Source organism: Ruegeria sp. HKCCD6426, assembly GCF_057221115.1.
Genome location: NZ_JBWVBF010000011.1, coordinates 1 through 57,671, shown reverse-complemented (window position 1 = coordinate 57,671; position 57,671 = coordinate 1). Strand labels below are relative to the sequence as shown.

49 protein-coding genes and 1 tRNA gene (1 of these 50 running past the window's edge) are annotated in these 57,671 nt (G+C 55.7%); 32 read left to right on the top strand and 18 right to left on the bottom strand.

Annotated elements, in window-relative coordinates; all coding sequences use genetic code 11:
* From AC2TDA_RS22005 to AC2TDA_RS21985, 5 genes are all read left to right on the top strand, one after another.
* Positions 1–113 carry the 3' end of a hypothetical protein gene (locus AC2TDA_RS22005; RefSeq protein ID WP_480850759.1) on the top strand. 316 nt of this gene lie to the left of the window's left edge, so 113 of the gene's 429 nt are visible here — the last part of the coding sequence; its start codon lies off the left edge, out of view; its stop codon occupies positions 111–113.
* A complete protein-coding gene (gene cobT, locus AC2TDA_RS22000; protein ID WP_480850757.1) occupies positions 110–1,987 on the top strand; it encodes a cobaltochelatase subunit CobT in 1,878 nt (625 codons plus the stop codon). Before AC2TDA_RS22005 ends, cobT begins: the two co-directional genes overlap by 4 nt.
* A gap of 301 nt (positions 1,988–2,288) precedes the next feature.
* Positions 2,289–3,455 carry an alpha/beta hydrolase gene (locus AC2TDA_RS21995; RefSeq protein WP_480881107.1) on the top strand — a complete coding sequence of 389 codons (1,167 nt, stop codon included), beginning with the start codon at positions 2,289–2,291 and terminating at the stop codon, positions 3,453–3,455.
* 75 nt (positions 3,456–3,530) lie between these two features.
* On the top strand, positions 3,531–5,321 hold the full coding sequence (locus AC2TDA_RS21990) for an aminopeptidase P family protein (protein ID WP_480881104.1): 1,791 nt from the start codon (positions 3,531–3,533) through the stop codon (positions 5,319–5,321).
* A gap of 64 nt (positions 5,322–5,385) precedes the next feature.
* Positions 5,386–5,730, top strand: coding sequence for a DUF427 domain-containing protein (locus AC2TDA_RS21985; RefSeq protein ID WP_480850751.1), 345 nt, complete (start codon positions 5,386–5,388; stop codon positions 5,728–5,730).
* Between the two features lie 30 nt (positions 5,731–5,760).
* Here the strand turns inward: AC2TDA_RS21985 and AC2TDA_RS21980 are convergent, their stop codons facing one another.
* A complete protein-coding gene (locus AC2TDA_RS21980) occupies positions 5,761–6,777 on the bottom strand; it encodes an Ldh family oxidoreductase (RefSeq protein WP_480881101.1) in 1,017 nt (338 codons plus the stop codon).
* Between the two features lie 356 nt (positions 6,778–7,133).
* On the opposite strand from AC2TDA_RS21980, the gene AC2TDA_RS21975 reads away from it, so the two are divergent.
* From AC2TDA_RS21975 to AC2TDA_RS21960, 4 genes are all read left to right on the top strand, one after another.
* Positions 7,134–7,460, top strand: coding sequence for a potassium channel family protein (locus AC2TDA_RS21975; RefSeq protein WP_480850748.1), 327 nt, complete (start codon positions 7,134–7,136; stop codon positions 7,458–7,460).
* A 177-nt stretch (positions 7,461–7,637) separates the two neighbouring features.
* Positions 7,638–8,717, top strand: coding sequence for an AI-2E family transporter (locus AC2TDA_RS21970; protein ID WP_480881099.1), 1,080 nt, complete (start codon positions 7,638–7,640; stop codon positions 8,715–8,717).
* On the top strand, positions 8,714–9,778 hold the full coding sequence (locus tag AC2TDA_RS21965) for an HlyD family secretion protein (RefSeq protein ID WP_480850744.1): 1,065 nt from the start codon (positions 8,714–8,716) through the stop codon (positions 9,776–9,778). The genes AC2TDA_RS21970 and AC2TDA_RS21965 overlap by 4 nt, the downstream gene beginning before the upstream one ends.
* The gene (locus AC2TDA_RS21960; protein WP_480881097.1) at positions 9,768–10,778 is read left to right on the top strand and encodes a DUF2955 domain-containing protein; all 1,011 of its coding nucleotides are present in this window, start codon (positions 9,768–9,770) and stop codon (positions 10,776–10,778) included. The genes AC2TDA_RS21965 and AC2TDA_RS21960 overlap by 11 nt, the downstream gene beginning before the upstream one ends.
* 37 nt (positions 10,779–10,815) lie before the next feature.
* On the opposite strand, the gene AC2TDA_RS21955 is transcribed toward AC2TDA_RS21960, so the two are convergent.
* Both AC2TDA_RS21955 and AC2TDA_RS21950 read right to left on the bottom strand, forming a co-directional pair.
* Complete coding sequence (locus AC2TDA_RS21955) at positions 10,816–13,464, bottom strand: AsmA family protein (RefSeq protein ID WP_480881095.1); 2,649 nt, start codon at positions 13,462–13,464, stop codon at positions 10,816–10,818.
* 259 nt (positions 13,465–13,723) lie between these two features.
* The gene (locus AC2TDA_RS21950) at positions 13,724–15,595 is read right to left on the bottom strand and encodes an adenylate/guanylate cyclase domain-containing protein (protein ID WP_480881092.1); all 1,872 of its coding nucleotides are present in this window, start codon (positions 15,593–15,595) and stop codon (positions 13,724–13,726) included.
* Between the two features lie 560 nt (positions 15,596–16,155).
* Here AC2TDA_RS21950 and AC2TDA_RS21945 point away from each other — a divergent pair.
* Positions 16,156–17,340, top strand: a complete 1,185-nt coding sequence (locus tag AC2TDA_RS21945) for an aminotransferase class I/II-fold pyridoxal phosphate-dependent enzyme (RefSeq protein ID WP_480881090.1) — start codon at positions 16,156–16,158, stop codon at positions 17,338–17,340.
* 665 nt (positions 17,341–18,005) lie between these two features.
* Here AC2TDA_RS21945 and AC2TDA_RS21940 read toward each other — a convergent pair.
* Together AC2TDA_RS21940 and AC2TDA_RS21935 are read right to left on the bottom strand one after the other, a co-directional pair.
* Positions 18,006–18,926 carry a sulfotransferase domain-containing protein gene (locus AC2TDA_RS21940; RefSeq protein WP_480881087.1) on the bottom strand — a complete coding sequence of 307 codons (921 nt, stop codon included), beginning with the start codon at positions 18,924–18,926 and terminating at the stop codon, positions 18,006–18,008.
* A gap of 398 nt (positions 18,927–19,324) precedes the next feature.
* A complete protein-coding gene (locus AC2TDA_RS21935) occupies positions 19,325–20,215 on the bottom strand; it encodes a DMT family transporter (RefSeq protein ID WP_480881084.1) in 891 nt (296 codons plus the stop codon).
* Positions 20,216–20,358: 143 nt separating this feature from the next.
* On the opposite strand from AC2TDA_RS21935, the gene AC2TDA_RS21930 reads away from it, so the two are divergent.
* The 3 genes from AC2TDA_RS21930 to AC2TDA_RS21920 all read left to right on the top strand — a co-directional run bounded on the left by AC2TDA_RS21930 (position 20,359) and on the right by AC2TDA_RS21920 (position 23,143).
* Positions 20,359–21,147 carry a class I SAM-dependent methyltransferase gene (locus tag AC2TDA_RS21930; RefSeq protein WP_480881081.1) on the top strand — a complete coding sequence of 263 codons (789 nt, stop codon included), beginning with the start codon at positions 20,359–20,361 and terminating at the stop codon, positions 21,145–21,147.
* 537 nt (positions 21,148–21,684) lie between these two features.
* A complete protein-coding gene (locus AC2TDA_RS21925) occupies positions 21,685–22,641 on the top strand; it encodes a cation efflux transmembrane domain-containing protein (protein WP_480850731.1) in 957 nt (318 codons plus the stop codon).
* A 274-nt stretch (positions 22,642–22,915) separates the two neighbouring features.
* Positions 22,916–23,143 carry a hypothetical protein gene (locus AC2TDA_RS21920; protein WP_480881078.1) on the top strand — a complete coding sequence of 76 codons (228 nt, stop codon included), beginning with the start codon at positions 22,916–22,918 and terminating at the stop codon, positions 23,141–23,143.
* Between the two features lie 236 nt (positions 23,144–23,379).
* Here AC2TDA_RS21920 and AC2TDA_RS21915 read toward each other — a convergent pair whose 3' ends face one another.
* On the bottom strand, positions 23,380–24,639 hold the full coding sequence (locus tag AC2TDA_RS21915) for a tetratricopeptide repeat protein (RefSeq protein ID WP_480881076.1): 1,260 nt from the start codon (positions 24,637–24,639) through the stop codon (positions 23,380–23,382).
* A 203-nt stretch (positions 24,640–24,842) separates the two neighbouring features.
* Here AC2TDA_RS21915 and AC2TDA_RS21910 point away from each other — a divergent pair, with 203 nt between their 5' ends.
* From AC2TDA_RS21910 to AC2TDA_RS21900, 3 genes are all read left to right on the top strand, one after another.
* Positions 24,843–25,085, top strand: coding sequence for a hypothetical protein (locus AC2TDA_RS21910; protein WP_480881074.1), 243 nt, complete (start codon positions 24,843–24,845; stop codon positions 25,083–25,085).
* Between the two features lie 72 nt (positions 25,086–25,157).
* Entirely contained in the window at positions 25,158–26,750 is a 1,593-nt protein-coding gene (locus AC2TDA_RS21905) for a sulfatase-like hydrolase/transferase (protein ID WP_480881071.1), read from the top strand.
* A 523-nt stretch (positions 26,751–27,273) separates the two neighbouring features.
* The gene (locus AC2TDA_RS21900; protein WP_480881069.1) at positions 27,274–27,705 is read left to right on the top strand and encodes a rhodanese-like domain-containing protein; all 432 of its coding nucleotides are present in this window, start codon (positions 27,274–27,276) and stop codon (positions 27,703–27,705) included.
* A 183-nt stretch (positions 27,706–27,888) separates the two neighbouring features.
* Here AC2TDA_RS21900 and AC2TDA_RS21895 read toward each other — a convergent pair whose 3' ends face one another.
* Together AC2TDA_RS21895 and AC2TDA_RS21890 are read right to left on the bottom strand one after the other, a co-directional pair.
* The gene (locus tag AC2TDA_RS21895) at positions 27,889–28,365 is read right to left on the bottom strand and encodes a nucleoside deaminase (protein WP_480881066.1); all 477 of its coding nucleotides are present in this window, start codon (positions 28,363–28,365) and stop codon (positions 27,889–27,891) included.
* 347 nt (positions 28,366–28,712) lie between these two features.
* Complete coding sequence (locus tag AC2TDA_RS21890) at positions 28,713–29,339, bottom strand: DnaJ domain-containing protein (RefSeq protein ID WP_480850721.1); 627 nt, start codon at positions 29,337–29,339, stop codon at positions 28,713–28,715.
* Positions 29,340–29,446: 107 nt separating this feature from the next.
* Here AC2TDA_RS21890 and AC2TDA_RS21885 point away from each other — a divergent pair, with 107 nt between their 5' ends.
* The 10 genes from AC2TDA_RS21885 to AC2TDA_RS21840 all read left to right on the top strand — a co-directional run bounded on the left by AC2TDA_RS21885 (position 29,447) and on the right by AC2TDA_RS21840 (position 42,604).
* Entirely contained in the window at positions 29,447–29,701 is a 255-nt protein-coding gene (locus AC2TDA_RS21885) for a BolA family protein (RefSeq protein WP_480881063.1), read from the top strand.
* A 21-nt stretch (positions 29,702–29,722) separates the two neighbouring features.
* Positions 29,723–31,936 (top strand): hybrid sensor histidine kinase/response regulator, encoded by a 2,214-nt coding sequence (locus tag AC2TDA_RS21880; protein WP_480881059.1) that lies wholly within the window; start codon positions 29,723–29,725, stop codon positions 31,934–31,936.
* A 138-nt stretch (positions 31,937–32,074) separates the two neighbouring features.
* Positions 32,075–33,181, top strand: coding sequence for a cytochrome-c peroxidase (locus AC2TDA_RS21875; protein ID WP_480881057.1), 1,107 nt, complete (start codon positions 32,075–32,077; stop codon positions 33,179–33,181).
* A gap of 11 nt (positions 33,182–33,192) precedes the next feature.
* A complete protein-coding gene (locus tag AC2TDA_RS21870; protein ID WP_480881055.1) occupies positions 33,193–34,380 on the top strand; it encodes a cytochrome-c peroxidase in 1,188 nt (395 codons plus the stop codon).
* A gap of 5 nt (positions 34,381–34,385) precedes the next feature.
* Positions 34,386–34,955: an arsenate reductase (azurin) small subunit gene (locus AC2TDA_RS21865; RefSeq protein WP_480881052.1), complete on the top strand. Its 570-nt coding sequence runs from the start codon at positions 34,386–34,388 to the stop codon at positions 34,953–34,955.
* A gap of 18 nt (positions 34,956–34,973) precedes the next feature.
* The gene (locus AC2TDA_RS21860) at positions 34,974–37,655 is read left to right on the top strand and encodes an arsenate reductase (azurin) large subunit (RefSeq protein WP_480881049.1); all 2,682 of its coding nucleotides are present in this window, start codon (positions 34,974–34,976) and stop codon (positions 37,653–37,655) included.
* Between the two features lie 168 nt (positions 37,656–37,823).
* Positions 37,824–40,031, top strand: coding sequence for a HEAT repeat domain-containing protein (locus tag AC2TDA_RS21855; protein WP_480881046.1), 2,208 nt, complete (start codon positions 37,824–37,826; stop codon positions 40,029–40,031).
* 14 nt (positions 40,032–40,045) lie between these two features.
* Positions 40,046–40,534, top strand: a complete 489-nt coding sequence (locus tag AC2TDA_RS21850) for a cupredoxin domain-containing protein (RefSeq protein ID WP_480881044.1) — start codon at positions 40,046–40,048, stop codon at positions 40,532–40,534.
* A complete protein-coding gene (locus AC2TDA_RS21845; protein WP_480881042.1) occupies positions 40,527–41,771 on the top strand; it encodes a molybdopterin molybdotransferase MoeA in 1,245 nt (414 codons plus the stop codon). The genes AC2TDA_RS21850 and AC2TDA_RS21845 overlap by 8 nt, the downstream gene beginning before the upstream one ends.
* 107 nt (positions 41,772–41,878) lie before the next feature.
* Positions 41,879–42,604 (top strand): response regulator, encoded by a 726-nt coding sequence (locus AC2TDA_RS21840; protein WP_480850705.1) that lies wholly within the window; start codon positions 41,879–41,881, stop codon positions 42,602–42,604.
* Here the strand turns inward: AC2TDA_RS21840 and AC2TDA_RS21835 are convergent.
* From AC2TDA_RS21835 to thpR, 4 genes are all read right to left on the bottom strand, one after another.
* Positions 42,601–43,119, bottom strand: a complete 519-nt coding sequence (locus AC2TDA_RS21835) for an N-acetyltransferase family protein (protein ID WP_480850704.1) — start codon at positions 43,117–43,119, stop codon at positions 42,601–42,603. The two genes, AC2TDA_RS21840 and AC2TDA_RS21835, sit on opposite strands and share 4 nt — an antisense overlap.
* Positions 43,116–43,670 (bottom strand): helix-turn-helix domain-containing protein, encoded by a 555-nt coding sequence (locus tag AC2TDA_RS21830; protein WP_480850702.1) that lies wholly within the window; start codon positions 43,668–43,670, stop codon positions 43,116–43,118. Before AC2TDA_RS21830 ends, AC2TDA_RS21835 begins: the two co-directional genes overlap by 4 nt.
* Before the next feature lie 118 nt (positions 43,671–43,788).
* Positions 43,789–44,805, bottom strand: a complete 1,017-nt coding sequence (locus AC2TDA_RS21825; protein ID WP_480850701.1) for a Fe(3+) ABC transporter substrate-binding protein — start codon at positions 44,803–44,805, stop codon at positions 43,789–43,791.
* Between the two features lie 262 nt (positions 44,806–45,067).
* Complete coding sequence (gene thpR / locus AC2TDA_RS21820) at positions 45,068–45,586, bottom strand: RNA 2',3'-cyclic phosphodiesterase (protein ID WP_480881040.1); 519 nt, start codon at positions 45,584–45,586, stop codon at positions 45,068–45,070.
* 293 nt (positions 45,587–45,879) lie between these two features.
* On the opposite strand from thpR, the gene AC2TDA_RS21815 reads away from it, so the two are divergent.
* Positions 45,880–46,671, top strand: coding sequence for an alpha/beta fold hydrolase (locus AC2TDA_RS21815; RefSeq protein ID WP_480881116.1), 792 nt, complete (start codon positions 45,880–45,882; stop codon positions 46,669–46,671).
* A gap of 103 nt (positions 46,672–46,774) precedes the next feature.
* Here the strand turns inward: AC2TDA_RS21815 and ykgO are convergent, their stop codons facing one another.
* Entirely contained in the window at positions 46,775–46,900 is a 126-nt protein-coding gene (gene ykgO / locus AC2TDA_RS21810) for a type B 50S ribosomal protein L36 (protein WP_005648635.1), read from the bottom strand.
* A gap of 93 nt (positions 46,901–46,993) precedes the next feature.
* A tRNA-Val gene (locus tag AC2TDA_RS21805) sits at positions 46,994–47,068 on the bottom strand.
* 148 nt (positions 47,069–47,216) lie between these two features.
* Between AC2TDA_RS21805 and AC2TDA_RS21800 the strand changes: the two genes are divergently transcribed.
* Entirely contained in the window at positions 47,217–48,077 is an 861-nt protein-coding gene (locus tag AC2TDA_RS21800) for an N-formylglutamate amidohydrolase (RefSeq protein ID WP_480881036.1), read from the top strand.
* Between the two features lie 2 nt (positions 48,078–48,079).
* Here AC2TDA_RS21800 and AC2TDA_RS21795 read toward each other — a convergent pair whose 3' ends face one another.
* Together AC2TDA_RS21795 and pyrF are read right to left on the bottom strand one after the other, a co-directional pair.
* Positions 48,080–49,333, bottom strand: a complete 1,254-nt coding sequence (locus AC2TDA_RS21795) for a DNA polymerase IV (RefSeq protein WP_480881033.1) — start codon at positions 49,331–49,333, stop codon at positions 48,080–48,082.
* 351 nt (positions 49,334–49,684) lie between these two features.
* Complete coding sequence (gene pyrF / locus AC2TDA_RS21790) at positions 49,685–50,389, bottom strand: orotidine-5'-phosphate decarboxylase (RefSeq protein ID WP_480850693.1); 705 nt, start codon at positions 50,387–50,389, stop codon at positions 49,685–49,687.
* Positions 50,390–50,501: 112 nt separating this feature from the next.
* Between pyrF and AC2TDA_RS21785 the strand changes: the two genes are divergently transcribed.
* On the top strand, positions 50,502–50,807 hold the full coding sequence (locus tag AC2TDA_RS21785) for a hypothetical protein (protein ID WP_480850691.1): 306 nt from the start codon (positions 50,502–50,504) through the stop codon (positions 50,805–50,807).
* Positions 50,808–50,936: 129 nt separating this feature from the next.
* Positions 50,937–53,555 (top strand): ATP-dependent chaperone ClpB, encoded by a 2,619-nt coding sequence (gene clpB, locus AC2TDA_RS21780; RefSeq protein ID WP_480881030.1) that lies wholly within the window; start codon positions 50,937–50,939, stop codon positions 53,553–53,555.
* Between the two features lie 92 nt (positions 53,556–53,647).
* On the opposite strand, the gene AC2TDA_RS21775 is transcribed toward clpB, so the two are convergent.
* Positions 53,648–54,823: a reductive dehalogenase gene (locus AC2TDA_RS21775; protein WP_480881027.1), complete on the bottom strand. Its 1,176-nt coding sequence runs from the start codon at positions 54,821–54,823 to the stop codon at positions 53,648–53,650.
* Between the two features lie 261 nt (positions 54,824–55,084).
* Here AC2TDA_RS21775 and msrP point away from each other — a divergent pair, with 261 nt between their 5' ends.
* Entirely contained in the window at positions 55,085–55,987 is a 903-nt protein-coding gene (msrP, locus tag AC2TDA_RS21770; RefSeq protein ID WP_480881025.1) for a protein-methionine-sulfoxide reductase catalytic subunit MsrP, read from the top strand.
* A gap of 20 nt (positions 55,988–56,007) precedes the next feature.
* On the opposite strand, the gene AC2TDA_RS21765 is transcribed toward msrP, so the two are convergent.
* Positions 56,008–56,646: a hypothetical protein gene (locus tag AC2TDA_RS21765; RefSeq protein ID WP_480881022.1), complete on the bottom strand. Its 639-nt coding sequence runs from the start codon at positions 56,644–56,646 to the stop codon at positions 56,008–56,010.
* Positions 56,647–56,810: 164 nt separating this feature from the next.
* Here AC2TDA_RS21765 and msrQ point away from each other — a divergent pair, with 164 nt between their 5' ends.
* Positions 56,811–57,425, top strand: coding sequence for a protein-methionine-sulfoxide reductase heme-binding subunit MsrQ (msrQ, locus tag AC2TDA_RS21760; protein WP_480881020.1), 615 nt, complete (start codon positions 56,811–56,813; stop codon positions 57,423–57,425).
* Positions 57,426–57,671: the final 246 nt, after the last annotated feature.

Below are 57,671 nucleotides of genomic sequence, written 5' to 3'. Positions count from 1 at the left end.
TTCTCGGTTCAGGCAGCGAATTTGTTGCGGGATGGCTAGAGAAATATCGCGAAGCATGGCATCTTTTGTGGGTTTCTGAAGGCCAGTACGACGGATTGGAAATAGAAGCATGAGTAAACCAAACGACAACCCTGCTGATCCGTTCAAGAAGGCTCTGGCCGAGGCCACCAAGGTGATGGCGGACGATCCTGAGCTGTCAGTGAGCTATACCGTCGATCCTTCAGGCTTGTCGGGCGAGTCGATGCGGCTGCCGCAGGTTTCGCGTCGGATGACCCGAGAAGAGGTTCTGTTAGCGCGGGGTACGGCGGATGCTCTGGCCTTGCAGCGCCGGTATCATGACGACGCGACACATAATCGCTATGCGCCTCCGGGCGATATGGCGCGGGATCTGTATGAGGCGATGGAGGTTGCGCGGTGCGAGGCGATGGGCGCGCGCGATATGCCCGGGACTGCCAGCAATATCGACGTGAAGATTGGCCATGAGGCGATCCGGCGCGGCTATGACCAGTGCAAGCAACCGGCTGAGGCACCTTTGTCAGTGGCCGCAGGCTATCTGATCCGGCATCTGGCGACCGGGCGCGATCTGCCACCTGCGGCTGAGAACGTCATGAACCTGTGGCGCGGGTTCATCGAAGAACAGGCCGGTGGCGTTCTGGAAAACCTCGATGAGGTGCTCTCGGATCAGGCTGAATTCGCCAAATTTGCGCGCCAAATGATCAAGGATCTGGGATACGGCGACCAGTTGGGTGACGACCCGGATGAGTTGGACGACGATCAGGAAGATCAGGCCGAGGACGACGCCGAAGAACAGCCCGATCCCGACAGCACCGGCCAGGATGATCAGGATGAACAGGACGCCGACGCGACGCCTGAGCAGACGCAGGAAGAACAGCAGGATCAATCTCAGGCTCAGGTCTCGATGGACGAGATGGCCGAAGATGAGATGGGCGATGAGGCCGAGATGCCCGAGGGTGAGGCCCCGATGGAGCCACCCGCCCCGCCGCCTGCATCCGAGGCAGATCCGGACTACAAGGTCTACCTGAACACCTACGACGAAGAGATCTCTGCCGAGGATCTGGCGGAACCCGCCGAATTGGAACGGCTGCGGGCCTATCTGGACCAGCAGCTGGAACCTCTGAAGGGCGCCGTCAGCCGTCTGGCAAACAAGCTGCAGCGCCGCTTGCAGGCGCAGCAGAACCGCAGTTGGGAGTTCGACCGCGAGGAAGGCATTCTGGATGCGGGACGCTTAGCGCGGGTGGTGGCGAACCCGACGACGCCGCTGAGCTTCAAGGTCGAGAAGGATACCGAGTTCCGTGACACGGTGGTAACATTGCTCCTCGACAATTCGGGCTCGATGCGGGGCCGCCCGATTTCCATCGCGGCGATTTGTGCGGACGTTCTGGCGCGGACGCTGGAACGCTGCAACGTCAAGGTCGAGATTCTGGGCTTTACCACGCGGGCGTGGAAAGGCGGGCAGGCTCGCGAGGCGTGGCTGAATGATGGCCGCCCTCAACAGCCCGGTCGTTTGAACGATCTGCGCCACATCATCTACAAAGGTGCCGATGCGCCCTGGCGGCGCGCGCGACCCAATCTGGGTCTGATGATGAAAGAAGGTCTGCTGAAGGAAAACATCGATGGCGAGGCGCTGGAATGGGCGCATCGGCGAATGCTGGCGCGGCGCGAGCAGCGTAAGATTCTGATGGTGATCTCGGATGGTGCGCCGGTTGATGATTCAACACTCAGCGTAAACCCAGCCAATTATCTGGAGAAACACCTGCGCGATGTGATTGCCATGGTCGAAAAGCGCAAAGTCGTGGAATTGCTGGCGATCGGCATCGGCCATGATGTGACACGTTACTACGACCGTGCTGTGACCATCACAGATGTTGAGCAACTTGCAGGCGCAATGACCGAGCAACTGGCGGCTCTGTTCGACAGCGACCCTCGCGCTCGGGCGCGCGTTATGGGGATGAAACGGGCCAGTTAGGAATGCTGGCCCTGACCTGCGGGGTGAAAGGCGAAGCTCGAAAGCCACCCGAGCACGATCGTCCTGATCCTGTTTCGTGGTTCCGTTCGAGGTCCGGCAGTCCTACATGTGTGTCGAACGGCCAAGTGTTTTAACAAAGCTGTATCAAAGGGCGGCATCATTGGGGATCTCCTGTCTGTTGCCTCTAATGTGGTGATGGGGTTACTCGGCTGCTTGAAGACCGTCCTGAGAAACTCTCGAGAAACCCTTGGGAAAGCCATTGAACCTTGTGGCTCCTGTCGAAACGGAGTGTATTCGGCCCATGCGCTATGAGTTTGCAGATTGTGTTCTGGACGTGGACCGTCACGTGCTACTGCGCGATGGTGAGGCTGTACCGGTCGAACCGCAGGTGTTTGACCTGTTGGAATTGCTGGCCGAAAGCCCCGGTAAGCTGGTGGCACGCGAAGAGATCATCGAACGGGTCTGGAAAGGCCGGTTTGTATCTGAATCGACGATCAGCGCCCGTATCGCAGCGGCCCGAAAAGCAGTTGGCGATGATGGCAAGACGCAACGGATTATCCGCACGATCGTGCGGCGTGGCCTGCAAATGGCGGCAAATGTCAGCCGTGATGCTAACCCTGCACCGGATCGTGACCGGCGAACTCAGCAATTAAAATATGCTCGGGGCAATGATGGTCAGGCAATAGCATTCGCGGTATCAGGGAACGGTCCTCAGGTTCTGAAGGTGGGCTCGATTGTTTATGATCTGGAAGCAGAATGGCGGTTGGCGTCAGAACGCACATACCTGAAAGCAATGGACGCAAAGTTCACGATGCTGCGCTACAACAAGCAGCACCTGCCCCGTTGGGACGATCTTTGCCGTGGCAACTACGACGGATTGGTAGAGGACATTCTGGCCGTTACTCAAGCCGCTGGCTTTGACCGCTTTGCCATTGTCTCGGAATTCGGTGGCGTTTTCTCGGCCCTTCAATTTGCCGCCCGATACCCGGAACGCGTGAGCAGACTGGCCATCGTCGGCGGCTGGGCCGAGGGCCGCGATCACCGGGACGGTGTGGCCGGACCGGATTCCATCCGAAACCTGATCATGGAAGGCTGGAAAGATCCGGGTAGTGGCTACGCTGTCGGCTCGGTGCTGAGCTATTTCCCTGAGGGCCCGCTTGAGACGGTGCGCGAGATTGTAGACGAGATGCAGGCGCTCTACTCCGTCGAGCAAAAGCTGTATCAGAGGGACATCGGGAACACGGCTTCGGTTCTACATCTGCTGCCGCAAGTGCAATGCCCAACATTGGTTCTGCACGGGCGCAACAGCTCGGTTCACCCACTTTCCGAGGCGCGAAAACTGGCGGCAGGTATTCCCGATGCGTCACTGCTGATTCTGGAAACAGCAAACCACATCCCACTGCCGGGAAACGACGTTTACGAGACTTACATCGAGGCGCTGCAAAGCTTCCTCAGTGCTTCGGACTAGCACTGCGTCAGGGTGCTGGACATTTGCCGTCGCAGGCCTCAGGTTCCACCGCACCGAGACAAGAATGAGGCCACCATGTTCCAGTCTTTCGAAGTAACTGCGCGCCCGGAACAGGGGCCGCCGCGACTTGCTGCACTGCGCCAGGAACTGGCGAGCGAAGGGCTGAACGGGTTTCTGGTTCCACGTGCGGACGCACACCAGGGTGAATACGTTGCACGGCGAGATGAACGGCTATCCTGGCTGACCGGGTTCACCGGCTCTGCCGGGTTTTGCGCCGTGTTGACCAATATCGCCGGGGTATTCATCGATGGGCGATATCGCACGCAGGTCAAGGCGCAGGTAGCCAGTGATTACACTCCGGTGCCATGGCCGGATGTCAGTCTGAGCACATGGTTGAAAGACCAATTGCCGGATGGCGGCAAGGTTGGGTTTGATCCATGGCTGCACGCGGCCGGCCAGATCTCCAGCGCGCAAAAAGACCTTCAGGGCAGCGGCATCGAACTGCTACGCAGCGACAATCTGGTAGACCGGATTTGGCAGGATCAACCCGATCCTCCCATGAATCCCACCAAGATACATCCCATTGAATTTGCCGGTGAAACCTCCGAAAGCAAGATTGACCGCTTGGCTGAAGACCTGCGCCAAGCCGGGCATTCGGCTGCGGTCATCACCTTACCGGATTCAATCATGTGGCTGTTGAACATTCGCGGATCGGACATTTCCTATAACCCTGTCGCGCACGGTTTCGCCGTCTTGCATTGTGACAGACGGGTAGACCTGTTCATGGCAGCTGCCAAACTGACAGAGCTGGGGGACCACCTGGGACCGCAGGTGACTCAGCACGAACCCGATGTTTTTCTGGGCGCACTCGATAGGCTTGAGGCCACAGTTCAGGTCGACCTCGGAACTGTGCCACAGATCGTTGCGGACACTCTGGGTGATCGGATGGTCGACGGGGGCGATCCTTGCGCCCTGCCCAAGGCCTGCAAGAATGCGGCAGAAATCGCAGGCAGTGCCGAGGCCCATCTGCGCGATGCAGTGGCTGTGGTCGAGTTGCTGCGCTGGCTGGACGCGCAAGCCCCCGGAACGCTGACCGAGACGCAAGTGGTCACCCGGCTAGAGGAATGCCGTCGCAAAGATAACGCGCTTCAGGATATCTCGTTCGACACGATTGCCGGTACTGGCCCTAACGGCGCCATCATGCATTATCGAGTGACCGAGGAAACCGACAGTCGGTTGAAAAACGGTCATCTGTTAGTTCTGGACAGCGGCGGGCAGTATCTTGACGGAACCACTGATATCACCCGGACAATTGCCATCGGGGATGCAGGGAACGAAGAAAAAGCCTGCTTCACGCGAGTTCTGAAAGGCATGATTGCCATGTCAATGCTGCGCTGGCCCGTGGGCCTTGCCGGGCGCGACATTGAATGTGTCGCGCGGGTGCCCCTGTGGCTGGCTGGCCAGGATTTCAATCACGGTGTGGGCCACGGTGTGGGCACCTATCTGAGCGTACACGAAGGTCCGCAGCGTCTGTCGCGGGTGAGCCATGTCCCACTTGAACCCGGCATGATCCTGTCGAATGAGCCGGGTTACTATCGGGAAGGAGCATTTGGTATTCGCCTTGAGAATCTGGTGGTGGTCGAAGAAGCCGCCGCTAAACCAGGTGGCGACGAAGAGCGTGCCATGCTGTGTTGGCGCACGTTGACCTATGTGCCCGTCGACCGGAGATTGATCGTGGTTGACATGCTGACCGCAGAGGAGCGCGCCTGGCTGAACGACTATCACCGCGACGTTGCGGAAAAACTGCGGCCAAGGCTGGGACCTGACGCCCAACTGTGGTTGGATGCCGCAACCGCCCCGGTGTGACATCGGGTTGTTACAAAAAGGGGGCACCAGACGGGACCCCAACACGACGAAGGAGACCGAGGGAATGACAGATCACATCACGATCCGCCCGATATCAGGCAAATGGACCGTCCGCTCGGGCGGAGCAATTCTGGGCGAAACCACCAACGCGTTGGAATTGCTTGAGGGTGATCTGGAACCTGTGATCTATTTCCCGCGTGCCGATGTCGCAATGGCCTTTCTGGACAGGACCGATAAGGTGACGCACTGCCCCCACAAGGGCAACGCGGCACATTTTTCGATCGTCAACAAGTCCTCGGTGACCGCCAATGCGGTCTGGAGTTATGAGGAACCGATCCCCTCGGTCGCCGAAATCAAGGAATATCTGGCCTTCTATCCAGATGATTCAGTGAAGGTCGAACAGCTGTAACCCATCCTGGCAACGCAAACTACGCCGTGATCACTGGCGCAGTTGGTCGAGCTGGGCCAGCAGTTCCGTACTGACAGAGACGCCGGTGTTTGTGGCGGCGGTTCGCTTTCCAAGCCTGCCATCTCCCGGTACACGGGCATCTCCATTGCCCTCGATCTCGGCACAAATCCTAGTGACGTAGTCACCAAATGCGGGGTTGCCAAATCGGGTTGGATCGATGGCAATCAGGGTTGCACCGCCTTTGATGTTCAATGCGCCGTGGGCTTCGCGATCGGTGTTGTCGACAGACAACGTGCCCCCCGCCAGCGCCGCGCCCAGAACCTCGATCAAAAAGGCGATGGCAGCGCCCTTGTGCTCGCCAAAGGGCAAAAGACTGCGTGTTTCAAGGATAGCATTGGGATCGGTACTCAGGGCGCCCGTCGTATCCAACCCACCTGCACGGGGCAGATCATGACCTTCGGCTGCCGCCATTTTGACATCCATAAACGCCACCACCGAAGACGCTTGATCCCATACGATCGGTTCCTTTCCGTCGCGCGGGCAGGCAAATGACATCGGGTTTGTACCAAATACCGGCCGGATCCCGCCCTGCGGCACCACCATCGACAACGAGTTCACGACACCCAGCGCAACCAACCCGGCCTGTGCCAAAGGTTCAGTGTCAAACCGCAGTGCTGCCAAATGGTGGCAATTGCTGCAGGTAAATGCGGCAATTCCATTTTCGCGCGCCACTGCGATCAGCTCGTTCCGAGCTTTCTCCGCGGCTATCTGGTAATAGCCGTTATCCCCGTCTCCATGCAGAACGCTTGGTGCCAGGCGTTTAATCGATGGGTTAGGCGATGGGTTGGCATATCCCGACGAAAAGCTTTGCGCGTAAACTGGCAACATGCGCAACCCATGGCTGCGCGGTCCGTCACGTTCGGACAACATCACAAGATTGGCTAATACGTCACTGCCGTGTTCGTCCATTCCCACCGACACCAGGACGGATTTGGCAATGGTTCTGACCTCGTCAAGTGAGAGTGTCTTTGTCGAGATGGCGGCCATATGCGTGATCCTGTTCTGTTTGAGCGCAAGTGTTCGCAATATTCACTTCTTTAGTTTTGATATTCCATCCGTTTTTTTCGACAAATTCGTCGAGGGTTCCTCGGATGTCGTGGTCCATGGGTGGTTGGACATAATTGTCGAGCATCCGCTGCGCCTCTTTCGTGCCGACCATCTCGGCGGTTTTCGAGCTGCCGGGTGTCCTGCACCCATTTCGAATAGCTTACTGCCGCAATTTAGAGGCAATTTTCTGGCGAAACCCAAAGGGACAAGGTTCCGCCTAGTTGCATGTGAGACGAGCGTTTTTTGAAAAACAAAAAATTCTGGTAGAGGTTCTCTCTATATACAAAGGGGCCATCATGAACTCATTGACCAGAATAACACGAGGGGTTGCCGTCGCGCTAAGGGACGGCAGAGTAAAGGGGCTACTTGCCTTTACGGTCGGTATGATCTTTTGGGCATCAGTCTTTTATCATTACGTTGAGGGGTGGTCCTGGCTCGATTCAGCTTACTTTTCTGTCGTGACGATATCGACTGTGGGGTTTGGCGATTTTTCACCCGAAACCGCAGCAGGTAAGATTTTCACAATGTTATATATCATCGTTGGCCTGGGTGTCTTCGTAACAGCGGCTACTACGATAGCAGACACGATCCTTTCTCAAGGCGATGATGACAAAGGCAAGTGACTGGCGTCTTTTCTACGCTTTTTCGAACCACCGATGATTAGTTTCTTGCGCAGCCTCGAGCGGCTTCGCGAATTCCTGTTGCAGCTACGGAACAGAAAAACGGCGGCCGCCCAAAAAAATGTACATATTATGTTTTTTGAATTAACCTTTTAAAAAACAACACTGTGGAGGGATGGAATGGAAAAGACCCAGGACGCAAGAATTGTTGATCTCGCAATACGGCTGCTTTTCCTTGGAATATTCCTTTACAGCGCGCTCGTCATGATCGCTCCGCTTGCTAGTGTCGTTATATGGGCGACCATACTCTGTGTAGCGCTGTATCCCCTATTTGACTGGCTTCAAAGCAAACTGGGCGGGCGCAAGTCGCTGGCCGCTACGATATTGGTTTTGCTGGGACTAGTACTCACCTTAGGGCCGATTGCCACTGCGGTATCAGGTGCGGCGGAACTCGGGTCGGAATTTGCCGCACAAGCAGATCGGGGGGAACTGAAAATCCCACCGGCGCCAGATAGTCTCAAGGAATTGCCCCTGATCGGATCCAGGATCGCCGACGTTTGGACGATGTTCGAACGGAATCTGGATGGCGCGCTTGCCAAGTACGGAACACAGATTCTTGAAATTACCAAATCGCTGTTCGGGAAAGTGCTGGGTATTGGAATTGGCCTTCTCGCACTTGCACTGTCTGTGTTGATTATGGGCGCATTATTTAGCCCAGGACCGCAATTGGTTGAGGGATTGCAAAGGTTTGCCAACCGCGTGTTTGCCCCTCGTGGTGGTGAGTTCATTACGCTGGCAGGCGCCACTATTCGTAACGTTACAAAGGGCGTGATTGGCGTTGCCGCAATACAGGCCGTCGTTGTGTGGCTGCTGCTGGTTGTGTTTGGAATCTCCTCTGCAGCAACGCTCGCCTTTGTTTGCCTGATTTTGTCCATTATCCAGATCGGGCCGGGTTTGGTTCTGTTGCCAGTAATCATCTATGCGTGGAGTTCCATGTCAGGTGGAGTGGCCCTGGTTTTCACCATCCTCGCAATACCCGTGACCATTATGGATAGCTTCTTGCGTCCTGTGTTCATCTCCAAGGGCTTGGAGACTCCTATGCTCGTGATCCTAATTGGCGTTCTCGGTGGCATGATGGCCTATGGATTGATCGGCATCTTCATGGGCCCTGTTCTGTTTGCCGTCTTCTACGAATTGTTCAAAGTCTGGATCGACGCGGCACCGGATACTGCGGACGTGGCCGAGGGTGCGGCGGAATGAGAAAGACGATATGGACCACACTGGCAATCATTCTCATCTTCCTTGTCTGGTATCTCATCGCCGATAGAAAAACGCCGTTTACAGGCAATGCGAGAGTAAAGGCCGTTGCAACCCAGATTGTTCCCCAAGTCACTGGGACCGTGACCGAGGTACTGGTAGAAAACGGTCAGGTCGTAACAGCCGGTGATGTTCTGGTTCGAATTGATCGCAGGCCATATGAGATCGAAAAAGCAAAAGCCGAAGCAGATCTAGAGGCGGCCACGCAAGAGGTGGGCGCATCTTCGGCAGAAGTAAGTGCCGCTCAGGCGAAATTGGCTCGTGCACAAAGCGATCTCGACACGATGCGTATTCAGACGGAGCGTGTTTTTGCGCTCGAGAAGAAAGGATTGGTCGCCGTCTCGCGTGCTGATGACGCCCGCGGGCAACTGGCAGAGTCCGAGGCAAATCTGGAAAACGCCAAGGCTGATCTGGAAAAGGCGAAGCAAAGGCTTGGCGATGAGGGTATTGAAAATCCAAAGATTCAGCGGGCGCTTGCGGCTTTGGCGGATGCGGAACTGAATCTTGAATGGACCGAGTTGCGAGCTCCGGCTACGGGTGTGATTTCCAACCTGTTAATTGCACCGGGAACTTATGCGCGTTCCGGTCAGGATCTTTTGACGTTTCTTGACGCGACAGATGTTTGGATCGAGGCCTATTTCACCGAGAACAATCTTGGCCGGGCTGCAGTGGGCTCTCCTGTCGATGTGGTACTGGACATGCACCCCGGTCAGATCATTCCGGGTGTAATCGAAAGTTTCAGTGCTGCCGTGTCTTTGAGCGGTGGGGACGAACCCGGCCAATTGGCTAGCCCGCCCAATACAAAAGGGTTCTTGCGCGAACCCGAGCGGTTCCCTGTGCGCATTGTGTTACCGGGCTACGAAGCTGGCAGCACCGAGGATGATCTACGCTTTCAGCTAAACGGGCAGGCAGATGTGATCATGTATCTCAGCGATAACTCACTGCTGAATCTGGTGGGCCGCACGTATATCCGTGTGGTGTCAATCCTGTCCTATGCGTACTGAAGATCGCCGTTCAGTTTTACGGCTCGCATTCGGAGTCTCGGGGGTTTTCGCGCTCGGGCTATTTCTTGGCTGGCCTCTGGCTGTCATCGGTGCCGTGTTTACGGCATTGTTCCTGCAGGCACCTATAGCCTTGCCATTGGGGGCATTTGGCAAGCTATTTGTGTTTTCCATCGGGTTGATGTTCATCTCGTTTCTGCTGTCATCGGTCTTTGCACCTTACCCGGTCGTATTTCTTTTCCTTGTTGCCATTGGAATAATCCTGTCGTTCATGTGGTCGGTCTCAGGGGCGGGGGTTTTGCCTGGTGTTATCGCGCTCATGGGCGCGTTGATGATCCCGAACCTGGTACTGCAATCGCAGGATCTGGCCTTGGTGCTAGTGTTCTGGATTCCGATGAACCTGTTCTTTGCAGGTGTTGTGTCCACGCTGATGTTTGTGCTTATCCCGGCCGAGCCACCAACCGAAGCGCAGAAAAAAGCCTCATCAGCGCAGGATTTTGACCCGCATCGCCGCATTGTCAGGATGTCTTTGGTTACGGTTCCATTTGCGTTAGCATTCTTTGTGTCTGGTGCATCGGCTCTGCTTGTTTTGTTTTTTGTGGCTCTTCTCAGCCAACAACTTGCGGCGATGCCAGCTGCGGGCAAGACCGTCGCCAAAGCCATGCTGACAGCAAATCTGTTGGGGGCAGCCGTCTCTATCATCTGCTACGAAATAAATATCATCGCGCCCGTTATTCTGACGCCTATCTTTCTGTGTTTTTTCTTTTGCCTGACACTTGGCGTTCTCGGAAAATCCGGCACCCCGCTGGCTGCTGCTGCAGGGTCGGCAATCACGACAGCGCTGATTGTATATGGCGGATCGATTTCACCCTTTTCGGATGAAGCTGACGTCAAAAGCATCACCCGCGTATTGCAAGTCGCCAGTGCGGCGATTTTTGTAATCGTCGCGTACATCGTGGTGGATGAGTTCTGGCCAGAGAGAAAGCGTCAAAGCGCCCGTTAAGTGTTCGCGATTTGACTAGCGCACCTTAGGCCAAGACCTATTGAAGTTGCAGGATGTCTGGCACACAAATCTTTCGCTTTGCCGGCATTTGATCGGCGCCGTCCGAACGTTTTAGTCGTTTTGGGCCATCCTTTACCTTGATTTTCGGTTTGGTCAGCGGCCCCTTCGCGGTGACCGGCCACGGGCTACGCGCGAGAGGATCGCCGATCTTTCGAGGTTGCAGATTGAGGTCCAGAACCTTGTTGTTCAGGTCGACACCGCCAAAGACAACGACTTGCACCTGATCCGTTTCCAGCGTGGTCTGTTTTGTTGAGATATTGCCATTGGATATGTGCAACGGCGCACGCAGGCAAACGATCGGAGCGACCTTTTGCTTTTCCTTGGAAAATACCCATGGCAGCAACCCAAGACCTGCCAGGTCCAAAAGCTGAGTTTCAATTGAGCCATTACGCAAGGAAACAGTGGCGTTCCCGCTCAGGGAACTGGCAAAATGTTTAACGGACTCGGTCCCGCCGGTAACATTGAAGTCGGCATAGATTGTTCCGCTCGCACCTTTTTGGAACTTCAAATTGTGAAGGACGTCGTCTAACTGCCATCCCCCTGCCTCACCGCTAAGCGTCAGCAGATGCGCATCGTTCGAAAGGTCCATGAGGCCATTCACATCAAAATGGGCGCCACCATATTCAAATTTCAGCGGCCCGGCTTTCAGTTCGCTTTCGTCCAGCGTCAGTTCGCTCTGCAGGCTGCTGACACCTTTGGCACCTTCGATATGACGCAGGTCAATGTCGATATCCATGTTCATGCCAGACAGAAGAATCGAACGTCCAATGGGTTTAAGCGTCACATCTCTGAGAGGGCTGGCTTCATCTTCTCCATTCGTCTCAGCTGTTTCTTCAGCATTGGGACCACCCAATTTTCTCAATTGCGCAACGGCCAATACGATGCTGCGAATTTGGTCGATCCTGATCAGATCGCTTTCGATTTTTCCTCGCAGCACGGGATCAGAGGTCGCATCGTCCAGATCGGCCGAGAGTTTCAGTCCCGAGTCGGCGACCGTAACGTTGGCATCGGCGTTCCAGTCAGTGCCCTGGCTGGTCAGTTTAATTTCGAACCCGGCATGCCCTGTGTCCACAGGCTCCAACGACAATGCTTGCAAAAGATCTGCGCCCGAAGGGACGTCGACATCAATTCCAAGATCCAGATTCTCGAATTTAAGCACGTTTTTGACGGAACCATGAACTTCCAGATTCCAAACTTCTGTTTCACTTGTTTGGCCATCCAGATTTGTAAGAGAAAGCTCATTGATGTCTCCATTCAGATGAAAATCACCCGAGAACTTTCCAAGCTTGTCACCCGGCCCCGAAAGCTCAGGTGAAATCAAGCTGCTTGCAGGAATGTCCAGCAGCCCTTCCGCTGAGACGCCTTGTAACTGCAGCGCGTCGTCAACTGAACCATTCAGTATGACGAATGGTTGCGATGGATTCCCGATCCGCAGATTGACATTCCCCACGCGCAAAGCACCATCCGACGTTCTGGACAACCCTGAAAACTTGACTGGTGGTGGTCCTTCCCCGGACGTGTCCAATGTGAAACCGTTGGTCTCTATCACCATTTGTCGTTGAGGAACCTGACCCGGCACGCTGTCCATGACCATATCAACCGCGACGAGTTTAAGGTCGTAGCGAGAGGCTGCAGGTGCTGGTTCGGCGTCCTCTGGGTACAGTCGAATTCGGGTCGTCAACGAAACATCGGCCGGCTTACCGAGTTCACCGAGTTGCCCCGTCAACTCGAGGCTTTGCCCTCCGTCCAGTTCAACTACTACGTTGAGGTCATCAAGTCGCGACACGCCATTTGCAGTCTTGAATGTTGCGCTTACGTCCCCTGATCCCTCCAAAACGCGGTTCAGTTTCAGAACATCCAGCAGCTGACCAAGCTCAGCAACTTTGATTGAGGTCTTAAGTTCCAATCCCGACGACGTTTTTACTTCGTTGGCGGCAATGGAAATTTGCTCGAATTCGATCGACAACTGGAAAGGTTCTTCGGTTGGAAAGGCCCCCTTCAACTCAAACTTTTCTCCGTTTAAGGAACCGGTCCCAACCACGGACGCACCTTCCGTCTCGCTTCTGCGGTTCAACACCAATTCAGGGAGGCGCATATCAAAGTCCAAGCCGTTTTGCGCGTTCTGATAAAGGACCGCTGCGTCGGCAAGTTCAATTCTTCGATCCGTAAGAATGTCAGAGATCGGACTTTGGGCCGAATTGTCAGATTTTCCGGCGTCAGCTTGGGGCGTGGCACTTAGCTGCCAAGAGGTAACACCATCTTCGGACGTAATAAGGTTTAGTCGAACACCTGCTATTGAGAAGTTACTCAGGGAAAGCTTACCTTTCCACAGGTCTTTCGCAGAAACTTCAAAGCCAAGCCTGTCAATTTGCGCAAGGTCAACGTCTGACATTAAAGTACTGGGCAGCGCTAATCCCGTTGCTGAAACGTCAAATGCGCGCCCGATCCCAATCCTCACATCACCATCAATAGATACTGATTGACCGAGTTCGTCCGAGAGAAGTTTTTCGACAAATGCAGTCCTCAAAGAAGAAAACACAGAAGACGACAGGAACAGCCATGCCGCGATAACTAGGACCAGCACGATCGCACCACAAATCAAACTACCCCTTACGATGTATCGCACTTTCGTCTCCTTCTCCGTCGAAGCCTTGCAGCGAAATGCAGACCTGCATCAAATTTTTAACCTTGCGAACAGTTTACTGTGGCTGTTTTGGTTCGCTCAACGCAAGCAGGAAAGAGGCGTTGGCTGACCCCAAAATTGAGAAACACGCTGTCGTCAGCGATCCCGCCTGAGCACAAGGATGCGATTTGCCGTCAAGTTCCCATTTGCAATCGCGTAAGTGCGTTGTTCAGATTTGCACCGCGACGCAGAAGCGGGACAATCAGTCCGGCGAGATACCAGCTTCAGCGCTTTCTTCAGGCACATCAAGACCCGCTCTTCGCAACCCTTCCATCAGCCCTTCGACCAGCTCTTTCGGCATGCCCCGCGCTTTGAACTGCGCGCGTGGGTCTTTCAGATCGTCCGGGAACTCTTCGTGAATTCGCTGCAGCAATTCTTCTGCTTTTTTCTGCTCGCCATTCATCGCGTAACTGGCCGTCAGCGTCGCCATACCCATATAGTTTCTAACGGGCCCCATGTTCAGCCTGATATTTCGGGCCTCTTCATAGTCCCCCTGAAGGTAGGCATGTAAATGCCAGGCATTGTCGTAACCGCGATGAAGCCTCGGGTTGAGAGCCTTTGCTTGGGAAATCCATTCCTTTCCTTCCTCGAACTCGCCGGCATAGGCCAGAAAAACACCGAGATCAGCGAGAATCCATGAATCGTTTGGGTTCAAGTCGATCGCCCGTTTGGCGAACTCTCGATACACATCCAGATCCTCGCCCAGCATCCTGCTGAGAATAGCAAGAGCATAGTAAGCGTCGGGGTTGTCCCGGTCAGCGTTAAGGGCATTGTTGGCCGCTTCGCTGGCCAGCCGGGCCCAGTCTGGCGGCGTGTCGTACGAACGTTTTTTGGCCTCAAGGTAATTGAATGCAAGCCGCGACCAACCCAATGAGTAGTCGGGTTCGGCTTTGACGGTCCTGTGGAGGCAATCCCGGGCCTTGCGGTGCGCCCCGAGGCTGAAAGACTGATAGTACCAATGAGCGACCAAATAGCATTCGTAAGCATCCAGGTTTTCCGGTGCTTTGTTGCGGATCTCTTGTTGAACGGCTGCATTAAACAAAGGTGCATCGCTTGACCCAATCTGCGCCGCGACCTTCCTCGCAATTTCAATCTGTATATCCAACACGTTCGCGAGGCTCAGATCCATGTCGAATGGGCCTGGTGGTGTCAGTTGGCGGCAGGTCTCTGCGTCTGTGAAGGTCGTTGTGACCCGCAATTGATCGACAGAGCGCCGCACGGTGCCAGTCAAAATGTAATCGGCGCCAAGCTCCTCGCGGATCTCTGTGCAGGACGGATCGTCGCCCAATGCAGCCGCAGACTCTGGGGCAATTAGGAAAAGGTTCGAGAACCTCGCCAACATCGCATTCAAGTCTCTGGTCAAACCCGCGGCAAAATACCGATCTTCCGGATCGTCACCGGCATTTTCGAAGGGAATGATCAATACCCTCGCTCCGGTCGGCAAATCCCTCTCGCTAGTCGAAAAAAACGTATAGAAAGCGGTTGTGACCAGAACCGCTGCCACACCAAAAAACGCAACAACTGTTCGTCGTGACTTTGCAAGCCTATTCGGTTTTCTCGCAAGGTCCGGTGGCCAAGTCCAAACCTCGACAGGTGTCGCAATATTCTTCAGCTTGTGGCTTCCAGAGTCTGCAAAATCGACATCTACTTTCCCGGCAACATGTTCAGCAACAGATTTAGAAATACAGATACCATCCGGTGGCGCGAACGCCTCTAGACGTGCCGCGACATTTACTCCGTCCCCCAAAAGATTGTCACCCTCCGCGATAACGTCTCCAAGATGGATACCAATGCGAAAGCGCATCCGCTTGTCGTCCGGAAGTTCACTGTTGCGGTTCTCGAATTCCTGTTGAATTTCCACCGCGCAGCGAACGGCTTCAACCGGGCTCGCGAACTCGGCAATCACACTGTCACCCGCGCTCCCAAATACTCGCCCATCATGGTGGGTAACCTGCGCGTCGATAAAGCTTCGATGGGACTTCAGAGTATCTAAGGTGCTTTCCTCGTTGGCACCCATCAGGCGCGAATATCCCACGACATCAGCGGCCAAAATTGCGGCAAGTCGGCGTTCCATGGGCACCTCTCCAAGTGGTATTTTAGTATGGGACTGACATTTTGCAAAACTCGACCTGATCAGTAGAAACGGCTCCGGCTTCTTGTCGGAATTGGCAGTACTCCTCAGGTCGCTCCGGGTTCATTCGAGGCACTATTGTCTGCCATCCGGGACCAAGCAGTCATTCGTATGTGACAAGAGAATCTCTAACGCCGTTGCCATCACCGAGATCATCTGGGCTGGGCTTCATAAGCGAGATCTTGAGTGACTTGGATTTGGTGAATGCGTCCTTCAACCGGACCGCAGTCCCTTAGTTGTCTTAAAAAGTTAGAGTTTCGCTTACCAAGACTCCCGCGACGGTGTCGCCAATTCTGTCCCGCAGAGTATGAGGCTGTTTACTGAGATGGATGCCTGTTTCGCGCCAAGTGCGGAAATGGTTTCAAACTGTAGGCATTAGTGCTGCACCAACCTAATGACGAAATAAGCTGCAATAAGCCGAAAGGTTTGGTACCCATATCGTGTTCGACACTACAGGGTTCCTGCTGTGCTCGCACAGCCGACATTGTAGTAGGGAGAGTTCAATGCCCGCAACTGCCCGCCGAGCACACGCTGCCGCGTATTCCATTCGGAAAGTCGAAGCGTTCTTTAAATCCTACCAGTCTGCCGTGAAGGAAACACCCGCGGTCGCTGATTTCACGTTTGGTAATCCGCACGAAATGCCTTTGCCTAACGTCGTTGATGCGCTGAAAACACATGCCGAACCTCAGAGTGTCGACTGGTTTGCGTATAAAACCAACGAAGCGGACCCGTGCGCGTTTCTTGCGGACGCGTTGTCGAAAGAACTGGGGCTGCCGTTCGAGCCAGAGGACATTGCGCTGACCAAAGGTGCCTTTGGCGCGATCAAGATGGCTTTCACGATGCTGCTTGAACCTGGCGATGAGTGCATCGTGCCGCTGCCGGGCTGGTTCTGCTATGGACCAATGCTGGCCGCGGCCGACGCCAAAGAAGTTCAGGTACCCCTGGACCCTGATAATTTTGACCTGGATCTGCACGCCATCGCCAGCGCCATAACACCACGTACCAGAATCGTGGTTGTTAACACACCTCACAATCCGACCGGCCGCATATACACGCGCTCAGATTTGCAACAGCTTGCTGATTTGCTTGAGGCTAAGTCCGCAGAGATCGGGCATCGCATTTGGATTTTATCAGACGAACCCTATCGTCGCATCCGATTTGATGGTCTTGGATTTACGACCCCGGCCGCGGTTTATCCGCATACGCTGATCGACTATTCTTATGGTAAAATTCTCCTCGCGCCCGGCTTGCGCCTTGGTTATCTTGCAATTTCCCCAACCTTGCCGGCAGCTGAACGCGAAGAGCTGCGCGCGCTGCGTTTCGCGGTGCAGATGGCGGATGGTTGGAATGTCCCGGATGCTCCGTTGATTTATGCACTGCCGGATCTGGAAAACGTATCTATCGATATCGCCGCGTTGGCACAGCGTCGCAAACGCATGCTTGGTGCTTTGGGGCAGTGGGGTTACAGGATGACACAGCCGGAGGGCACCTTTTACCTGTGGGGTCGGGCTCCGGGCGGCGACAGTGATGCCTTCGCTGAACACCTGCAAAAGAAGGGTGTCTATGTGATGCCTGGAACGGTATTCGACCGACCTACGGATTTTCGTATTTGTCTAACTGCCACTGACGAAATGATTGAAAACGCTCTACCCACATTTCAGGCGGCGGGGGATCAAATGCAGGATTAAAGACCGGCGTAAGGTCGAACTTTTGGTTTTCCGTTGAATGATTGTTTTCCGTGAGGTCAGGCTCTCACTGAAAGCACCTTGAACCCTATCCCCGAAACACCTTGGCAAACCTCGGGTGGATAACAAATGAGTGTTGAAAAGGGCTCGTTCCAGCCAAACTCTGCGGTGCGTTCAGGCTGGTGGTAAGATCCCAATCCGGTCGTCGCCGCAAAATGTGGGCACTACGTCTGCATTCGTCGGGTTCGACGAATAGTGGAAAAATCCATATTCGAATGACGAATTAGAGCTTTGTAACCTCCCGACTACCGACACTCACTTCGATAGACGGGAGGTGGACCCTGGGTTTGACGGGTCGCGACCCCAGCCGAGGTAATACATAAGCCGGGTCACATTCGTATACTTGAATCTTAAATGCATCAAATCAAGTATTTTCTGCGCGTAAAGTTTTATATTATCGCGCGATGCATATTTGTTTCTTCGCTTCGGACGGCTTCAGCAGATCGAGCGGTCGACAGACCTAGAGTACGTCCGCTTAACGAACCAAGCAGGAATTCTCTGTAATTCGGCGTCCAGGCCACTATTATAATCGCCCAACATTGCATCCGGCTAGTAGCTGCGCTATGCGCCGAACTTGAACTAGGCGATCCAAAACCAAGCTGGGTTTGTCAAGGAAGCTTGCCACCACTGTAAAGCCAGTCGACAGCGGCGATGTTGGGAAAGATCTGTTCACCGACCGAGCGAAGATGTCGGGAAATATCCTCGGTCATCCCTTCAGATTTTGCTTTTCCGACTTCACCCTGGCGTATCATCGCACCGGATTTGAGAATTGGTACTTTGCCGGCGGTGCCAGCCTCAAACTTGTTCTCGTGCTGCTTCATCCATTGGAATGACGTGTATTCCAGGATCGCAGGCCAATCTTCGGAGCGGGGCTCCACACCAATAAATTTCGCTATCTTTCGAATGGACTCTTCGTGCGCGCGTTTCATATCAGAAAAGTGAATAAACAAAACATTTGGCTCGTTTCTGAGAGGCCACCAAGCCGCCAAAAACCCGAAGAACGCCCCTTGCATTCCGTTAGCATCGACGATGTCCGAATAAAATGAAGGGAAGTCATCGCGGCACAATGCCTCTCTTGGGACCTCCCAAAGGTCGAACCATTCATCCGCATGTTTCTCGAGAAACGGGCGGAAAGAGACCACTGCTTCTTCCGGATTGCGGAAAACGACTATGTACTTCACGTCCTGATGCGAATTGGCGTTTATGAATGGCACGCCCGGAGGTGCAGAGTGTGTTTTAAATGCGCGGCGGTCGACGGGCATCGCGTTGACGCGATCCAGGACCTCTTGATGTGGCTGACCCGGGTAACCCAAGAACTCGATCCAAGGAACTTCTTCATAAATATCGCGAAAGTCTGCCACCCCGCCGTTGAGGATCTGAAAAACGATGTTCATCGTCCATGTCGTACCGCTTTTAATTGGTACGGAAACAACTATGTCGCCGTCGCGCCATTCAATCTTTTGCTGAATCTCAGGCACTATCCATGGAGGCCCACCAGGAGGGGCGTCACGTTCTGCGGTATCATCCATAACTTAACCTTCTCTTTTTGGAGTTCGGCTGGTCGATAGGTAATCGCTAGAATTATTCCTGTGCCATTCACGGCCGTCGCCTTTCTTGAAATCGGGCGAAGCAGGTGCCGCATGATTGCCCAGGTCATTCAATTCAGCAAGTTTTCTCTTCGACCATAAAGTATCATGGTCGCTGTATGGTATAGCCGGTTTGCTCTCAAACCGTTCTTTGCCTACCCCTCCTATAAGCTATTTTTCACGGCTCAATTCGAACATTTAATGTCCAAGTTTCCAGAAACTTTTGAACGCAGGTAAGTGGATTTTAACAACGATTGCACTCATGGTTGCTTCCGGGGCACCACGTCGACCGGAACATCGTTCAAGCGGATTATTACACTTCGGAACCGAGCGCGTATTGCCTAGGGCTTGAACTTGCCGATGATCAACGCTGCAATGATCAGAACAAGTGCAAGTATGTCATTCGCCTGCAACCGCTCTCCAAGGAACGCGATGCCGATGAACACGCCGACAAGGGTTATCAAATATCCGGTGAGGGCAGTAAAGGTCGGGCCGGTTCGACCAACCATGTAGATGAAGAGAACGTAAGCAATACCGCCGCAGAAAACGCCCAAGCCTAACAAAGCTGAAATGCTGTTCAAGCTTGGGCGCAAGTGCCATTGCGTGTTCAGTAACAGGACCAATACGACAAGCACTGCGGAAGCAATCATAAAGACGTTGCGCATTGCCAGAACCGGAGGAACACCAGATAGGCGTTTCATCATGATCAGGCTCAATGAAAAGCTCAACGCACCACCCAGTATCGCCAGTTCACCAATGATATCGTCCAGCCAACTTCCTTTGATGCTTGGAACGATCAGTACCAAAATGCCGACGAAGCCAACAATGACGCTAAATGCAGCGATCAGGCTCCAATGCTCGTCATCCACAAAAAATGGGGCTAGAATCAGGGTAAAGATCGGCACGGTCGCGAGAAGAATGGCTGCGATACTGCTGTCGACATGCTGCTGCCCCCAAGGGATCAGAAAGCAGGGCAGTATCGCCTCAGCGACCGCGATCGCGCAATAAAGCATCCAAGGTTGCCCACCGGCGCCTGAAGGGGATCGAACTGACCCTCCATGCATCAGCGCGGCAATGATCGTCAGCGTTACAAAGCCGATCACCACTCTTCCTGTTGCAACGATCAAAGGTGTGAAACTGCGAATAGCCAGTTCGTTCAACACAAACTGCGATCCCCAGATCAGGCTGATCCCGACCAACAAAACATAGTCGAGTGCGACAGGTCTGTTCATGCCACTTGCGCTTCCTTGAACAACTGGATCATCGTTGAAGCGTGAAATTGCCTGATCCTACCACAAAATACTGAATTGCCCCCTTGGGTATTAACATTGCAGAAATTGGGGTATTTTTTTCGGGCAGTTCCTGGAGGCGTTAGATGTACGAAGATCTCTTACCTCACACCTTGCCCACAGAGGCTGAGCGGCTCGATCGAATGGCGCACGCGCATGACCCGGATACTTTTTCAACCATTGATAGGCTGAACCTTCCCGCGAATGCGGACTGTCTGGATATTGGTACCGGGCGCGGCAGCGTCGCGATTTGGCTTGCCGAGACCTTCCCAGACGCCAACATAACCGCAAGCGATCTGGACCTATCATCCGTGAAGGAAAACACCTTACCCAATCTGTCGCTCAGAAAAATCGATCTGCGGAGCGAGGATCTCGGCTCAGGAGTGTATGATCTTGTCCACTGTCGCGCGGTGCTGTGCTTTCTGCCGACCCGTACAGAGGTTCTGTCTGGTATCTTGAGGTCGCTCAAACCAGGCGGTGCATTTGTTGCAACTGAAATGGATTTCGGTTGTATCGCTTCTGGTCCCAGCCGGTTTTGGGCGACATTCTGGACCGCATATCTGGAATTTGCGGAAGCTCAGGGATGGGAGCTTGGGTTTGGTGGCGCGCTTCCACGCATTCTTGACAAAACCGGCTTCACTGAAATCGACGCGCGGCACATTCAACCTATTCTGAATTTGTCTGGAAACACGGCAGGATCGGCAGAAGCACAGACATGGTCTTTGACACTGGCGACCTTGGCTCCTCAGTTGATCGGAGGCGGATTTATGTCAGAAACTATGGTGACTGAAGCGCTTTCAATCATTCGCAATCCGGATGCCTGGACTGCCGGGCCGGGCTTTATGGTCACCAGTGCGCGGCGGTCGGTCACTTAGTCCCCGAGTCTACTTACGGTGGTCAAGTTGGAAGTGTTATTGGACGTGAACTTATCTGGGTATGGGAGTCATTTACACATTGTTCAGAACGAGGCGCGTGGTGCTTGAACTCGACCCATTGACGTAAGCCGAACAAATTTGGCAAAGGGCCGTTCTACGAGGCTAGGCAATGTCCGCACAGCAGGCCTCTACACCCAGAGTTTCCTGCAAAGGGTAAGATGCTGAAGTGACGGTGTGGAACATATCGGACGAGTTTTCGTGTCAATGAACGACCGCCTGATCCAGGACTGTTCGAGATCGCAAATTACTCCTCCAACGCTGGATTGATACCCAGATTTGACGCGTACAAATGGGTCCGGCTTCAATTGTGCTTCCCCGAGATCTTCCCAATGCATCTGGAATTGTGGCAATGCTTTGTGAAGGAGCGGGACATCTGCGTTCCGCCAAGTCTTGATGATAGCCGAATTGTTTCAGCATCGAATAAACTAAGGCAATATTGCCCATTAGGCGCATCACTGACAAACGCGGGATCAGATTATGAAATCCACGACACCTGAAGATCGGTATAGGCTGGAAAGCCGCGCGATGAACGTAGGAATGGCAGGTAACCTGTTCATGGCGATGGCGGGGATCGTAGCCGCGTATTTGTCCCATTCTCAGGCCATTTTGGTGGACGGTCTGTTTTCGCTGATCGGCTTCACGGCGGCCTTATTCGGTAAACGCGTGTCGCGCAACGTACAGAAGAAACCCGATAAACTCCGCCCATTTGGATATGCCGGCGACGAAGCCCTGTTTACGACCTTTCGCTCCCTTTCACTTTTGGGACTGGTGGTGTTTGCGATCTCCAACGCGGTCCTGAGCATAGTGGGCTACCTGAACGGGGAAGCTCAGCCCGAATTGGTATTCGCTCCGATGGTGGGCTATTTCGTCATTATTGGCCTGACCTGTTTGCTTCTTTGGGCGTTCCACGCCCGGTCGTGGGTGAAAACTGGAAGGCAAAGTGACGTCCTCAGGTTGGAAAAGAAGGCAGCTGCCTTTGACGGTGTCATCACAGGGGCCGCAGCAGTCGGATTGCTGGGTATTCACTTCCTGAGGGATGGCATTCTGGCCCCGATCGCTCCTATTGGTGACTCGATCATCGTGCTTGTCTTGTGTTTAACCGTCATCGCGCAATATTTCAGGGATTTTATGTCAGGCCTGCGAGAGCTGGCTGGCGTCACTGCTGCGCCCCAGCACATTGCGGCCGTTCGCCGAGCAGTTCGGGATACGCTGCGGGCTGACGGTGGTTCGTTGATCGACCTGTCCGTTTCCAAACTGGGTCGCGGTTACACGGTCGTTGCGTATTATGACCCGCTTCGTCCGTGTTCGGCCGCAAATATTGACAACCTTACGTTACAGTTGCGTTCAGACCTTTCGACTGTGTTCGAAACGACCGATGTTATGGTGGTTGTGTCCCAGCATGGCCGCGTTCTGGAGCCAGCTTTAAGCGGCTAAGGCTAACAGCCAACAGGTTTTCAGTGAAAGACCCGCATCACAGTTGATTTTCGATTGGTAACCAACCGGAAACCCTGGCGATCAGCTTGGTTGGTTCCAGGTTGCCACCAAAGGCCGCATAAATGCTTGTGATCAACCTGTTTAGCCTGCAGCTTCTTTCCGGCTGGCGCAGGTTTGAGACAGGTCCAAAAGAAACCACCGCATTTGGTATAGCTGGAAAACCGGCTAAAGGTAGGGCACTCTTGAGGTTTACGCCCAGGTAGGAGGCCCCAGGATGCCCCAGTACAACGATATGTTCGAACTTTCAGTCGAGGATATAGACCTTATCGAAGTCTCTTTGCGGCGCGCCCTGACTTCGTTGTCTCACGAGTTGGCCAACGAAGATGAGGACGTAAAAGCGGAGAGGGAAGAGTCTCTACGTCGCATTCAAGACCTTCTGGGGCGGCTTCATGATCAGAAGATCTTTTACCGGCCAAGGAGCGGAGTATACGTGGGCGGCTAAAAAACTGGATGTCGAAGTTTAAGACCCATAAAACGACGTCTCTCTTCATCCAAAGTATGACGGTCAGTGACTCGAATCCTGCCTCACTGTATTAGCCCAAATTTGTCGTTAGCGCCTGCTAGATCCGACGTTGTAGGTTGAATTCCGGCACGGTGAGATTCTTAAACCCTTGATCCTCGGTTTCCTAACTACACGGGCGGACCTATCCAAAGGGGGAAGAACAAGGGCCTGAGTCTCTACTTCTGAGGAACCCAACCCGCTTGTTGCATAGCTTTCCCAAGTTCTATTCCGTATTCCGGGTCTGCAAACAGCCTCTGAAACAGAGTATCCACCCGGCTGTTGGGCCATTCTTCTGAAAGTTTGGTGGACAGCGCCATAGCTTCACTTTCATTGCCCATCATCTGGTAAGAAGCCATCAGGTATGCAACGGAAACTGGACCGACAGGCCCACCTTTCTGCATCGCATCCTCAATTGCAGCAACCGCGCCGTTGAAGTCCTGAAGGTGAAACTTTGCCGATCCCATCGCGTTTTGAAACACGTAACCTCGATCCAGGTTGATTTTTGACAGAGCATCTTCGCTGAGGGCCACGACTTGCTCGAATTCACCTGAATACAACAATATCAGTGACACGAACTCTAACACATGCACGTCATTGGGCGCTAAACGTCTGGCCCTATTTGAGAATTCTAATGCCTCGGCCCAATTGCCTTTGGCAAATTCCACCCAGGCTTTGGCTGATTGGCTCCATCCAGTTTCCGGCGCCAAATCCATGGCTATTTCGGCCTGCTCTGTGGCGTAACTCAGCATTTCTGCTGCCAAATCAGCGCTCGGTGTCATCAGAGAAATCGTAGCAGCCACTTGTGCAGCACCGGCATGGCCGCCAAAATAGCTTTCATCTTTGTCGATTGCCGCCTTGAATATCAGCAAGGCTGCGTCAAGTCGCGCCGGTTCTACCGCAGGGAAAATCAGGTCTCGACCGCCATTGGCGAGATTGACGGCCTGAAGCCGCATAGGTGAGGCATCGAATATGGCACCGCGTTCATCGCTGTTTAAATCGGCGACTGGCTTTTTGACCGCCACGTCCTGGTCGGTCGCCCGAAAACCGAAAGCTATTGCAATTCCGAAAAGCAGGAGCGCACCGACGAGCCCAAGTGCTATTGATCTCAATGCTTGAGACTTTGCTAAAGAGCGCTCTGAATCTCTTTTCTGAAGAATTATTTTGGGTGCATACCCACCCTTAGGAAGAGCAAAAACAATCTTCTCATTACGACCGTCCGCCAAGTAGTACTCTGCGAGTTTTCGTCGTAGCCGTCCGGCATCCACCCGCACAACATTCTCGCGTCGCGCCAATTCTGAGGATGTCCCTTCGTAAACATCTATTGCAATGGTCTTGGCGCGGATGTCGTCTGCACGGCCACTGAGTGTTTCATTAACGACGTAGTTCAGAAAGTCCCGCAATCTTTGCGAACCCGCAAAGGTTGATGATGTCGCCAATCGCTGAATTGCCGCGCGCACCTCGTTTTCGGCAGGAGGCATGCATTCATCCGAATGTTGCGAGTTATCTCGGGGAGGTTTCATGATTTCAGTAAGTTAGCCCCCTCATTTCACCGTATAATGCCCCAATATACCTTACAAGAAAAGAAACTTCGACGATCATGCAAGTCAGAGTCGCTTATCTGATGCGAGGGTTTGCAAAGTTGGAAGAACACGTCTTAGACAACCTGTTTCCCGACCACCGTTTAGCAATTGCAGAACTTCGAGCAGATGACCCCGAGTTCGATGAAATCTGTCAAGATTTTCTGCTTCTTGCCGACGAATACCAATCCATGACAAACGGGCCGGAAAGAGAAGCGGGTAAGTTGATTAACGACATTCGAGAAACACTGGACGGTCTTCAAAAAGAAATCACACGAGCGCTGATAAGCGCGGAAGAGCCATAAACAGAAATCTGGGGAGGGTTACCAATGAAATCATTGCTGAGGGTTACTTCTGCATTGTTATTGATTTCGAGTATGAGTCATGCTCAAGACGCGCCAATTATTCATGACGGAGAATTTCAGTTTCTTCGGGCGCAGTTCGGCGAGCGTTGGGATGCCCAGGATGCTGAGATCGACGCCAGGCTAAGTGAACTCCGGGAAGCCAATGGCGGTCAGCCTCCCAACTTCCTTTATATCCTGATCGACGATGTAAGCTTTGGGCAAATGGGCAACCGGACGATGAACTACGTCACCGGTTTTGATACGCCTAACATCAACAGCTTTGCCACCGAAGGCATGTCTCTGATGCGGATGTATACCGAGCCTTCCTGTACACCCACACGGACGGCGATGCTGACCGGTCGCCACCCGGTGCGCGCCGGCGTCGAAGAGGTCAAGGTTGCGCTGGTCGGAGAAGGCCTCGCCGCCGAGGAGGTCACGATTGCTGAAATTCTGAAGGAGGAAGGCTACAACACCGCGCATGTTGGCAAATGGCACCAAGGCGATATCGAGCAGTCCTACCCGCACAATCAAGGCTTTGACTGGGCCGCCTTTCCTTTGCATCAGCAAGTGCAGCTGAGCCTGATGACACGTGACGCGATGGTCGCCAACAACATGCTTGGCTTCCATCCATCCGGTCAGTCAAACCAGTTCCAATTGGACGAACGGTTCAAACCCTATGGTCTCGTAACCGGTGTGGAAGGTGAAGCCGGAGGACCGGCGCGTGAAGTAGACATGGCGCCAGGAGAAGAGTGGACACAAGCCAAATATGAAGAGATGAACCTGCGTTATCAGCGGCAGGCACTGGAACAATTAGAGCTTCTGGCCGCTCAGGACGAGGCGTTTTTTATGCAATACTGGCCTCTCTATCCTCTGAACTTCGCGTATCCCGATCAGGCTGTTTCACGGAACGGTGGCTTTCACGCTGACAAATTGCAGGTTCTCGATGGATGGATAGGGGACGTTCTGGCCAAGCTGGATGAAACCGGCAAAGCAGACAATACCATTGTGATGATCATGGCTGACAACGGTTTGATGTACCACTACGAAGGTACATCCGGTCTGAACCAGCTGATATATCGCGGCGGAAAGACCCAGCACTTGGAGGGCGGCGTACGTACGGATGCTTTCATCCGTTGGCCCGGCGTGATTGAACCCGGAAGCGCCGCAGGGGATATCGTCCATGTCTCGGACTTGTTCACAACCTTCGCCCGGATTGCAGGCGCAGCCGACCGCATTCCCCGAGACCGTGTCATTGACGGAATTGACCAGACCGCCTTACTGCTGGAAGGCGAGGGCAACTCTCGCCGAGACTATGTCTATGTGTACGAGGGGCCGGTTCTGCGGTCGGTCGTTAAGCAGGAATACAAGATGCATATGCCAGCCCCCGGTCAACCCGGCGCCGCCGCGCCCGTGTTCAATGTCTACCGCGACCCGCGCGAAAAGCACCCCCTCGTTGGCTACTCGTTGTGGTCAGGTGCTTCGTTCCAGGACATGGTAAAACGCCACCAAATAACCATTGCCAAACATCCGCATCTGCCGCTTGGAAAGGGTGTTCCGTATGAGGGGATCGAAAACCTTCGACCGGAAAGCGAACAGACCCGAGACGTTTTTTCAAGCTGGCAATAGACTAGAGATTCGGCGGCACATTTTGCCGCCGAACAACTACTAGTACCCATAAAACAGATACCCGCGCATTGCAGCCGTTTGTTGTGATCAATGCTGCGCTAGTGGGAAATGGCAGCTCTGTGACCCCGTTTGTCATGGATTGAATCGCGCTCTCACTATTGGAGCTGGGTTACCGAGGGTGCAACCGGTGAGAATTCACACCGCAACGAATTTTCAAGCGTTCGACCTGAACAGTCGGGCGCTTATATGTGTGTGCTATCTCTTCCAAAGCTTAAACACGTCGCCTTGGTCCGCAACGCGGACAATGCAGACATACTGTCCAGTGGATTGATAGCTCATTAGATTAGTTGAGCGACCGAGAAACTTGAAACTGTAAGCGAACAGAAAATACCGTGCTATACAGAGCAGTGAGCAACTTAGAATTAAGACGACAATTTTAGAGGTTTGGCGTTCTGTGAAGCGGTCATGCTTTTGTTGCTCTCGAGGCTTCGCAGAGGCCAAAAATAGTACAATGGAGAGAGCTATGAAGATTGCATTATCGGTGCTTTTTGTGCTGCTCGTGACGATAAGCGCAGTTGCACAAGATGATTGGAAAAGGCTGATTTCGCAAAGCGAAGTTGGGTTCAATGTAGAAGGTGCGAATAAAGTTGACGCGCCAAAGGCCCTTGAACTTATGGAGGCTGGCGAGACATTTGTAGATGTACGACGGTCCACCCAATTTAGCCTCGCTCACATACCCGGTGCGATTAATTTGGATGTTAATTCGGCATTGAATGAGAAAAGCCTGTCAGAGCACGTAACCAAAGACCAAATGGTTGTATTTTATTGTTCTGATGCTGAGTGTGACAGGTCGGTGCGGGCGAGTGCGATGGCCGTCTCTTGGGGCTATGAGGACGTAGTCTACTACGCCGATGGTTGGTCAGCTTGGATCGCAAACGGCTACCCGCGCAACTAAGCTTCATTCGCAAGTCAGCGGGATTACCGCCATAGGCTCAAACCGGTCATCTGACAGTTTCGATTGGGCATCGTGCCGGTTCAGATGGCATCAAGGTCGGCCTAGCGGACGTAGTGGACATTGTTCCGGAACGCCCCACCTTTTTGATTTCCAGCTTTTTTACTTTGATTGGAAGATGGCCTTCTATTGCCAAAAGCCCCTGTGCCCCTCGGCAACTTCATCCTCGATTTCAGAGTAGGGTCCACGGGTTTCAACGTGGCGCTGACCGACGCTGAAGACGGTCTCACAGGGCAAATCCAGTGTCAGGTTTTCCAGATTGTCACCGGTCAAGACGGCCAAACGCTTTTCGGTCATACCATAGACGACTGTTCCGATCCCCGCCCAATAGCAAGCTCCCGCGCACATGCAGCAAGGTTCTACCGAAGTATATAGTGTGCATTTTTCAAGGAATTCAGGATCATAAAGACGGCTCGCCTCTCGTGCGACGTTCAATTCGGCGTGGCCTAACCCCTTATAATCTTGATAGCTGTTGCCGGAGCGGATGAGGACCTCTCCGTTGGGATCAACCAGTGTCGCACCGAAAGGGTGATTGCCAGCCTGACGGCTTTCTTTTGCAATCCGGATTGTCTCGCGTAAATGCTGAATGTCGCGTTCTCTCATATCGGTCTCCTGCGGATTGACTATCACCAGCGAAGATTTCTATTCGTGCTGCAATGTCAGTATAACCGTACTTAGAATCGGGCCTCTATAGGCCGAGTGACTAAGTGTTCCCCTATGGGCTCAAAGCAGACGTCCGATCATTCACTCAGACACTCGAAGGGCACCTTGGGGCCAAGGTCGGCATTGTGCTGTAAGCAGCCTAGAGCACCTGTAGTTACCAGATCACTCGGCGATGTCCGGTTAAGGCTCTTATGTCCAATCTAGCAAGTTGTAGAACACGGCGTCGGCGGAACCGCTACACTGCTCAGCGAATCTTCCATTCCGGTCCAAGCGGCAGTCAGCTAGACCTACTTAAAGTTCCGGCTGTCCTTGATCTGATCCCAGGCCCAGACGACCTCTTGCAGCTGCTCTTCCTGAGATCGGTCGCCGCCGTTCATGTCTGGGTGCAGAACCTTGATCAGCTTTTTGTAGGCCTTGCGCACCTCGGCCTTGGTCCAGTTGTCCTTGGCTTCGAGGATTTCAACGGCGCGACGCTCGGTGGGAGGCAGACGACGGCCACCACCACCAGAGGTGCGACCGGGGTTCTTGGTGGCATTCGCCCCCAGAACCTGATGCGGGTCCTCTATGCCCAGCCGCGCCCAAGCGCGGGCTTCGGGGTCGCCCATAGGCTTGGTTTCGCGCTCCCACACCTTGTCCTTGGAGCGTTGCGCGTTCAGCTCGGCCTCGGTCGTGCCGTCGAAGAAGTTCCACTTCTGGTTATATTCGCGCACGTGTTGCTGGCAAAACCAGAAGAAATCATCAAGAACATCCGGGGCCTTGGGCGCGCGGAACTTGCCAGCCTCTTCACACCCGTCGTGATCGCAGATTCGTACCGACGTTTCCGACGCGCCCGACATACCCCGACGCCCGCGCGGATTCTTTTTCTTTGAGGTGGATACGGACATATCGAATCCGAAAGGGTCTGACTTTACCATGGGCCTGCTCCTGCAAACGCGTCTTTTCGACTCGGAGGAGGCAGTTTAACGTAAGGACCGGAGAGTAGAAGAGGGAAGCGGCAATATTTTTGCCGTCGAGCAAAAAAATGACCATAACCGAAGATATCCGTGCCCGCCTGCAGGCGGCGTTCAACCCGCGTGAGCTTGACGTGATCGACGACAGCGAAAGCCATCGCGGCCATGCGGGGTATCGCGACGGAGGAGAGAGCCATTTCAATGTGCGTATACGGGCAGCTGCATTTCAAGGGCAGTCCCGTGTTGCCCGTCACAGGGCCGTTCATGCCGCGCTCGGCGATATTGTGCCGCGTATTCACGCACTGGCACTGGATATCGGCGTTTAGCCCCGGCAACAGGCATCGCGAATGACCACGCATCAGGACGTACCCGAACGTTATCCCCGACGCCTGCTGGCAGCGGCCTTTGGAATCGGTGTCGCCTTGGTCGTCATCCTGTCGGTGTTTCTGTACATGTCGCGGGAAACCAGTAACCGTATCGGAGATATGCGTCAGGCCTGGCAAAGCTATTCGGTCGAGACGACGCCGCGGGGGTACTGGATTTCAGACATTCGTGAGTATTTCGGCTATGGCGGGCTGATCCACAACTTCAAGAATTATGTGCTGCGCCAGGATCCGTCCTACGGGCCGGTTCTGCGTCAGCAGTCGCGCAACCTGCTGGCGACGATAGCTGCTTATCGGGCTGCAAATCCCACCGTGGCTGAGCTTGAGGCACTGCACCTGATTGAGGGCGTGGCACATGAGTATATTGGCAATGTTCCCATTATCGAATCCGGCATCGCCTCTGGTTTTAATGCTGAGCAGATTGATGCGCTTGTAAGGGTTGATGATAGTGATGCGCTGACCGCGTTGGCCGCGCTGGAACAGCTATGGATCGCAGAACGGGACAAAAGCCTTTCAGGCATGGTGCGCGCATTCTCCGAAGGTGAGCGCCTGGTCCGCAATTTCTCGATTATTCTTGTGAGCCTTGTCGTGGTCGTGGGCATGATCGCAATCCTGACCACCTTGTTGATTGCCAACATATTGCGAACCAATCACCGCCTGAAAACCGAGCTTGAATTGCGCGAACAGGTTGAATTGGCAGAGCGTAAATTGGCGCGTGCGGTCGAACAAAGCCCGACCTCAATCATCATCACGGACACGGATCTCAGGATCGAATACGCCAATCGCAAGTTCTTTGACCTCAGCGGTTATGACACCGATGAGGTTTATGGCCACACGCCGCGCTTCTTGCAGTCCGGGCATTCAGGTAAGGAAGTCTATCGGGACCTCATGCGCAATCTGGAAAAAGGCCAAAGCTGGTACGGTGTGTTTCGCAACCTGCGCAAGGATGGTACGCACTATTGGGTTTCAACCGCGATTTTTCCGTTGGTGGGGCAGGACGGAACGATCACTCATTACATCGGCATCGGCGAAGACCTGACTGAAACCCGCCGTACCCATGAACAATTCGCGCAGGTTCAAAAGATGGAGGCGGTTGGCATCCTGGCCGGATCCGTGGCGCATGACTTCAACAATGTACTGATGAGCGTGACAGGTAATGCGGATTTGATCGAGCTGGATTCGGATGGCAACGAAGATATCCAAACCTCAGTCAATCAAATCCGCATCGCCGCGCGCCGCGCTCAGGCGTTGGTGCGAAAGATGCTCACCTTTGCCCGCCAGCGGCCGCGAAATCCCCGGCGTGGCGATATGGTGAAGGCCACGCAGGAGGCGCTTGATCTGATCCGTGTTTCGGCGCCGCCAAATGTCGAAACGCGTTTCGATGTCGAAGTGGACGAAGCGTTTTCCGAATTCGATGGCACCTTGTTTTTTCAAACTCTGCTGAACCTATGCCACAACGCATTCGAGGCGATGGACGATCAACCCGGTGAAGTGGTTTTGCGGATCGGTCTTGCAAACAAAGACGTACTGGATGATCTGCCGGACGAGGCTGTTGGCGTCATCCAACTTGACGTCAGTGATACTGGTCCCGGAATGCCCGAGGACTTGCAGGAAAAAGTGTTTCAACCCTTTTTCTCGACCAAACCTGTCGGCAAGGGGACCGGGTTGGGCCTGACAATCGTTCACAACAGTGTTGAGGAATGCCATGGTCGGGTCGAGTTACACTCGGAGCCTGGAAAAGGTACGCGCTTCAGTCTGTTCTATCCGCTGATGCCTGCCCTCAGTCATCAAGAACAGGCCGAGGTTACTGCCGTGGCTGGAGATGAACATGTGCTGCTCGTCGACGATGACGAGAACATCCTGTATGTCACACGCCGACTGCTGACCCGCTATGGGTACCAGGTCGAGGCTTATTCCGATCCACAAAAGGCACTGGAGGCATTCCGGAAATCACCGGAAGGCTATGACGTTCTGGTCACTGATCTGATGATGCCCGGACTTAGGGGTACGGGTCTGATCCAGGCCGCCCGGGCCCTGCGCGAGGATATGCCTGCGGTTCTGATCAGCAGCTACTTTGACGATGCCGAGATGACAGTAACCGGGGTTTCGCCAGTGATGGTACAGAAACCACTAGAAATTCAAAGTCTTGCGCGCATTATCCGGTCATTGGTTGCCTAGATTCCGTTACATTTCTTAACAAGTCTTCACAGACTTTAATCTGGGTCAAATCACCACGAAACAACTCCCCCTTATGGTTAATCCTGCCGGTCCCCGGCCAACCGGAGAGACCGGGCTAGCGATAAAAGGGGCTTTTAGATGATGACCAAAGCCAGAACATGGTTCTCGGCGCTATCGACAGTTTCGCTGCTGACGATCAGCGTTGTATTGCCGGTTCACCAGGCCCAGGCGGATGAGCCGGGCCCGGTTGAAGCCATAGAGTTCGACCCAGCCAAGGCGGCCCTTGGCAAGCGATTGTTTTTTGATCCACGCCTGTCGGGCGATACTGAACTGGCCTGTGCCAGCTGCCACCAACCTGAAAACGGCTTTACCGACGGGCAGGCCCTGTCGGACGCCTATGCGGGCAACTTGCATTTCCGCAACGTGCCGACGCTGATCAATAGCGCCAAGCGCGCGGCGTGGTTCCATGACGGGCGCATCGGCACCAACCTCAACGACGTGACCCGCGAAAGCATCACCGAGACCTATTCCATGAACATGGACATGCGCCTGATGCAGGAGCGCATCAAGCAGGACCCGGTCTACGTCGAAATGTTCGAAGCCGCCGGATTTGGTGAGCCCTCGAATGGCGGCGTGCGCAACGCGATACCGGAATATCTGAAAACGCTGATCTCGCGCGGGGCGCCGTTTGACACAGGTGAGATGTCCGAAGAGGCAATGGCCGGTTACGAACTGTTCAAGGTCAGCGGCTGTAATTCGTGCCACTCGGGCGAGAGGTTCACCGATGATCTGCCGCACAATATCGGCGTGGGCGACAACCCCGATATTTGGGCCGAACCGGAACGTCACATCACCTTTGTGACGATGATGAAGTTCCTCGGCGTCGCGAACTACATGAACCTGCGTGCCGATCCGGGCGCTTACATCCGCACCCATACCGCCGACACGTTCGGCACCTTCATGACCCCCACACTGCGTGAGCTGACCTATACCGCGCCGTATATGCACAACGGTACGCTGGCGACGCTCGAGGATGTTGTGGCCTTCTACAACGCCGGTGGCGGTGACGATGAAAACAAGGATCCACGTATCAAGCCGCTGAACCTTTCCGAGACCGAGCAAGCACAGCTGGTGGCCTTCCTCAAGGCGTTGTCAGGTGATCCGCTGACCGGCCCCGACTTCGTCGCCGAGGAAATCGATACGGACTATGCGCCGATCGAAAATTGGCAAGACGCGACAAACTGAGGAGTGGACCCATGAAAGACCTTTCGTCTTATCTCAAAGGCACAATCGCCACCGCTGCCCTGTTTGCCGCTCTCGGTTCACAGGCAATCGCCGCGGACAGCATGGAGATTGAGGCTGGCATCGGCGGGGCTGATCCCGACCCGGATGCGCCACTGGTGGCGCTGGGCGAGCCTCCAATCCCGCTGGACAACAAGCAGACCGACGCAAAAGTCGAACTCGGCAAGATGCTGTTCTTCGATGCGCGTCTGGGCGGCAACCCGTCGACACCGTGTTCGGCCTGTCACAGCCCCGACGTGGGTTGGGATGTCGAGGCTCCGATCTCGTTCGGCTACCCCGGCACGACCCACTGGCGCAATAGCCAGACCATCGTGAACTCGGCTTACTACGGCAAGCTGTTCTGGGCGGGCTCCTCCAAGAGCCTCGAGAGTCAGGCCAAATCCGCCGCGGGCGGTGCGGTTGCCGGTAACGGTGAAGCCGACATGATGGAGGCCCGTCTGGCCTTCGTTCCCGAATATGTCGAGCGTTTCAACGACGTGTTTGGCGATCAGTGGCCGCGCATCAGTAACGCGTGGCGCGCAATCGCTGCATTTGAACGCACTATCGTACAGACCGACACGCCCTTTGATAACTACCTGCGTGGGGATGATGCGGCGCTGTCCGAGGAACAGAAACGCGGACTGGAGTTGTTCACCGGCAAGGCGCAATGTTCCGAATGCCATAACGGCGCGTTGCTGTCGGATGAAAAATACTACAACACCGGCGTGCCCGCCTATGATGGTTGGCAGGATGACGGTCTGGCGCAAGTCACCTTCCGGTATGAGCTTTATTCCAAAGGCTCGACCGAAGAGATGTATCGCCACACTAAGGACGACCCTGGCTTCTATTTCCGCACCAAGGAAAAGACCGACAAGGGCAAGTTCCGTACGCCAAGCCTGCGCTACACCCTCTATACCGAACCATACATGCACAACGGCATGTTGGAGACGCTTGAGGATGTGGTCGAATTCTACAACCAGGGCGGCGGCGAGAACGAGTTCGCAGCCAACAAGACCCAGCTGATCCAACCCCTTGGCCTGAACGATCAGGAAAAGGCGGATCTGGTGGCCTTCCTGAAATCCCTGTCCGGCGAGGAAATCCTGATCGAGGAACCCGACCTGCCGGATTACCAGCCGCTTCCGGCGGTTGCAGCAGAGGAGTAAGCGTCATGACGGATCATAACGCAACCGGATGCAGCTGTTCGGGTGAGGCCAAGAAGGCCTGCACCGTGAACCGCCGCCAATTCCTGTTCGCCTCGGGTGCCACGACCTTTGCCGTGATGGTGGCGATGCCCACCCGCCACGGTCAGGCCGAACAGGTTCCCGCCCTTGTTTCCACCTATCCGCGCAAGCTGATCGGCAAACTGTCCGAGCTGGAACAGGATGTGCCGGTCGAATTCTACTACCCGGACGAGGGCGACTATTCGGACTCGATCCTGGTCAAGACCGGCGTGGAAAGCGGCGGCGGCATCGGTCCGCAAAAGGACGTGGTGGCGTTCAACCTGACGTGTACGCACCAGGGCGGTTCGATGTTTGACAGCTACAAGCCTGAGCATAAGGTGTTGGGCCCATGCCCGCTGCACCTGTCGACCTACGACGTGACACGGCACGGAATTCTTGTGTCCGGTCAGGCGTATCAGTCGCTGCCGCAGGTCCTTCTGGAACTCGATGGTGACGATATCTACGCCGTCGGCATGTTCGGCCTGATCTACGGCCGTTTCGACAATCTCATTGCATAAGGGGAGGGGAGACTGACAATGGCAACGCCGTATTACGTACCCGAAACCAACGTTCCGCTGCCGCCCAAGGGCGCCGAGGTCATCTCGACTGCTTGCGATTACTGCATCGTGGCGTGTGGTTACAAAGTCTACCGCTGGCCCGTGACGGCCAAATCGGGCGGTCCCGGCGCGGATGAAAACGCATTTGGTGAGGATTTCCCCGTTGCGCCTCTGGGTGCATGGGTGGCACCGAACCAGCACAATATCGTGCTGCACAAGGGCCAGCCGCACCACGTGGTGATCATCCCCGACAAGGACAATCAGACCGTCAATACTGATGGTGACAGCTCCTTGCGAGGTGGGTGTATCGCGCAGAAATGCTATAATCCGCAGACCCCCACACGCGACCGTCTGAAGACGCCGCTGATGCGGATTTATGGTACCTTGATGCCGGTTCCGTGGGATCTGGCGCTGGATGTGGCGGCTGAGGTGGGCAACCACGTCATCGCCAAGCACGGCACCAATGCCTATGGCGTGAAAACCTTCAGCTATCAGTATATCGAGAACACCTATGCGATCTCGAAATACGCGCTGCGCCATATCAACACCGCGAACTTCACCTTCCACGACACGCCGTCCGACGTGACCTCGACCCCCGGTTTCCGGGATGCGGGTTTCGACAATTTCGGCCCGTCGTATGAGGACTGGCGTGATGCGGAAACCCTTCTTGTCTGCGGCACCGACCCGTATGAGACCAAGACCATCCTCTATACTCAGTGGATGATGAAGGGCATGCAGAACGGTCAGAAGGAAATCTACCTGATCCCACGCCGGTCTGCCGGTGTGGCCCATGCCGAGAAGATGGGCGGTCTGCATATCGACGTTCTGCCCGGTACCGACCTTCTGGTCGTCAACGCCATTGCCCGTGTCATCGTGGAGAACGGCTGGGAAGACAGCGATTGGATCAAGAATTGGGTCAACAATAAATGGGAAAGCTCGTCGGGCTTTGGTCAGGGCACAAGGAATACGCCATGGCAGTGGCGCACAACCTGGGGCAAGTTCCAGACCAAAGGCTTCGAGGACTGGAAAGAGTGGCTGTTGTCACAGGACGAATTCGCGCCTGAAACCGCCGCGGCGATGGCTGAGATCGACGTGCAGAAGATCTATACTGCCGCTGAATGGCTTGCCAAACCCAAGGCAGACGGATCGCGCCCGAAAACTTCGGTCATGATCGAAAAAGGGTTCTACTGGTCTAACAACACCGGCAACACGCAGGCGATTTCCGCGCTGGGCATCATCTGTGGCTGTGGCGGTCGTCCGGGTCAGGTCATTGGTCGGGCCGGTGGTCACCAGAGGGGTGGCGTGAAGGGCGGGAAATACCCGCGCAACAAATCGCCCGAGAAACTGCCCGGTCGCCGTCGCCGTGCCATGGATACCGACCGGTATCTGATCGCAGGTCACACCCGTATGGCCCATGTGATCGGCACCACGTGGATTCAGTCCATGTGCGGTTCGCAACAGCTGGCCGACAAGTTCGAGGAACTGACCGTCCGCAATCCGAACCAGATCGCCTCTTTCGACAAGCAAGAGATGATCGACACGCTGAAGGCCCGCGCCGACAGCGGCGGCATGGTGGTGATCAACCAGGACATCTATCTGCAGGACCCGATCGGCAACCGCTACGCCGACATCGTGTTCCCCGCAGCGACCTGGGGTGAAGAGGATTTCCTGCGCGCAAACGGCGAACGCCGCCTGCGTCTGTATCAGAAGTTCTATGACGCACCGGGCGCGGCGAAGCCCGACTGGTGGATCATTGCGCAGCTTGCCACGCGGATGGGCTTTGACGGGTTCGACTGGCAGAACTCGAACGAGGTGGCAGAAGAGGCCGTGCGCTTTACCCGCGGGTCGCGCAAGGACTTCCATGCGGTACACCGTCTGGCCAAAGCCGAGGGCAAGACCCTGCATGCCAAGGTCCGTGAATTCGGCACCGATGGTGTGCAATGCCCGGTCATGCTGGATACCGATGGCGTCACGCTGATTGAAACAAAGCGTCTGCATGACACAACCCGTAAGCTGCCCGATACCGGCGCGGCGGGTAAGGATGTGTTCAACAAGAAGCTGACGCATTTCAACAGCCAGACCGGTAAGTGCAACATCCAGAAATCGCCCTGGGGCCTGTTCTCGGATTATTGGGAATGGCTGAAACCCAACAAGGAAGAAGGTGAGCTTTGGGCCACATCCGGCCGGATCAACGAGCGCTGGCAGTCGGGGTTCGACGACCGTCGCCGCCCCTATATCGTGCAGCGCTGGCCTGAAAACTGGGTTGAGATTCACCCCGACGATGCAGCCGAGCGTGGTATCGAAAGCGGCGACTATGTGATGGTCTACTCAGAGCGTGTTCCGGGCAACAAACACACGCTGCTGGGTGTCGAAGGCGACGACTTCCAGTTCTCGAAACTGATGGAGAACGGGCATATCGAGCTGACCAAGGCAGCGATTACCGCCGTGGCAATGGTCACGCCCGCCATCAAGAAAAGCGTTGTCTACATGGACTTCCTGCACATGCAGCAACCTGCGAACGCGCTTGAAGGCCGGATCGTCGACTGGATCAGCGGCAACTACAACTACAAGATGGGTGTTGCCAAGGTCCGCAAACTGGGGCCGAGCCCCTATAAGACCTCGTTCCGCACGATGTCCTTCGCGCCGCGCGACATCGCCTGATGACAGCATTCCGGGGGGCGGACGCCATGTCGGCCCCCGGGACGGGGTTCCACTGCAGAAGGGACCCTTGAACCGGCCCCCCCGGTTCACATGGAAGGCAGGCTTCGGTTGGGAAACCTGCCTTCCACTTTCACCCAACCTTCCCAACTGGAACATGGCAGATCAGATATGAACATTCACTCCGATACCGCCCTGCGCGATGAGGCCACCGGCCTGTTTTCCGAATACGCAAAATCCGAATATGACGTGATCCGATTGCGCGCCATTCAGGCGTTGACCGCGATTGGCGCCAAGCACAGCCCTGCACTGGTCGAGGCGCTGTTGGATGACGATGAAGATGTCCGTCAGGACGCAGCCCAAGCGCTGGGCGCGCTGGGCGTGAAAGAAGCAGCACCGCAATTGCTTGAGAACCTGATTCACGATCCGTGTGGAGAGGTGAAACTGGCTTGTGTGACCGCACTGGCCGAGTTGAAGGCCGAAGACGCCGCGCCCTACCTGCGTACTCTTGTCACTGGACGTGGGGAAGAGATTACTTGGGACGAGGACGAGCTGCATCAGGATGAATGGGACGATTGGCTTGACGCTCAAATTGCAGCGATCAAGGCGCTGGGCACCATGGGTGACGAGGCCGCGATTGAACCCATAGTTCTGGCCTTGATGGACGAGGATGGGCAGGAACTGGGCGATGTAGCGTGTGAGGCATTGGGCCAGATCGGCCAACCCTCGGTACCGACGCTGGGTGTGTTTGCCCAATCCTCGAACCGCCGACTGCGCCATCGTGCCATGCGAACGCTGGCTGCGATTGGCGGAGCTGAAGCTGAATCCATTCTGCGCAAAGCCCTGACCGACAAAGACGGTGCCATCCGTATGCTGGCATATGAAGCGCTGATGCCCGGTGATCCTGCCCTGATCGAGCAGGCTCTGACCGATGCAGTCGAAGAGATCCGCATCGCGGCACTGAAGCTCTCGGGTTTCTCGGAACCCGAACTGCTGGACCGCATGATGCGCGACCCCGGCGCCAAGGTGCAGTTGGCCCTGATCGACCGGTTGGAGCGGGATACGCCGATCGCCGATCAGCAGGACCTGCGATGGCAGGTGCTGAATTTCCTGGCTACCGGACAACAGCCAGAAGTCTCGGCGCAGGCTCTGGGCTTGCTGTCTGCCTTAGCGCCACAGCAAATCGCAGATCGCCTGAACGCGCTGTTCTCGGTTGATGGCGACGACCTAAAGGCCGAGCGCCTGCAATGGGCTGTCGTCGATGCACTGGCGACCTCGCCGCTGCGCGAAGCGGCAGAGTGGTTGCAACGCGCCTGCCGCTCGCCCTTCCGGTCGGTTCGGCTGAAAGCGGTGGCGTCGCTGGCCATGATCGTGACCGACGAAACACGCCCGCACGTGAACCAGCAACAGGGTCGCGAGTTGCTGTTGTCCTTTGCGCTGGCGCCGATGCCGGTTGCTGCTGAGGAAGAAGTCGAAGCAGAGGTTCCGCAAAACGATATAGCCGCGTTGGAAGAGGCAGGTCTTGATGTGTCGGAAGGAGGCGAAAATGGCCCGACTTCCAGCCTCGGCGCGATTCTTGGCCATGACGCCATAGCCGTGGAAATGACGCAGGAGGCGGAAGAGGACGAGACGCAGCCCCTTACCCCGCGCGAGCAGGCGCTGCTGGCCAAGGCAACCCGGCACCCCAAGCGCCGCCGTGTCGCGCTGGATGATGATGCCGAAGCGCTGGATCGGGAAACCCGCATGTCCGCGATCCGACTGTTGGGAGAGGTGAAGGGCATGCAGGTTATGCTCGCCCAGATCGCAAAGGACCCCGAGACCGAGATCGCACAGCAGGCCTTGTCGGCGCTGGGCGGTTCAGTCGCGCGTCATGGCGCAGAGCTGAGTGAAGATCAACTGGTCGACCTGATCACTCAGGGCCTCTCGCACACTGACTCGGGCCTGTCACTGCAGGCGCTCAAATTGCTACAGCAATCCGATCTGCCGCCTCAGGACACGCTGCGGGGTAAGCTGCGCGCAATGCTGAAAACCGGCGACACACCCTTCCGCATTGATGCCATGCATATCCTGACCGAATGGGACGGTACTGCGGACGCGGCGCGCAGCCTGTTGGATGACGTCTCGGCCCCAGTACGGCAGGCGGCGATGCGCCTGCTTTCACAGGTTGCACCCGATCAGGCCGGAGCGGCCATCGTGCATTTCCTGCTGGCCAATCCCGAGCAGCGAATCGTGACCTATGTCAATGACAGCACGCCCGCAGTGGTGTCCATTGGCCGCGAATTGTTGGCCGAACTGCGTGACCAAGACTGTCGCGCGCAATGGCCGGTGATGATCAGCGCTTTGGCCGATCTGTTGGGGAGACCCCATCGGGCGGTCTGAACCCGGAGGTACAGATGGAGTTTTCGCGCAGAGCCGTTGTGGCCATGACGCTTGCAGGATCGATGGCATTGGCGCCTGCGGCATGGGCTGAAGATGTGCCAGAGGTCGCCGTTGTGCATCAGATCATCGACTTGAACGCAGATACTCCGGCGCATGCATTCCGGTTCGAGCCGAAGATTTTACATGTCCCGGCGGATTCGACCGTCCGTTTCAAAGGCTCGACCGGGCGACATACCGTGACGTCGATCCTGCGCATGATCCCGGTTGGCGCGCGCGCCTTCGAGATCCGCGGCAAGCCTGAGATGGAACTGACATTCGAAAAAGAGGGTGTATATGGCATCCGGTGCCGCGTTCACGGCCGCCATGGTATGGTCATGCTGCTGATTGTCGGTGACCCCAGCTCTAATCTGGAAGAGGCGCGAGCCTACTTGCCCAAGCTGAGTGAGGCCGAGCGCAATGAGTTTGAAGAGTTGTTCGAGCAACTGGAGGCACAACATGGCTGATGGCTGCGGCTGTGATCGCCAAACCAATCTGTATCTTTCGGTTTCAGAAGCGCTGAAGCGGGGACTGGCTGTGTCCCAGCCAATTTCTGATTCCGAGACCCTGCCATTGGGACAGTCGATAGGCCGCGTTCTGGCCGAGGATTGCGTCAGCAAAGTGGACATGCCGGCCTTCGACAACTCGGCCATGGATGGTTATGCCGTTCGGCTGTCCGATTTGGGGGAAGGGCCACTTTACGACCTGAAAATCGGCGGGCGCGTGGCCGCAGGCGACAGCGGTGCGCATGCAGCACCCGAAGGTTCTGCGCTGCGTATCTTTACCGGCGCACCAGTTCCTGCCGATTTCGATGCGGTCCTGATGCAGGAGGATTGCGAGGTTACCGACGCCGGAATCCGGTTCAACCGCCGCCCCAAGACCGGTCAGCACATTCGCAGGGCGGGCGAAGACCTGAAGGCCGGTGCTCCGATACTTCGCCAGGGTTGTGAGATCGGTCCACGAGAGATTGCCGCGTTGGCCGCTGCCGGTTACGGTCAGGTCTCCGTCTATCGCAAGCTGCGGGTCACGATCTTTTCGACCGGTAGCGAGTTGCGCCAGCCCGGCGAAGCATTGGGGCCCGGGCAGATCTACAATTCGAACCGGTTTATGCTTTTGGCCCTGCTGGACAAACCGTGGATAGAGCTGACCGACAAAGGTCCTGTCGACGACGACCCTGCGTTGCTGGAGCAGGTATTGCGCGACGCCTGCGATACGTCCGATCTGATCATCACCACTGGTGGTGTTTCGGTTGGGGATGAGGATCACATGCCACGGCTGTTCAGCGAAATCGGCGGCGAGACGGATGTGATGAAAGTGGCGATGAAACCCGGCAAGCCAATTATGTTCGGGCGCCGTGGTGAGGCACTTTATGTTGGGCTGCCAGGCAATCCGGTGTCGGCTTATGTGACGTGGCAAATAATTGGATCGCAAATGATGGCCCGTCGCGCTGGTTTGCACCGAGTGGCCCAAATGCCGGAACAGGCCGTCCTGGCCGAACCCCTCCAACGGAACGCCGGGCGTCAGGAATATCGACCGGTCCGTATCGTGGGTTCGTCACCAGATGGCACTCCTCAGCTGCGCTTGATGGCTGCATCCTATAGCGGGCGCGTGGCTCTGCTGGCCGAGGCGGATGGTCTGGCCGTCATTCCGGCTGATACTGAAACTATGTGTGTGGGTCAGTCACTGAGCCTTTTGAGATTTTGATGGGCCGCACTGACTCTATACTTGGTGTGGTCCGTACCTTGCATGAGCCAGGGACCGGCGGTTACAAATGTTCCACGCCGGGCAAACCTGAGCGCTTGGAAACCTAGATGGTTAAAGAACACATCCTTGTGGTCGACGATGATCCGCAGATTACGTCGTTTTTGCAAAGATACCTCGAAAAGCAGGGGTGTCGGGTGACGTGCGCAGCAGACGGAAACGCGATGGATGCTGTTCTGGCGCAGGGGGAAGTGGACCTGATCCTGTTGGATATCGGCCTGCCCGGGCGTAATGGCTTTGACATCACGCGCGAGTTGCGGGTCAATTCGAGCATTCCGATTATCGTGTTGTCGGGCCGGGACGAGATATTTGACCGGGTCGTCGGACTTGAGTTCGGCGCGGACGACTACATCACCAAACCATTCGAAGCGCGCGAGGTTCTGGCACGCATCCGCACGGTCCTGCGCCGTGCGCGACCTGATGACAAACCCTTGCAGGGCGCTGACATGCCACTGATCGCTTTCGGTGATTGGGTTCTGAACGTCAACGAACGCACTCTGACGACCAAGGGTGGCATTGAGGCAACTCCTCTGACCACGACGGAATTCAACGTTCTGCACGCGTTCGTGACCAGCCCGCATATGGTCTTTTCCCGCGATCAGTTGCTGGATAAGGCGCGCGGTCGCGAAACCATCGTTGGAGACCGAACAATTGACGTGCATGTTTTGCGTCTACGCAAAAAGATCGAGCCCGATCCCGCTGCACCCACGTTTATCAAGACCATACACGGCATCGGCTATTGCTTTGCCGCCAACGTTCGAAAAATGGCAAACTAGCTGAGGTCTTTGAACATGTAGGTGGTGGGTTCCAGCCTGTCCTCGAACGGGTTGCGGCAGTAGTTCGGGATTTCTCCGGCAATCTGAAATCCAAGCGACTGGTACAGCGTGCGGGATGGATCAGAACTGCGCGTATCCAGTACCAGCAATGTTTTTCCCAGCTCTAATGCGCGCGCCTCAAGAACGCCCATCAGGGCACGGCCCAAACCCCGCCGTCGGGCTTCGGGGTGAACCAACAGTTTGGCCACATCGGCGCGATGGGGTTGGTTTGGCATCGCAGCCGGGACCAATTGCACGGTACCCTGAATACGCTCCTCATCATTTACAACGAACAGGTCTAACTTTCCTGCGCGCAGGTCAGGCCGAACCCGGTCCTGCCAATAGACGCGCGCGTCTTCGGGCGAATAGGGCAGAATGAAGCCGATACTGGCTCCGGCGTGAACACAGCAATGCAGGATACCGGTCAGGTCATCCACTGCGTTGTCAAAACAGGCATCGGTCAATCGCGTGATCATATCAACACCAGAAGATACCGCGCGCCGCGCATACGCCCGGTTTCAAATCGTGTGGGCCCGGACAAATGATATCGAAGGCAGTCGCCGCCACTTAGCGAGTGGTCGACCCCGTCGACTGTCAGGGTCAGCGCGCCGTCCAGTACGATCAGATGATGTTCCTGCCCGGGTTTTGGCGGCGTGTCATAGGAGATAACGGTTTCGGGCGGCAGGTGACCTTCCATTACCTCTCCACTCAGACCGGCAGCCGGGGGAGAGACTGACCGGCGAGTGAACCCGGTCTCGGGGTCGCTCCATTCCGGCTGGCGTTCAAACGGGACCTTTGGGTCAAAGCTGTCTTCAACCATCATTAGCAGACGGGACATGGGCAACCCGTAGGCAGCGCAGAGTCGACCCAGAGTTTCAGCGGTCGGGCTGACATCACCTTTCTCCATCCGCGACAGGGTCGCTCGGCTGATACCACTGTGATCAGCCAGTTGATCCAGCGACCAGCCGCGTCCCTGACGTAGTTCGTTCAGGCGGCTGGCGAGGCGGTTCGAAAGGTCATCTAGCATCGTTCAAATTTGGGAATAGTGTTCATATAAGAGAGCATTGATTAATTTTTAACGAATCGCAACAAGAAAAGGGCGCAGAAAATTCTGCGCCCTTCGACTGCCCGAATATATGGTGGAATTACTTCCAACCCACTTCGTTAAAGATTTTCTGCGCTTCAGGGATGTTCTTGGCGACCTCGGACAGGTTCACGTCATCTGCCTTGAACTCGCCCAGAGAAGCGACGTTCTCGGCGAGGGCGACACCTTCAACCGCGGGGAATTCGTCATTGCCGTTCGAAAAGTAAACCTGCGCCTGATCGCTGGCCAGATATTCCAGGAACTTGACGGCATTTTCGCGGTTGGGCGCGTTAGCCGCGACACCTGCGCCCGACAGGTTCATATGTGCACCTTCGGCGTCCTGGGCCGGAAATTGCACGCCGATCATGTCGATCTCGGCACTCAGGCCTTTGACGTCTTTGCGCAGAGCGCGCGCAAAGTAGTAGGAATTCGATACGGCAATCTCGCACTCGCCCGACACGATGCCGCGCAGCTGATCTGTGTCACCGCCTTGCGGTTCGCGCGCCATGTTGGACACAACACCTTCGGCCCATGTTTTGGCAGCCTCAGCGCCGTGGTTGGTGATGATCGAGGCCAGCAGGGTCTGGTTGTAGGTGTTGCTGGACGAACGAATGCAAACCAGACCTTTATATTCCGGCTTGGCCAGGTCCAGGTAGGTCGCGGGCGGGTTCGCTACTTCAGCTTTGTCGAAAAAGATGATGCGGGCGCGTTGCGAAAAGCCGAACCACTGGTTGTCTACATCTTGCAGGTTGGCGGGGATGCGTTCTTCCAGAACGGCGCTTTCCGCAGATTGCAGGATGCCTGCATTCTTGGCGCGCGCCAGACGAGAGGTGTCGACGGTCAGCAGAATGTCGGCGGGCGAGTTCGCGCCTTCGGCTTCCATGCGGGCAATCAGCTCATCGGCCTTGCCTTCGATACGGTTGATCGTGATGCCGGTGGCCTCTTCAAAATCGGAGTAGAGACGCTCATCCGTGTCGTAGTGGCGCGAGGAATACAGGTTCAGCTCGCCTTCGGCGGCGGCAGAAGTCGCGATCAGGGCCGTCAGGGCGGCGGCAATGCAGGAGGAGGATTTCAGCATGATGTTTCCCAAACTAAGAATTCGCACGGGTTGGAACCCGACTGATTTGGTCAATTAAACGATTCTCAGGTGGATGCAAGGAAATCCGACAAATTTAGTCGGCCAAATGGTCGCTGCTGCGACCCGGGAGTGATTTGAATATTCCCGCTTTCCCCTGAACTTGGCACTGGCGACTTCCAAGGGCCCTTAACAGAACAAGTCGATGTGCAGACGTTTTGTTCAATCAAAAGGGAAGGCCGGGTTAGGTTGCTTTGGTGACCGTTCACCCAAGTGCATAATGCGCCAATGCGTCGTGCCGGGCGCCTTCGGGACGTAGGGTGGATTGGTAAAGGGTGAAGCCGGTGACCAACATGTCCGGCAATGCAACTGTCATGCCGGTGCTCAGAACAGGCTGAATCGCACCGTGTTGCTCCGGCTTTAAACGAGCGATGGTTACGTGCGGGCGAAAACGCCGACGAGGCAGTACAATCCCGGCTCGCCGCGTTGCGGTCTGGACTTTTCGATGTAGGGCAATAAGCGAGGCGCACTCAGGTATCCCGACTGCCAGCACGCGCCCAATACACTCGATCCCTGAAAATGTGACGCTGAAGGGCGAGCCTGTAAGCGTCAGAAGCTCTTCATGTAAAGCTTCCAATGCCTCTGTGGGCTGATCATCCAGAAAAACCAGTGTCAGATGCAGGTTTTCAGGCGATACCGGCCGGCCGGCCGGCAACGCGCGCTGGAATGGTGCAAGAGCCGCTTTTGCCTCGTCGCTGAGTGAAATGGCAACGAAGGAACGCATGGAGCCCTCTTGTCTTGTTTCTTGGTTAATGTGCGCATCACGCTAACCGCTCCACCACGCAATGTCAGGTCTGAACCCAAACTGATATCCGCGTTTCATTGTGCGGATCAAAAGTTATGGTACAGAAATAACGAGTGCGGCTCGTATCTTTGAAATAAATTTATTCCAGCAGCCTGATGAACTCACGACTCGATGTTATTTCGCTTTAGGAGAAAAACTTGACCAAACATATAACTCTAAGGGACGGTAGAACGCTCGCATTCAGCACATACGGTGACCCAAATGGAACACCAGTGATTTTTAGCCATGGGTTTTCCGACTCTCACATACTTCGTCAACCCGACGACAATCTAACTGCTTCGCTTGGTGTGCGATGGATTGCAGCCGACGAACCCGGTGTCGGAGGGTCGAGTCCGAAGAAGGATCGGAGAATGGTCGATTGGGGCGCTGATATGGAGGATTTGGCTGACCATCTTGGCCTTGATACCTTCAATGTAGCGGGCCATTCCGGAGGCGGACCCCACGCTTTAGCGGTGGCATTTCACATGCCCGAACGTGTGCGCAAGGTAGTGCTCGCTTCTCCTGTGGCTCCATTCGATGAGCCCGGCGTTACCAAAATGCTAGTAATGAAGGACCTGAAGACTATCGCGAAACTGCGCCATCTGACCTTACTGATCCGCTGGGCAGAGCGTGTCGGTGCCAAAAGTGCATTGAAAGACATCCCTTCATATGTGGAGTCAGTAGCTGACCAAATGCCCAATGAGGCCAAAACAATACTCCGCAATCCTGAGCAACAAGCGTTGTTCGAAGAGAACTTTCGCCTTGGTTACCTGCAACAAGAGGAAGGCGTTTTCGAAATGACGATGGCTCTTTGGGACTGGGGCTTCTCGCCGAGTGATATCGCGCAACCCGTGGAAATTTTTTATGGTACTGCGGACGACATTATCTCACCGGAAATGCCACGACACCTATGCTCAGAGCTTCCCAACTGCACAGCGCATGAGTGGCCGGGCGCAGGACACTATGGGTTTGTGGATCGCGAGCGGTGGACCGAATTTGTCGGCGCGGTCGCTAGTCTATCTTAGCAAGCCAAAGGCAGATTTGTCCGCTAAGCGAATATCGCATATCTCCAGACGAAAAAAAACCGCGCCCAAAGGCGCGGTTCTTTCAAATCGGCACGTGCCGCTCTCAGCCCTGGCGAGCTTTGAACTTACGCTGCGTCTTGTTGATCACATAGACGCGGCCTTTGCGACGCACAACCCGGCAATCACGGTGCCGGTTCTTGAGCGAGCGGAGCGAGTTCTTGACCTTCATTGGTCTGTCTCCAATCTGCGGCGCCTTCATCAAGGACGTGGCCAGCGCCTGGGTTAGCGGGTGTCCCGGGTCAGACCCGAAACAGTGAAACGATGGTGGGCGGTACAAGGATCGAACTTGTGACCCCTTCGATGTCAACGAAGTGCTCTACCGCTGAGCTAACCGCCCACGAACCTTTGCGTTGTCCTGCCCCATAACGAAATGGGGCGCGGAACCCCGCGCCGGTAGCGGGGTCTATAAAAGGAGTCGTTTGGGGGATCAAGGGGTTTGGAAGAACTATTTTCCGGTCTATGTTGGTCTTGAGCAAGGAGAGACCATGTCGAACGCAGCCTACGCATTGGAAATGCCCGCAAACCGCAGTTCTTGCGTGGTGTTTTCTTCTCCTCACAGCGGTCGGCAGTATCCAGATTCTCTATTACAGCGCTCGGTGCTGAACCGCAGCATGATTCGTTCGTCAGAGGATGCGTTTGTAGATCAGTTGTTTTCCGCGGCTCCGGACTTTGGCGCGCCGATGCTGGCAGCGGCGATGCCGCGCGCGTATCTGGACCTCAATCGCAGCGCAGACGAGCTGGATCCGGCACTGATACAAGGTGCGAAGCGACAAGGCCACAATCCGCGTGTTGCCTCTGGATTGGGGGTTATTCCGCGAGTTGTGGCGAACGGACGTTCGATTTACCGCGGAAAGCTGACAATGGACGAGGCCCGCCTGCGCATCGATACCTATTGGCGGCCCTATCACGTGCGTTTGAAGTCACTTTTAGCCGAATCGCACGCAATGTTTGGGCAGGCGATTCTGATTGACTGTCATTCGATGCCGCATGAGGCAGTGTCGCTGGCAAGTAGCACGCAGCCCAAGCGGCCCGACATTGTTCTTGGCGACCGCTTCGGGGCATCGGCCTCAGGCGTGATCGTCGACCAGATCGAAGCGGCATTTACATCAGCTGGGCTGAAAGTTGCCCGCAACACTCCATTTGCCGGTGCTTACGTAACGCAGACCTACGGGCGGCCCGCGCGGTATCAGCATGCGGTCCAGATCGAGATAGATCGGGCGCTTTACATGAATGAAGACACGATAGAGCCGAGCGCGAATTTCCGGGAATTTCAGGAAACTCTGCGTCGGGTCATCTCAGACATAGCCTGCATCGGGCGGGAGCAACTGCCGCTGGCTGCCGAATAAGTTCACCGTAATGCGCGACCTTTGACGATAGCATCCGTCCCGAATTTGCGCCGGATTTCGTCTGTGGCCTGTTCAGCTTTGGACCGTTGCGCCGCGCCAGGGTCCAGCAAGTCGCCCGAAATATCGGCTTGTTCCTCGGAACACAGATCGGACAAACCGCAACCCAGCAGACGATATGGTCCCTGATCGCCCACTTGGTCGAACAATCCGCGCGCGGTGCGGTAAATCCGATCGGCAATCTGGGTGGCATCCCGCAGAGAAACACGCCGCGTAATGGTCTTATGGTTAGCCCGCTTCAGCTTGAGCGTTACGACTCGTCCGGCCAGGCCCTTTGCCTTGGCCCGGTCTGCGACCTTTTCGGACATGCGCCACAGATGTCCATCCAGAATGTCCAGATTGGCGGTGTCTTCGAAAAACGTTGTCTCGTTGCTGATCGACTTCATCGGTTCGTGTGCAGATACGCGCCGCTTGTCCTGGCCCCGTGCCAGATGCCAAAGCCGATAGCCCATCGCGCCGAATCGTGCTGTCAGCGCCTCCTGCTCCCAACGCAGAAGGTCCGAAAAAGCGCGAATGCCTGCGCGGTCCAGCGATTCTTGCGCCGCAGGCCCGATGCCCCAGATCAGGCGCACCGGCTTGTCGTACAGGAATTCTGCCGTTTCTGCCTTGCCTATAACCGAGAATCCGCGTGGTTTGTCGAGGTCTGAGGCGACTTTGGCCAGAAACTTGTTATGGCTCAGACCAATAGAGCCCGTCAGGCCCAGCTCGTCTTTCATCCGCTTAACCAGCCGTGCCAACATAAGCGCAGGCGGTGCGCCGTGAAGGCGCTGAGTGCCCGACAGGTCCATGAACGCCTCGTCCAGCGACAAGGGTTCCACGTCGGGGGTCAGTTCATCCATCATCGCGCGGATTTCCCGCGAAACCTCGGCATAAACCGACATACGTGGCTTGATTACCACTGCTTCCGGGCATCGTTTCAGAGCTTGGAACATCGGCATGGCGGATCGTACACCGCGAATGCGCGCCACATAACAGGCCGTCGATACAACGCCGCGTTTGCCACCCCCGATAATGACGGGCTTGTCTGCCAGATCAGGATTATCACGCTTTTCAACCGAGGCGTAGAACGCGTCGCAATCCATATGAGCAATGGTCAGGTCAAAGAGTTCCGGATGCAATTTCACACGGGGGCTGCCACAGGACGGGCAGCGTCGTTCGTCGGTCAGACGGGTCAGGCAATCTCGGCAAAGACCGGGCATCTGCGTCCTCACGCGTTCTGCGTTTGTACAGGAGGTTCCTTATAGCACCCTTTGCAAGTGATCAAAGGCCCACCGGTTTTTGAGGATGTCTGAAAAGAAGACCCCCCGCAATTCGGCGGGGGGAGGTAACGGACCTCAGGAAGAAGTGGCCCGTTGGGGAGTGTTTCACCCAAAGAATCGCGCGAATCCGTCGTTTTCGATAGGGCTTAGGCCCTTCGATTAAAACTCGCCTAAATAATGTGTGTTTTCGGGCACAGGGACGATTTGGCGCGGATTCTGTGAAAATTGACGCTAGGTCAACTGCTTGTCCGTCACATCTGACCGAAAATCTCGGTGATTCCGTCAGTTTGATCACTGAAGGGTCAAAGAATTTAACTCGGCAAGAACCGCCTCAGCCGCTGCTTTGGGGTCTTGGGCTTGGTAGATCGGGCGGCCTATGACGATGTGATCCGCCCCGTCTCCAATAGCGCTGGCCGGGGTGGCGACGCGTTTCTGATCTCCCAGAGCTGCTCCCGCCGGACGCACGCCAGGGGTGACGATCAACCGGCCTTCGGCTTGGGGCAGGGCGCGGATCAGGGCGGCCTCTTGCGGGCTGGCGATAACCCCATCTGCCCCGGCCTCTAGCGCTTTGGCCGCGCGTTCGACGACCAGGTCCTGCACGTCGCCTTCCTTCAGCAAGCTTGCATCCAGATCGTCGCGGTTCAGCGAGGTCAGGATTGTTACGGCCAAAATCTTCAAATCCTTACCTGAAGCGCCTTCTTTAGCTGCCCGTACGACGTGCGGATCACCATGGACCGTCAGGAAATCCAAATCGAACTGCGCCAGCCCTCGCACTGCGTTTTCCACCGTGTTGCCAATGTCGAACAGCTTCATGTCCAAGAAGATGCGCTTGCCGTGATCCTGTTTCAGCTCATTGGCCAACGCCAGACCGCCGCCCGTCAACATGCCAAGCCCAATCTTGTAAAACGACACGGAATCACCCAACCGTTCGGCCATGGCCAGACCTTGAAGGGCATTCGGGACATCTAGGGCAACAATCAGGCGGTCGTCAGACATTGGGGCGCTCCTTTTTGGCAAACGTCTGCGTCCTAACGGGTTGCGGCGCGTCTGTCCATGCAATGCGCGTTTCCTGTGCTAAAGTCGCGGCATTCTTCGAAAGGGACGGATAATGAAAAAGCTCTTTGTACTTTGTCTTGCATTGGCCGCATGTCAGGAAACACACTCGGAGACGGCGGCAGATGCCGTCACCGCTCCCAATGATGACCTGAGGTTTGTGGGCGGCTATCGAGCAACCGATGATGAGTGTCAATTGACCGGAGAAACAGCGTTCACCATTGATTTTCTGGATGACGCAGCTGACCTGGTTTCCTGCCCGACCGGTGGCGATGCGGCGCAGTCTTTGGTGGATATGTATGGCGCGCGCAAGGTTGCCGAGACGGGAGGTTACGGCGTCTACTCGGTCCCCCGCAGATAATCGTGGATTCCGAGCCTTAGCCTCTTGAAGCAGCGAAGATATTTCCCAGATTGAATGTGAGGCTCAGACCGACGCGTGCCGCCAAGCGGGTGCATCACATTCAGGGCGCTTAAGACGAAGGAGAAAATTATGGACTTGAACAAGTTCACCGAGCGGGCACGGGGATTCGTGCAAGCTGCGCAGACGATTGCGCTGCGTGAGGGGCACCAGAGGCTGGCACCCGAGCATATTTTGAAAGCATTGATGGATGATGATCAGGGGCTGGCCAGCAACCTGATCACCCGCGCGGGCGGCGCTCCGAACCGCGTGGTCGAGGCGCTGGATGCCGCGATGGGAAAGATTCCGAAGGTCAGCGGCGACGCGAGCCAGATTTACATGGATGGTCAGACTGCCAAGGTTCTGGACGAGGCCGAAAAGATCGCCACCAAGGCGGGCGACAGCTTTGTGCCGGTTGAACGCGTTCTGATGGCGCTGTGCATGGTGAAGTCCAAAGCCAAGGACGCTTTGGAGGCCGGTGCCGTATCTGCACAGAAACTGAATGAGGCGATCAACGACATCCGCAAGGGCCGCACCGCGGACACCGCGTCGGCGGAAGAAGGCTATGACGCGCTGAAGAAATACGCGCGCGACCTGACCGAGGCTGCGGCCGAGGGCAAGATCGACCCGATCATCGGGCGGGACGAGGAAATCCGCCGCTCGATGCAGGTTCTGTCACGCCGGACCAAGAACAACCCGGTTCTGATCGGGGAACCCGGCGTCGGTAAAACTGCGATTGCCGAGGGCATGGCCCTGCGCATCGTCAACGGTGACGTACCGGAATCGCTGAAAGACAAGAAGCTGCTTGCGCTCGACATGGGTGCGCTGATTGCCGGTGCGAAATATCGCGGTGAGTTTGAAGAACGTCTCAAGGCCGTTTTGACCGAAGTGACCGAGGCCGCCGGTGAGATCATCCTGTTCATCGACGAGATGCACACGCTGGTGGGCGCTGGTAAGTCCGACGGCGCGATGGATGCCGCCAACCTGATCAAGCCTGCGCTTGCCCGAGGTGAGTTGCATTGTATCGGTGCGACAACGCTGGACGAGTACCGTAAATACGTTGAAAAAGATGCGGCCCTTGCGCGCCGGTTCCAGCCAGTGATGGTCACGGAGCCGACGGTCGAGGATACGATCAGTATCCTGCGCGGTATCAAGGAAAAGTACGAATTGCACCACGGTGTGCGCATCTCGGATTCGGCGCTGGTCTCGGCGGCGACACTCTCGCATCGCTATATCACCGACCGCTTCCTGCCCGACAAAGCCATCGACCTTGTCGATGAGGCGGCGTCGCGGTTGCGGATGGAGGTGGATTCCAAGCCCGAAGAACTGGACCAGCTAGACCGCCAGATCCTCCAGATGCAGATTGAGGAAGAGGCGCTGAAGCTGGAAGACGATGCGGCATCGAAAGATCGTCTGGAAACCTTGCAAAAGGATCTGGCCGATTTGCAGGAGCAATCCGCCGAGATGACCGCCCAGTGGCAGGCCGAACGGGATAAGCTCGCGGGTGCGCGTGATCTGAAAGAACAGCTCGACAAAGCGCGTGCTGATCTGGAGATCGCCAAGCGCGAAGGCAACCTCGCCAAGGCCGGTGAGCTGTCTTATGGTGTCATCCCTGAACTTGAGAAAAAGCTGACCGAGGCTGAAAACGCCGAAAGCAACGCCATGATGGCCGAGGAAACGGTGCGTCCGGAACAGATCGCTTCGGTGGTCGAACGCTGGACCGGTATCCCGACCTCGAAAATGCTGGAAGGCGAGCGCGAGAAACTGCTGCGGATGGAAGACGATCTGCATTCCCGCGTGATCGGTCAGGATGCGGCGGTAACTGCCGTGGCTAACGCCGTGCGCCGGGCGCGCGCGGGCCTGAATGACGAAAACCGCCCGCTGGGCTCGTTCCTGTTCCTCGGGCCGACCGGCGTGGGTAAGACCGAACTGACCAAGGCCGTGGCGAATTTCCTGTTCGACGACGACAACGCGATGGTGCGCATCGATATGTCCGAGTTCATGGAGAAACACGCGGTCGCTCGACTGATCGGTGCCCCTCCTGGCTATGTCGGTTATGACGAAGGTGGTGTGCTGACCGAAGCTGTGCGGCGCAGGCCCTATCAGGTCGTGCTGTTTGACGAGGTCGAAAAGGCGCATCCGGATGTGTTCAACGTGCTGTTGCAAGTTCTGGACGATGGCGTGCTGACCGATGGTCAGGGCCGCACTGTGGACTTCAAACAAACGCTGATCATCCTGACGTCGAATCTTGGGAGCCAAGCACTCAGCCAGTTGCCCGATGGTGCTGACAGCGCGCAGGCGCGGCGCGATGTGATGGACGCGGTCCGGGCCCATTTCCGGCCCGAATTCCTGAACCGTCTGGACGAGACGATCATCTTTGATCGGCTCAAGCGGGCCGATATGGATGGCATCGTCGATATTCAGATGGCACGTCTGCAGAAACGTCTGGCCGCCCGTAAGATCGAGCTTGCTTTGGACGATGGCGCCAAGGAATGGTTGGCCAATGAAGGCTATGACCCGGTTTTTGGTGCCCGCCCGCTCAAGCGCGTGATCCAGCGCGCATTGCAGAACCCGCTGGCCGAAGCGCTGTTGGCCGGTGAGATCAAGGATGGCGAGACTGTTCCGGTGACCGCTGGAACGGATGGCCTGATCATTGGCGACCGGTTGGGAACGTCAGAGCGCCCACGCCCGGATGATGCCGTAGTGCATTGATAGCTTAGGTGTTCACGAAGAGATCCGCCGATTGGCGGGTCTCTTCTGCCGATGCTGCCTAGAGGTATAGCAGACGGCTTTGGCGGAGCAGGTCACTGAGTTTGTTTCCACCATTCCCCGGGCTTTTGTCTTTTGCCATGTGATTTGGCAACCCGCAGTGCAAGCTTCCGCGCTGGGCTGAGCGCCAGTTTCAACCACAGCCGGTTCCGTAGCGCGCCATAGTCCCGATTGAACGGGCAAACCCTCATGCAGATTGCGCAATCGGACGCAGTTTTAGCCCAGAAAGAAAAACACTTCTCGGCATCCGAGGTCCACTTGCGAACCCCCTTGATCGCCGAGATATTGGCCGTGTCCGTCGACGGCGGACCGTAGGGCAACGCTTTCACGGGGCACGCGTCAGCGCATTTGGTGCATATGTCACAGAAAGCGCGCACGCCCGATGGTTTGGGGGTGTCATGCGTCAGTGGCAGGTTTGTAAATATCTTTGAGAACCGCAGGCGCGGCCCGTATTCAGGTGTGATCACCATCTGGTTACGGGCGTATTCGCCCAAGCCCGCCTTTATTGCGTAAGGAATGACCAGAGCGGTGTCGTTCATCGACGCAACGGCTTCGTAGCCCAGATTGCGGATATACGCTGCCAGTTGCATGACGATTGCCGCCTCATGGCTGTACTCCCGCCCTGTGGCGGCGCCTGCCAGTGCCGACGGGTAGGTGGCAACCAATTCCTGATCCATTTCATGACCCAGCACGATAACAGAATTCAGCCCTTCCGGCAGATCGTGCGGTGCGTCAGACATGTCCCGCGTGTCTACACGCGCCGTATAGATCCATCGTTCATCCAGGTCAGTGATCCCACAGAGGTCAGCGCCGAAAAACTTTGCGATACGTTTGATCTCGGACGACATCCTTTCCGGATCGTCGATAGCCAGCGCATCCTTGGCCACTGGGGTATCCGGCTGGATCGATGCCTGAAACCCCTCTCGTTTTCCACTCTCTGCGCTGCGGTTCGAAACGACATCCGAAATTAGCCAGGCAGCATTGCGCAGTGCAAAATCTCGCAGTGCAAAACCTTCGCCTTTTCGCGGCGCTGCCTCCATCCGGTATGAGGCAAAGAACTTGTCCGTTGCCTTGGTCCTGATCCGTTCGTCCCAGAATGCTCGGGTGAATATATCATTCCGCTGGGTGAAACGTTCAAATTCGTCGGTGACTTCGATGCCGGCGTCTGCGTCGCTTTCCAATTTTGGAAGTGTGTTCTTGGGCCAAACCATTTGCGGACCATAGCGAGCCTTTTTTCAGAGGGCAATTACTTGAAATTTGGGCTATTGATCATGGTTGGCGAGCTGCCCATGATACAAATGGGCCCCAGATAGATACTGTGCGCAGCGCACAATTTGTCCCTGCAGACGCGTACAGAACAGAGTTCGCCGAATTCGTTACAATCACTTCGCTCAATCGTGACGCCTGTTTCCTTGGCTCTGTGCTATCAGACATTACCTCATTGCCGAGGTGAACTTTTTTCGGAGACCCAAATGGCGCATCGCTGGACCAATACACTGACACATGCCGACGTTACCCCAAGGGCGGCGTTTCTGAACCGGCGGCAAGTGATGGCCGGATTGGTCGGTGTCGGGCTGGCGGGATTGGCAAAACGTTCTGAAGCGCAGGAAGCTCTGGAGCCGAACACTTGGGAAGAGATCACCTCGTATAACAATTACTATGAGTTCGGGACGCGGAAGGATGATCCGGCAAAATATGCCCATACGCTGGTGACCGAACCCTGGAGCGTCAAGATCGACGGATTGGTCGACAAGCCCGGCGAGTATGACTTCAAGGACATCATGTCCGAGATGACGATCGAAGAGCGTATCTACCGGTTCCGCTGTGTAGAAGCGTGGTCGATGGTGATTCCGTGGAACGGGTTCGAATTGGCCGACCTTCTGAATATGGCAGGCGTTCAGGAAGGGGCAAGATATGTGGCATTTGAGACGGCCTATCGACCGGACGAAATGCCGGGTGTCCAATACCCGGTTCTGGAATGGCCCTATCGCGAAGGCCTGCGTTTGGATGAGGCGATGCATCCGCTGACAATTTTGGCGACCGGTATCTATGACCGCCCGATCCCGAACCAAAACGGTGCGCCGCTGCGGCTGGTTGTGCCGTGGAAATACGGCTTCAAGTCAATCAAGTCGATTGTGCGGATCACTCTGACAGAAGATGAGCCGCCCACCAGCTGGAACATGTCCAACCCCCGCGAGTACGGTTTCTACAGCAATGTGAACCCTGATGTGGATCATCCGCGCTGGTCGCAAGCCTCTGAACGGCAGATTGGCGGAGGTCTCTTCGCCAAGCGCATCCCGACACTGATGTATAACGGGTATGAACAGGAAGTCGCCGGGCTTTACGATGGTATGGATCTGACCGCGAATTATTGAAACTCCCGGCGGTTCGGGCCTTAAAACCCGAACCTGTTTGCCAGTGTGGGTGCCGGGGCCGCTAGCCCGTTGCTGCGGTTCTGCTGTGCGATGGCTTCCATACGGGAGACGAACTCTGCCCGGTGAGAGAGGAATTTCGGGATATAGAGAGGCTTTTGTTGAGCAAACGAAAGAACCAGCGCCGGACGTTTCTCGTGAACCCGGATGTCGACGAGATCAGACAGATTACGTTCCTGTTTGCTAGCATCAACGCCGTAGCACTCGATGAATGACCCGTCGTAGACGACCTTTTGGACAAAGAGCAACATGAACCAGGAATATCCGAAAAACAGACAGAGAGCGATAAGAGCTCCTTTGCGGATCAACGGGTCATGGACGCCGACTGAGTCCCACAGCGGGGACATATCGGTTGTCAGAAACAGGGCCAACGCAAGTATGGGGGCCAGAACACGCAATCCCCACGGTGGGCGCAATTCAGTTATCCCGTCCACCCGGTTCGGTGAAAACGAGTTGAACAGTGAAGAGATGAAGGACATTCCAACCTCTTCCAGGCTTTCGTCATTGGCGAAAACAGATGTGCGCCCCTTGCTGTTGCGCCAGCGGGCCAGCCCCCAGCTTACGATTATACCGACGCCAAAGCTCAACAAAACGGTTGTCATTAACTCATCGTGGGACACTGAAGTTACTCCGCGCAATTTTTTGTATGGTCAGGATTGGCGATTTTTGAATGTTGTCAGTGGTATAATGCCCCAGAAGTCAGGCAGAAATTTGGCAAGCAACCCTTTGAACTGGAGCTAATTTGGAATTGGTATCAGGAAAAATCATGGATCGGTTAAATCTAGTCATTCGACGGGTTCCAATCTGGGCGGTCTACGCGCTGGGCGCCCCCCCCGCGCCCTGGCTGTTCTTTCAGGCGCTGACCGGTGGCCTAGGCGTAGAGCCGATCGAGGCGCTGGAACACCGTTACGGGGAACTGGCGCTGCAGCTGTTGATTGTGGTGCTGGCGATTTCTCCGCTGCGGCGGTTCCTCGGGTTGAACCTGCTAAAGTTCCGCCGAGCGCTTGGCGTGCTGACATTTACCTATGCCGGTCTGCATCTGCTGGTGTGGCTGGTACTCGATGTGCAGGTGCCCGGCCAGATTTGGGCGGATATCGTCAAACGCCCTTACATAACGGTCGGCATGGCCGCGTTTGTCCTGATGCTGCCGCTGGCGGTGACGTCCAACAATCTGTCTGTGCGCAAGCTGGGGCCTCGTTGGCGCAGCCTGCAACGTCTTGTCTTCCCAGCGGCGATCCTGGGAGGGCTGCACTATGTCATGCTGGCCAAGGGCTTTCAGATTGAACCGCTGGTCTATTTGTCCCTGATTGTTGGCCTGTTGCTGCTTCGTATTCCGTTTTTGGGTCTGCTGACTCGGCCACATGAGGCCGATTCCGCCTGACTCGCCGCTGAGTCTGTGGGTAACTCTGTGTAAATGCCAAGATTCGGGGTGAAGCCTGTGCGGAAATACGTGATTGGCATCATTTCGATGCGAGCTAATTATCTGGTTTTATTTATAAAAGTTTGATTTTGCGGTTTTTTGCAAGTTTCTGGGTTTTTCTGCTTGCGGCTGGGATCGGTAAACCTTAGAACCCCCTTCACCGGCGCTGCTGAGGTGGTGCTGACACGCTGGCGAGACGGCGGGACG

What these genes read in the sequence shown, in the direction of transcription:
- ykgO (WP_005648635.1), bottom strand. Translation starts at nt 46,900, where the DNA reads ATGAAGGTCAAGAACTCGCTCCGCTCGCTCAAGAACCGGCACCGTGAT.
- AC2TDA_RS21945 (WP_480881090.1), top strand. Translation starts at nt 16,156, where the DNA reads ATGCCCGCAACTGCCCGCCGAGCACACGCTGCCGCGTATTCCATTCGG.
- AC2TDA_RS21900 (WP_480881069.1), top strand. Translation starts at nt 27,274, where the DNA reads ATGAAGATTGCATTATCGGTGCTTTTTGTGCTGCTCGTGACGATAAGC.
- AC2TDA_RS21980 (WP_480881101.1), bottom strand. Translation starts at nt 6,777, where the DNA reads ATGGCCGCCATCTCGACAAAGACACTCTCACTTGACGAGGTCAGAACC.
- cobT (WP_480850757.1), top strand. Translation starts at nt 110, where the DNA reads ATGAGTAAACCAAACGACAACCCTGCTGATCCGTTCAAGAAGGCTCTG.
- AC2TDA_RS21875 (WP_480881057.1), top strand. Translation starts at nt 32,075, where the DNA reads ATGATGACCAAAGCCAGAACATGGTTCTCGGCGCTATCGACAGTTTCG.
- AC2TDA_RS21965 (WP_480850744.1), top strand. Translation starts at nt 8,714, where the DNA reads ATGAGAAAGACGATATGGACCACACTGGCAATCATTCTCATCTTCCTT.
- AC2TDA_RS21795 (WP_480881033.1), bottom strand. Translation starts at nt 49,333, where the DNA reads ATGCCCGGTCTTTGCCGAGATTGCCTGACCCGTCTGACCGACGAACGA.
- pyrF (WP_480850693.1), bottom strand. Translation starts at nt 50,389, where the DNA reads ATGTCTGACGACCGCCTGATTGTTGCCCTAGATGTCCCGAATGCCCTT.
- thpR (WP_480881040.1), bottom strand. Translation starts at nt 45,586, where the DNA reads ATGCGTTCCTTCGTTGCCATTTCACTCAGCGACGAGGCAAAAGCGGCT.
- AC2TDA_RS21920 (WP_480881078.1), top strand. Translation starts at nt 22,916, where the DNA reads ATGCCCCAGTACAACGATATGTTCGAACTTTCAGTCGAGGATATAGAC.
- AC2TDA_RS21985 (WP_480850751.1), top strand. Translation starts at nt 5,386, where the DNA reads ATGACAGATCACATCACGATCCGCCCGATATCAGGCAAATGGACCGTC.
- AC2TDA_RS21855 (WP_480881046.1), top strand. Translation starts at nt 37,824, where the DNA reads ATGAACATTCACTCCGATACCGCCCTGCGCGATGAGGCCACCGGCCTG.
- msrQ (WP_480881020.1), top strand. Translation starts at nt 56,811, where the DNA reads ATGGATCGGTTAAATCTAGTCATTCGACGGGTTCCAATCTGGGCGGTC.
- msrP (WP_480881025.1), top strand. Translation starts at nt 55,085, where the DNA reads ATGGCGCATCGCTGGACCAATACACTGACACATGCCGACGTTACCCCA.
- AC2TDA_RS21800 (WP_480881036.1), top strand. Translation starts at nt 47,217, where the DNA reads ATGTCGAACGCAGCCTACGCATTGGAAATGCCCGCAAACCGCAGTTCT.
- AC2TDA_RS21865 (WP_480881052.1), top strand. Translation starts at nt 34,386, where the DNA reads ATGACGGATCATAACGCAACCGGATGCAGCTGTTCGGGTGAGGCCAAG.
- AC2TDA_RS21960 (WP_480881097.1), top strand. Translation starts at nt 9,768, where the DNA reads ATGCGTACTGAAGATCGCCGTTCAGTTTTACGGCTCGCATTCGGAGTC.
- AC2TDA_RS21880 (WP_480881059.1), top strand. Translation starts at nt 29,723, where the DNA reads ATGACCACGCATCAGGACGTACCCGAACGTTATCCCCGACGCCTGCTG.
- AC2TDA_RS21930 (WP_480881081.1), top strand. Translation starts at nt 20,359, where the DNA reads ATGTACGAAGATCTCTTACCTCACACCTTGCCCACAGAGGCTGAGCGG.
- AC2TDA_RS21850 (WP_480881044.1), top strand. Translation starts at nt 40,046, where the DNA reads ATGGAGTTTTCGCGCAGAGCCGTTGTGGCCATGACGCTTGCAGGATCG.
- AC2TDA_RS21830 (WP_480850702.1), bottom strand. Translation starts at nt 43,670, where the DNA reads ATGCTAGATGACCTTTCGAACCGCCTCGCCAGCCGCCTGAACGAACTA.
- AC2TDA_RS21840 (WP_480850705.1), top strand. Translation starts at nt 41,879, where the DNA reads ATGGTTAAAGAACACATCCTTGTGGTCGACGATGATCCGCAGATTACG.
- AC2TDA_RS21890 (WP_480850721.1), bottom strand. Translation starts at nt 29,339, where the DNA reads ATGGTAAAGTCAGACCCTTTCGGATTCGATATGTCCGTATCCACCTCA.
- AC2TDA_RS21950 (WP_480881092.1), bottom strand. Translation starts at nt 15,595, where the DNA reads ATGGAACGCCGACTTGCCGCAATTTTGGCCGCTGATGTCGTGGGATAT.
- AC2TDA_RS21785 (WP_480850691.1), top strand. Translation starts at nt 50,502, where the DNA reads ATGAAAAAGCTCTTTGTACTTTGTCTTGCATTGGCCGCATGTCAGGAA.
- AC2TDA_RS21975 (WP_480850748.1), top strand. Translation starts at nt 7,134, where the DNA reads ATGAACTCATTGACCAGAATAACACGAGGGGTTGCCGTCGCGCTAAGG.
- AC2TDA_RS21885 (WP_480881063.1), top strand. Translation starts at nt 29,447, where the DNA reads ATGACCATAACCGAAGATATCCGTGCCCGCCTGCAGGCGGCGTTCAAC.
- AC2TDA_RS21845 (WP_480881042.1), top strand. Translation starts at nt 40,527, where the DNA reads ATGGCTGATGGCTGCGGCTGTGATCGCCAAACCAATCTGTATCTTTCG.
- AC2TDA_RS21990 (WP_480881104.1), top strand. Translation starts at nt 3,531, where the DNA reads ATGTTCCAGTCTTTCGAAGTAACTGCGCGCCCGGAACAGGGGCCGCCG.
- AC2TDA_RS21765 (WP_480881022.1), bottom strand. Translation starts at nt 56,646, where the DNA reads ATGACAACCGTTTTGTTGAGCTTTGGCGTCGGTATAATCGTAAGCTGG.
- AC2TDA_RS21925 (WP_480850731.1), top strand. Translation starts at nt 21,685, where the DNA reads ATGAAATCCACGACACCTGAAGATCGGTATAGGCTGGAAAGCCGCGCG.
- AC2TDA_RS21940 (WP_480881087.1), bottom strand. Translation starts at nt 18,926, where the DNA reads ATGGATGATACCGCAGAACGTGACGCCCCTCCTGGTGGGCCTCCATGG.
- AC2TDA_RS21895 (WP_480881066.1), bottom strand. Translation starts at nt 28,365, where the DNA reads ATGAGAGAACGCGACATTCAGCATTTACGCGAGACAATCCGGATTGCA.
- AC2TDA_RS21905 (WP_480881071.1), top strand. Translation starts at nt 25,158, where the DNA reads ATGAGTCATGCTCAAGACGCGCCAATTATTCATGACGGAGAATTTCAG.
- AC2TDA_RS21835 (WP_480850704.1), bottom strand. Translation starts at nt 43,119, where the DNA reads ATGATCACGCGATTGACCGATGCCTGTTTTGACAACGCAGTGGATGAC.
- AC2TDA_RS21860 (WP_480881049.1), top strand. Translation starts at nt 34,974, where the DNA reads ATGGCAACGCCGTATTACGTACCCGAAACCAACGTTCCGCTGCCGCCC.
- AC2TDA_RS21970 (WP_480881099.1), top strand. Translation starts at nt 7,638, where the DNA reads ATGGAAAAGACCCAGGACGCAAGAATTGTTGATCTCGCAATACGGCTG.
- clpB (WP_480881030.1), top strand. Translation starts at nt 50,937, where the DNA reads ATGGACTTGAACAAGTTCACCGAGCGGGCACGGGGATTCGTGCAAGCT.
- AC2TDA_RS21825 (WP_480850701.1), bottom strand. Translation starts at nt 44,805, where the DNA reads ATGCTGAAATCCTCCTCCTGCATTGCCGCCGCCCTGACGGCCCTGATC.
- AC2TDA_RS21775 (WP_480881027.1), bottom strand. Translation starts at nt 54,823, where the DNA reads ATGGTTTGGCCCAAGAACACACTTCCAAAATTGGAAAGCGACGCAGAC.
- AC2TDA_RS21995 (WP_480881107.1), top strand. Translation starts at nt 2,289, where the DNA reads ATGCGCTATGAGTTTGCAGATTGTGTTCTGGACGTGGACCGTCACGTG.
- AC2TDA_RS21870 (WP_480881055.1), top strand. Translation starts at nt 33,193, where the DNA reads ATGAAAGACCTTTCGTCTTATCTCAAAGGCACAATCGCCACCGCTGCC.
- AC2TDA_RS21935 (WP_480881084.1), bottom strand. Translation starts at nt 20,215, where the DNA reads ATGAACAGACCTGTCGCACTCGACTATGTTTTGTTGGTCGGGATCAGC.